Source organism: Actinomycetota bacterium, assembly GCA_030776625.1.
Lineage (GTDB): Bacteria > Actinomycetota > CADDZG01 > CADDZG01 > WHSQ01 > MB1-2.
Window position 1 is genome coordinate 1 of record JALYHL010000001.1, and the last position, 56,048, is coordinate 56,048.

The 56,048-nt window shown below is 65.5% G+C and carries 58 protein-coding genes and 2 tRNA genes (1 of these 60 running past the window's edge); 29 read left to right on the forward strand and 31 right to left on the reverse strand.

The features are described from left to right. Nucleotides 1-230 precede the first annotated feature (230 nt). Nucleotides 231-446: a hypothetical protein gene (locus M3N53_00005; GenBank protein ID MDP9066716.1), complete on the reverse strand. Its 216-nt coding sequence runs from the start codon at nt 444-446 to the stop codon at nt 231-233. 212 nt (nt 447-658) lie between these two features. Between M3N53_00005 and M3N53_00010 the strand changes: the two genes are divergently transcribed. Continuing rightward, the gene (locus tag M3N53_00010) at nt 659-1,174 is read left to right on the forward strand and encodes a hypothetical protein (protein MDP9066717.1); all 516 of its coding nucleotides are present in this window, start codon (nt 659-661) and stop codon (nt 1,172-1,174) included. A gap of 40 nt (nt 1,175-1,214) precedes the next feature. Next, complete coding sequence (locus tag M3N53_00015; GenBank protein MDP9066718.1) at nt 1,215-1,724, forward strand: hypothetical protein; 510 nt, start codon at nt 1,215-1,217, stop codon at nt 1,722-1,724. Nucleotides 1,725-1,740: 16 nt separating this feature from the next. On the opposite strand, the gene M3N53_00020 is transcribed toward M3N53_00015, so the two are convergent. Then, on the reverse strand, nt 1,741-1,923 hold the full coding sequence (locus M3N53_00020; protein MDP9066719.1) for a hypothetical protein: 183 nt from the start codon (nt 1,921-1,923) through the stop codon (nt 1,741-1,743). Between the two features lie 115 nt (nt 1,924-2,038). Here M3N53_00020 and M3N53_00025 point away from each other — a divergent pair, with 115 nt between their 5' ends. The 3 genes from M3N53_00025 to M3N53_00035 all read left to right on the forward strand — a co-directional run bounded on the left by M3N53_00025 (nt 2,039) and on the right by M3N53_00035 (nt 6,813). Next, nucleotides 2,039-2,527, forward strand: a complete 489-nt coding sequence (locus tag M3N53_00025) for a DUF6228 family protein (protein MDP9066720.1) — start codon at nt 2,039-2,041, stop codon at nt 2,525-2,527. A 439-nt stretch (nt 2,528-2,966) separates the two neighbouring features. Next, on the forward strand, nt 2,967-5,258 hold the full coding sequence (locus M3N53_00030) for a hypothetical protein (protein MDP9066721.1): 2,292 nt from the start codon (nt 2,967-2,969) through the stop codon (nt 5,256-5,258). A gap of 376 nt (nt 5,259-5,634) precedes the next feature. Further along, entirely contained in the window at nt 5,635-6,813 is a 1,179-nt protein-coding gene (locus M3N53_00035; GenBank protein MDP9066722.1) for a calcium-binding protein, read from the forward strand. A gap of 82 nt (nt 6,814-6,895) precedes the next feature. Here the strand turns inward: M3N53_00035 and M3N53_00040 are convergent, their stop codons facing one another. Further along, entirely contained in the window at nt 6,896-7,357 is a 462-nt protein-coding gene (locus M3N53_00040; protein MDP9066723.1) for a hypothetical protein, read from the reverse strand. 340 nt (nt 7,358-7,697) lie between these two features. On the opposite strand from M3N53_00040, the gene M3N53_00045 reads away from it, so the two are divergent. Then, nucleotides 7,698-8,306: a hypothetical protein gene (locus M3N53_00045; protein ID MDP9066724.1), complete on the forward strand. Its 609-nt coding sequence runs from the start codon at nt 7,698-7,700 to the stop codon at nt 8,304-8,306. A gap of 484 nt (nt 8,307-8,790) precedes the next feature. On the opposite strand, the gene M3N53_00050 is transcribed toward M3N53_00045, so the two are convergent. Further along, nucleotides 8,791-9,282 (reverse strand): hypothetical protein, encoded by a 492-nt coding sequence (locus tag M3N53_00050; GenBank protein MDP9066725.1) that lies wholly within the window; start codon nt 9,280-9,282, stop codon nt 8,791-8,793. Between the two features lie 63 nt (nt 9,283-9,345). On the opposite strand from M3N53_00050, the gene M3N53_00055 reads away from it, so the two are divergent. Next, on the forward strand, nt 9,346-10,023 hold the full coding sequence (locus tag M3N53_00055) for a hypothetical protein (protein ID MDP9066726.1): 678 nt from the start codon (nt 9,346-9,348) through the stop codon (nt 10,021-10,023). A 158-nt stretch (nt 10,024-10,181) separates the two neighbouring features. Then, the gene (locus tag M3N53_00060) at nt 10,182-10,373 is read left to right on the forward strand and encodes a hypothetical protein (protein MDP9066727.1); all 192 of its coding nucleotides are present in this window, start codon (nt 10,182-10,184) and stop codon (nt 10,371-10,373) included. A gap of 630 nt (nt 10,374-11,003) precedes the next feature. Here M3N53_00060 and M3N53_00065 read toward each other — a convergent pair. The 4 genes from M3N53_00065 to M3N53_00080 all read right to left on the reverse strand — a co-directional run bounded on the left by M3N53_00065 (nt 11,004) and on the right by M3N53_00080 (nt 12,340). Next, on the reverse strand, nt 11,004-11,342 hold the full coding sequence (locus tag M3N53_00065) for a hypothetical protein (protein ID MDP9066728.1): 339 nt from the start codon (nt 11,340-11,342) through the stop codon (nt 11,004-11,006). After that, nucleotides 11,335-11,862 (reverse strand): ImmA/IrrE family metallo-endopeptidase, encoded by a 528-nt coding sequence (locus tag M3N53_00070; protein MDP9066729.1) that lies wholly within the window; start codon nt 11,860-11,862, stop codon nt 11,335-11,337. Before M3N53_00070 ends, M3N53_00065 begins: the two co-directional genes overlap by 8 nt. Before the next feature lie 155 nt (nt 11,863-12,017). Next, nucleotides 12,018-12,089, reverse strand: a tRNA-Val gene (locus M3N53_00075). A 179-nt stretch (nt 12,090-12,268) separates the two neighbouring features. Then, nucleotides 12,269-12,340: transfer RNA gene (locus tag M3N53_00080), tRNA-Cys, on the reverse strand. Between the two features lie 83 nt (nt 12,341-12,423). Here M3N53_00080 and M3N53_00085 point away from each other — a divergent pair. Next, entirely contained in the window at nt 12,424-13,014 is a 591-nt protein-coding gene (locus tag M3N53_00085; protein ID MDP9066730.1) for a biotin transporter BioY, read from the forward strand. 9 nt (nt 13,015-13,023) lie between these two features. Here M3N53_00085 and M3N53_00090 read toward each other — a convergent pair whose 3' ends face one another. Together M3N53_00090 and M3N53_00095 are read right to left on the reverse strand one after the other, a co-directional pair. After that, complete coding sequence (locus M3N53_00090; GenBank protein ID MDP9066731.1) at nt 13,024-13,464, reverse strand: DUF6328 family protein; 441 nt, start codon at nt 13,462-13,464, stop codon at nt 13,024-13,026. Nucleotides 13,465-13,473: 9 nt separating this feature from the next. After that, nucleotides 13,474-14,517 (reverse strand): PHP domain-containing protein, encoded by a 1,044-nt coding sequence (locus M3N53_00095; protein ID MDP9066732.1) that lies wholly within the window; start codon nt 14,515-14,517, stop codon nt 13,474-13,476. Nucleotides 14,518-14,535: 18 nt separating this feature from the next. Here M3N53_00095 and M3N53_00100 point away from each other — a divergent pair, with 18 nt between their 5' ends. After that, nucleotides 14,536-15,615: an ATP-dependent DNA ligase gene (locus tag M3N53_00100; GenBank protein MDP9066733.1), complete on the forward strand. Its 1,080-nt coding sequence runs from the start codon at nt 14,536-14,538 to the stop codon at nt 15,613-15,615. 6 nt (nt 15,616-15,621) lie between these two features. Here the strand turns inward: M3N53_00100 and M3N53_00105 are convergent, their stop codons facing one another. The 8 genes from M3N53_00105 to M3N53_00140 all read right to left on the reverse strand — a co-directional run bounded on the left by M3N53_00105 (nt 15,622) and on the right by M3N53_00140 (nt 21,590). Further along, entirely contained in the window at nt 15,622-16,632 is a 1,011-nt protein-coding gene (locus M3N53_00105; GenBank protein ID MDP9066734.1) for an ATP-dependent DNA ligase, read from the reverse strand. 22 nt (nt 16,633-16,654) lie between these two features. Then, complete coding sequence (locus M3N53_00110; protein MDP9066735.1) at nt 16,655-17,395, reverse strand: metallophosphoesterase family protein; 741 nt, start codon at nt 17,393-17,395, stop codon at nt 16,655-16,657. Beyond that, nucleotides 17,388-18,005, reverse strand: coding sequence for a nucleotidyltransferase family protein (locus M3N53_00115; GenBank protein ID MDP9066736.1), 618 nt, complete (start codon nt 18,003-18,005; stop codon nt 17,388-17,390). The genes M3N53_00110 and M3N53_00115 overlap by 8 nt, the downstream gene beginning before the upstream one ends. A gap of 6 nt (nt 18,006-18,011) precedes the next feature. Then, nucleotides 18,012-18,188, reverse strand: coding sequence for a hypothetical protein (locus tag M3N53_00120; GenBank protein MDP9066737.1), 177 nt, complete (start codon nt 18,186-18,188; stop codon nt 18,012-18,014). 67 nt (nt 18,189-18,255) lie between these two features. After that, nucleotides 18,256-19,269, reverse strand: coding sequence for an ATP-binding protein (locus M3N53_00125; protein ID MDP9066738.1), 1,014 nt, complete (start codon nt 19,267-19,269; stop codon nt 18,256-18,258). Next, the gene (locus M3N53_00130) at nt 19,266-19,943 is read right to left on the reverse strand and encodes a response regulator transcription factor (protein ID MDP9066739.1); all 678 of its coding nucleotides are present in this window, start codon (nt 19,941-19,943) and stop codon (nt 19,266-19,268) included. The genes M3N53_00125 and M3N53_00130 overlap by 4 nt, the downstream gene beginning before the upstream one ends. Continuing rightward, the gene (locus M3N53_00135; GenBank protein MDP9066740.1) at nt 19,925-20,440 is read right to left on the reverse strand and encodes a secondary thiamine-phosphate synthase enzyme YjbQ; all 516 of its coding nucleotides are present in this window, start codon (nt 20,438-20,440) and stop codon (nt 19,925-19,927) included. Before M3N53_00135 ends, M3N53_00130 begins: the two co-directional genes overlap by 19 nt. Nucleotides 20,441-20,537: 97 nt before the next feature. Next, entirely contained in the window at nt 20,538-21,590 is a 1,053-nt protein-coding gene (locus tag M3N53_00140; protein ID MDP9066741.1) for a hypothetical protein, read from the reverse strand. Nucleotides 21,591-21,693: 103 nt separating this feature from the next. Here M3N53_00140 and M3N53_00145 point away from each other — a divergent pair, with 103 nt between their 5' ends. Further along, nucleotides 21,694-25,968: an FtsK/SpoIIIE domain-containing protein gene (locus M3N53_00145; protein ID MDP9066742.1), complete on the forward strand. Its 4,275-nt coding sequence runs from the start codon at nt 21,694-21,696 to the stop codon at nt 25,966-25,968. On the opposite strand, the gene M3N53_00150 is transcribed toward M3N53_00145, so the two are convergent. Next, nucleotides 25,965-26,228, reverse strand: a complete 264-nt coding sequence (locus M3N53_00150) for a WXG100 family type VII secretion target (protein MDP9066743.1) — start codon at nt 26,226-26,228, stop codon at nt 25,965-25,967. The genes M3N53_00145 and M3N53_00150 overlap by 4 nt on opposite strands. A 68-nt stretch (nt 26,229-26,296) precedes the next feature. Here M3N53_00150 and M3N53_00155 point away from each other — a divergent pair, with 68 nt between their 5' ends. After that, a complete protein-coding gene (locus M3N53_00155) occupies nt 26,297-28,090 on the forward strand; it encodes a serine/threonine protein kinase (protein ID MDP9066744.1) in 1,794 nt (597 codons plus the stop codon). Here M3N53_00155 and M3N53_00160 read toward each other — a convergent pair. Next, entirely contained in the window at nt 28,087-29,292 is a 1,206-nt protein-coding gene (locus M3N53_00160; GenBank protein ID MDP9066745.1) for a PQQ-dependent sugar dehydrogenase, read from the reverse strand. The two genes, M3N53_00155 and M3N53_00160, sit on opposite strands and share 4 nt — an antisense overlap. Before the next feature lie 86 nt (nt 29,293-29,378). Here M3N53_00160 and M3N53_00165 point away from each other — a divergent pair, with 86 nt between their 5' ends. The 3 genes from M3N53_00165 to M3N53_00175 all read left to right on the forward strand — a co-directional run bounded on the left by M3N53_00165 (nt 29,379) and on the right by M3N53_00175 (nt 31,456). Beyond that, on the forward strand, nt 29,379-30,110 hold the full coding sequence (locus M3N53_00165) for a CPBP family intramembrane metalloprotease (protein MDP9066746.1): 732 nt from the start codon (nt 29,379-29,381) through the stop codon (nt 30,108-30,110). A gap of 12 nt (nt 30,111-30,122) precedes the next feature. Beyond that, nucleotides 30,123-30,983 (forward strand): DMT family transporter, encoded by an 861-nt coding sequence (locus M3N53_00170; GenBank protein ID MDP9066747.1) that lies wholly within the window; start codon nt 30,123-30,125, stop codon nt 30,981-30,983. Nucleotides 30,984-31,063: 80 nt separating this feature from the next. Next, nucleotides 31,064-31,456, forward strand: a complete 393-nt coding sequence (locus tag M3N53_00175) for an ATP-binding protein (GenBank protein ID MDP9066748.1) — start codon at nt 31,064-31,066, stop codon at nt 31,454-31,456. Here M3N53_00175 and M3N53_00180 read toward each other — a convergent pair. After that, nucleotides 31,453-34,281 carry a hypothetical protein gene (locus M3N53_00180; protein MDP9066749.1) on the reverse strand — a complete coding sequence of 943 codons (2,829 nt, stop codon included), beginning with the start codon at nt 34,279-34,281 and terminating at the stop codon, nt 31,453-31,455. The two genes, M3N53_00175 and M3N53_00180, sit on opposite strands and share 4 nt — an antisense overlap. A 154-nt stretch (nt 34,282-34,435) precedes the next feature. Here M3N53_00180 and M3N53_00185 point away from each other — a divergent pair, with 154 nt between their 5' ends. After that, on the forward strand, nt 34,436-35,554 hold the full coding sequence (locus M3N53_00185) for an ATP-grasp domain-containing protein (protein ID MDP9066750.1): 1,119 nt from the start codon (nt 34,436-34,438) through the stop codon (nt 35,552-35,554). A gap of 11 nt (nt 35,555-35,565) precedes the next feature. Further along, nucleotides 35,566-36,687, forward strand: coding sequence for a hypothetical protein (locus M3N53_00190; protein ID MDP9066751.1), 1,122 nt, complete (start codon nt 35,566-35,568; stop codon nt 36,685-36,687). Between the two features lie 24 nt (nt 36,688-36,711). On the opposite strand, the gene M3N53_00195 is transcribed toward M3N53_00190, so the two are convergent. Continuing rightward, the gene (locus M3N53_00195) at nt 36,712-37,275 is read right to left on the reverse strand and encodes a hypothetical protein (protein ID MDP9066752.1); all 564 of its coding nucleotides are present in this window, start codon (nt 37,273-37,275) and stop codon (nt 36,712-36,714) included. 16 nt (nt 37,276-37,291) lie between these two features. Then, the gene (locus M3N53_00200; protein MDP9066753.1) at nt 37,292-38,908 is read right to left on the reverse strand and encodes a hypothetical protein; all 1,617 of its coding nucleotides are present in this window, start codon (nt 38,906-38,908) and stop codon (nt 37,292-37,294) included. A gap of 215 nt (nt 38,909-39,123) precedes the next feature. Between M3N53_00200 and M3N53_00205 the strand changes: the two genes are divergently transcribed. Continuing rightward, on the forward strand, nt 39,124-39,726 hold the full coding sequence (locus M3N53_00205) for a hypothetical protein (GenBank protein MDP9066754.1): 603 nt from the start codon (nt 39,124-39,126) through the stop codon (nt 39,724-39,726). Here M3N53_00205 and M3N53_00210 read toward each other — a convergent pair whose 3' ends face one another. Genes M3N53_00210 through sigH form a run of 3 tightly spaced genes read right to left on the reverse strand, consistent with a single transcriptional unit; the run spans nt 39,727 to nt 41,992 of the window. After that, a complete protein-coding gene (locus M3N53_00210; GenBank protein ID MDP9066755.1) occupies nt 39,727-40,251 on the reverse strand; it encodes a hypothetical protein in 525 nt (174 codons plus the stop codon). 44 nt (nt 40,252-40,295) lie between these two features. Beyond that, entirely contained in the window at nt 40,296-41,252 is a 957-nt protein-coding gene (locus M3N53_00215) for a Ku protein (GenBank protein ID MDP9066756.1), read from the reverse strand. Nucleotides 41,253-41,299: 47 nt separating this feature from the next. Continuing rightward, complete coding sequence (gene sigH, locus M3N53_00220) at nt 41,300-41,992, reverse strand: RNA polymerase sporulation sigma factor SigH (GenBank protein MDP9066757.1); 693 nt, start codon at nt 41,990-41,992, stop codon at nt 41,300-41,302. 475 nt (nt 41,993-42,467) lie between these two features. On the opposite strand from sigH, the gene M3N53_00225 reads away from it, so the two are divergent. Then, a complete protein-coding gene (locus M3N53_00225; GenBank protein ID MDP9066758.1) occupies nt 42,468-44,006 on the forward strand; it encodes a hypothetical protein in 1,539 nt (512 codons plus the stop codon). Nucleotides 44,007-44,059: 53 nt separating this feature from the next. Continuing rightward, on the forward strand, nt 44,060-44,245 hold the full coding sequence (locus tag M3N53_00230) for a hypothetical protein (GenBank protein ID MDP9066759.1): 186 nt from the start codon (nt 44,060-44,062) through the stop codon (nt 44,243-44,245). Nucleotides 44,246-44,248: 3 nt separating this feature from the next. Here M3N53_00230 and M3N53_00235 read toward each other — a convergent pair whose 3' ends face one another. Beyond that, nucleotides 44,249-45,127 (reverse strand): proline iminopeptidase-family hydrolase, encoded by an 879-nt coding sequence (locus M3N53_00235; GenBank protein ID MDP9066760.1) that lies wholly within the window; start codon nt 45,125-45,127, stop codon nt 44,249-44,251. 153 nt (nt 45,128-45,280) lie between these two features. On the opposite strand from M3N53_00235, the gene M3N53_00240 reads away from it, so the two are divergent. The 3 genes from M3N53_00240 to M3N53_00250 all read left to right on the forward strand — a co-directional run bounded on the left by M3N53_00240 (nt 45,281) and on the right by M3N53_00250 (nt 48,388). Beyond that, nucleotides 45,281-45,799 carry a hypothetical protein gene (locus tag M3N53_00240; protein MDP9066761.1) on the forward strand — a complete coding sequence of 173 codons (519 nt, stop codon included), beginning with the start codon at nt 45,281-45,283 and terminating at the stop codon, nt 45,797-45,799. Between the two features lie 85 nt (nt 45,800-45,884). Continuing rightward, on the forward strand, nt 45,885-46,718 hold the full coding sequence (gene aac(3) / locus M3N53_00245) for an aminoglycoside 3-N-acetyltransferase (GenBank protein MDP9066762.1): 834 nt from the start codon (nt 45,885-45,887) through the stop codon (nt 46,716-46,718). Nucleotides 46,719-47,038: 320 nt separating this feature from the next. Continuing rightward, nucleotides 47,039-48,388 (forward strand): CRTAC1 family protein, encoded by a 1,350-nt coding sequence (locus M3N53_00250; protein ID MDP9066763.1) that lies wholly within the window; start codon nt 47,039-47,041, stop codon nt 48,386-48,388. Here the strand turns inward: M3N53_00250 and M3N53_00255 are convergent. Beyond that, nucleotides 48,385-49,296, reverse strand: a complete 912-nt coding sequence (locus M3N53_00255; protein ID MDP9066764.1) for a hypothetical protein — start codon at nt 49,294-49,296, stop codon at nt 48,385-48,387. The genes M3N53_00250 and M3N53_00255 overlap by 4 nt on opposite strands. A gap of 268 nt (nt 49,297-49,564) precedes the next feature. Between M3N53_00255 and M3N53_00260 the strand changes: the two genes are divergently transcribed. The 4 genes from M3N53_00260 to M3N53_00275 all read left to right on the forward strand — a co-directional run bounded on the left by M3N53_00260 (nt 49,565) and on the right by M3N53_00275 (nt 52,129). Further along, complete coding sequence (locus M3N53_00260; GenBank protein MDP9066765.1) at nt 49,565-50,023, forward strand: MarR family winged helix-turn-helix transcriptional regulator; 459 nt, start codon at nt 49,565-49,567, stop codon at nt 50,021-50,023. Next, complete coding sequence (locus M3N53_00265) at nt 50,007-50,501, forward strand: aspartate carbamoyltransferase (protein ID MDP9066766.1); 495 nt, start codon at nt 50,007-50,009, stop codon at nt 50,499-50,501. The genes M3N53_00260 and M3N53_00265 overlap by 17 nt, the downstream gene beginning before the upstream one ends. A gap of 218 nt (nt 50,502-50,719) precedes the next feature. Continuing rightward, complete coding sequence (locus M3N53_00270; protein MDP9066767.1) at nt 50,720-51,130, forward strand: hypothetical protein; 411 nt, start codon at nt 50,720-50,722, stop codon at nt 51,128-51,130. 72 nt (nt 51,131-51,202) lie between these two features. Further along, complete coding sequence (locus M3N53_00275; protein ID MDP9066768.1) at nt 51,203-52,129, forward strand: hypothetical protein; 927 nt, start codon at nt 51,203-51,205, stop codon at nt 52,127-52,129. A gap of 4 nt (nt 52,130-52,133) precedes the next feature. Here the strand turns inward: M3N53_00275 and M3N53_00280 are convergent, their stop codons facing one another. Continuing rightward, the gene (locus tag M3N53_00280; protein MDP9066769.1) at nt 52,134-53,057 is read right to left on the reverse strand and encodes an NAD(P)-dependent oxidoreductase; all 924 of its coding nucleotides are present in this window, start codon (nt 53,055-53,057) and stop codon (nt 52,134-52,136) included. Nucleotides 53,058-53,423: 366 nt separating this feature from the next. Between M3N53_00280 and M3N53_00285 the strand changes: the two genes are divergently transcribed. Both M3N53_00285 and M3N53_00290 read left to right on the forward strand, forming a co-directional pair. Then, complete coding sequence (locus M3N53_00285; GenBank protein MDP9066770.1) at nt 53,424-53,705, forward strand: hypothetical protein; 282 nt, start codon at nt 53,424-53,426, stop codon at nt 53,703-53,705. 221 nt (nt 53,706-53,926) lie between these two features. Then, on the forward strand, nt 53,927-54,790 hold the full coding sequence (locus M3N53_00290) for a hypothetical protein (protein ID MDP9066771.1): 864 nt from the start codon (nt 53,927-53,929) through the stop codon (nt 54,788-54,790). 75 nt (nt 54,791-54,865) lie between these two features. Here the strand turns inward: M3N53_00290 and M3N53_00295 are convergent, their stop codons facing one another. Beyond that, nucleotides 54,866-55,198 carry a hypothetical protein gene (locus M3N53_00295; protein ID MDP9066772.1) on the reverse strand — a complete coding sequence of 111 codons (333 nt, stop codon included), beginning with the start codon at nt 55,196-55,198 and terminating at the stop codon, nt 54,866-54,868. Between the two features lie 127 nt (nt 55,199-55,325). Further along, nucleotides 55,326-56,048, reverse strand: partial view of a flavodoxin family protein gene (locus M3N53_00300; protein ID MDP9066773.1) — the 3' portion only. 15 nt of this gene lie beyond the right edge of the window; the window shows 723 of its 738 coding nt (coding positions 16-738); the start codon falls outside the window, past its right edge; its stop codon occupies nt 55,326-55,328.

Consider the following 56,048-nt stretch of genomic DNA (forward strand, 5'->3'; position numbering starts at 1 on the left):
TCTTCGCGGTGTCGATCGCCGGGCCAGCGGGAGAGGGTGAGCTAGTCCTCGGCTTGAGCGAGGCTCACGCTTACGAGCAGATGATCCGTCGCCTCCGCGGGGAACTTGAGACGGCCGAGGGCTGGGCACCCAGCTTGGAGAGCTTCACTCAGGTCTAAGAGTGATGACTCAGCGATCGTTCGTGAATCGTCGCCGCTGTGACCCCGCGGCGCCAGTCTCACCCCATCCACCTACCCGAGGCGCGAGACGCCCAGAGCCAGCGCCATGAACCCGAAGATGAGGAGAAGCAAGACCCCGCCGGCCTTGATCAGCCCTCGCGCCGCTCTTCCGGCGACAGGGTCGTGACGAGCATCTTTGTCCAGTAGCCATAGAAGTCCGCCTAGAAGAAGGAGGAACAGGGCGGGTCCTAGCAGGAAGAAGAAGATCCCCGCGTTGCCCATATCCACGCGCTGATCACCCGCCCCGGGTTGTGCTGCAGAGGCGACTGAGTGTAGGTCGCCCCCGACAGGAAAGGCGCTGCGGGTGCGGGCTGAGCAACAGGAGGCGGATCTGAGCGAAAGGACGAAGCTCAAGGTTCGAGTCGTGAGCACCCGGAGTCATCCGCTAGCGGCCTCGAACCGTTCTACGCCGACCGCGGGGGCGGTGTCAGTATCGAGGCATGGCGGCGATCGGAATGATCATGGCCTTCTTCGTAGTGGGCCTCGGGCTGGTGTTGCTTTACGCGCTGGCTCGGTTCGTCTACGAGAAGGTCGGTGATCGGGAGGAGATCGCTCGGCAGTGGAAGAACCCGCGCATCCGTCGCTGGTGGGTTCTGAACGGCATCCTGTTCGCCGTCGCGATCCCGCTACTGATACTGGTTAGAGAAACTGATCTCCTTATCAAGGGTGACCAGAACTCGGGCATCCGCATGGCCGTTTTCCTGGGGTTGTTCGTCACGTTGAGGATGCTCGCGAGAGAATTAGGGATCGATAAGAAGGATCGCCCCGCTGAGCTGCCCCCGACATCCCCCGCGTTCCCAGGACTTCGGAAGAATCTGAGCGCAGTGGGCCGACGAGAAATACAAGCGGAACGGCTGCGGTCGCGAAAGGGCCGCAGTCTGTGGTGGGTATACGTCGGGCTCGGCCTGCTCCTTGTTGCCGCCTTGGTGTCACCGCAGTGTTCTAGTGGCGGATGATTTCGTCGCCGCCGGCCGCCGCACCCGATAGACATCACCGATGGAACCTGACGACAGACGGCTGGTGATCGAGAGCTCGCCGCGCAAGGCGAAGCGGAACCTATTCGTGGTCGGCCTTACCGGAGTGGTTCTGCTTGTCGCCGCGGTCGTGCCGAGCGACCAGGGGTGGGCGATGAGAGCTTTCTCGTTGGTAGGAGCGGCCATCTGCGCCGGCGTGTTCGTCGCCGGCCGAGCCGCTCAGCTGGGGCGGAAGCCTCTACTCGTGGCCGATCGTGACGGTCTGCATCACGAGAAGGTGGGGTTGATCCCGTGGGCGGATATCCAGTCCGTCCGCGTGGAAGCCATAGGACTCCTAGGGCCCGTGCTTCGCATCGAGGTCAACGAGCGGGAGAAGTACATCGCCCGACATCGCAATCCGGTGATGCGAGTCAACATGAGGATCGGCAAAGCGACCGGTCATCCCTTCCTCGCACTGCCGGGGAGCCTGCTGGAGCGCTCGCCCGAGGAGCTCAAGGCGGAACTGGAACGGGTGGCGGGTCGGACCTTCTGAACGTCGCTGGCCCAGATCACTTGGGCGAGGTGCACAACGTGCGGGCGTCTGGGAAGCGCAGCTCCTGCCACGGCCACCAGCACGCGTCTGTGTTCATGACGACGATCCACGCGGTCGCCAGGTAGAGGAACAACACCAGCGCTAGCAACAGGAGGGCCTTGAGGACTCTCGCGGTCTTTGGTCGCCCGTCGATGACCATACTGGTCCCCTACCCACTTCGACCGAGACCGCACGCGAGCGAGCGTTGGAGTTCCTCGTCCTGCTCGCCGGGCGCGGGTACTACGAGAGGAAAAGAGCCGCCGTCACTGGATGAGGTGCGTAAGACTCAATACGTGAACCCCGAAGGATTAACGATCTCCTCGAACGATCGGGCCGGAGAACTGCGGATGGAGTGGCGTGGTCGCGCCACGGCTCTCGTGGCCCTCCGCGGTAGGGACCTGGCAGCGGAAGCTCGCGTCTGGTGGAACGACTATGCGGAGGAGCCCAGCACGTTAGCCCGCTTCTTCACCGATTTAGCTGAGGGTTGGAGAGGCTGGAGCGGCGAGAAGGAATGGCGCGCCCTCGAGCACCCGTTCTCTCTGGTAGCCACCCATGATGGTCTCGGACACATAGCGCTTGACGTGGAGCTGGCCTCAGGCTTCTATCCGGAGGACTGGTGGACCAAGGTACGCCTCTTGCTCGATGCCGGCAGTCTCGACGAGGTCGCTGATCGGGTCAGAAAGTTCGTAGACGCGGCTCCCTCTGACAACCGGCGAGGTGACGCGCCTGCGCAGGCGGCGGCCAAGGGAGACGACAGATCATGAGTGACTGGTTGATCGGCGGCCTGGTAGTGCTCGGCCTCATCGCGTTGTTCGTGTTCGCATGGCGGGCGGAGCCCCGAAGTCCGGGAACCAGGTTCCGGCGCCGCTCGATGCCCTCCGGCACGTCCCTAGTTGCTACGCGCGGGCTTCTCCTGTCAAGGGTCTGCGGGGCTCCGCTCTAGCCGCTCCCCCCTTCGATCCGCTCACGCGCACCTGCGCCCTAGACAGACTCCGGCTGCGCGCAGAGGTGGTTAAGGCGGCATCAGACGAGCTGCCGCGCGCAGCTAGATGAACCACCTGGGGCCGAGGCCACGCTACCCTTGGAGCCCGAACGCGGCGAGGGGGATCGTTGGGGCTGGGCAAGACAGCAGTCGGGTGTGTGCTCATAGCGAGTGCCCTTCTTCCGACACAGCTTTCGCTGGCGAGGACAGCGCCAGAGCGGGTGTTGCCTTCCGGCGACTCCAGGATCGCACCGCTGTTCCAACACGAGCCGGCGACGGCCTGGAACCCGCAGGGCGGGTTGGTCGTGTGGGAGGACGAGCGCTGGCACCGTTTCACGTATGAGATGCCCCAGATCCCGCAGACGTCGGATTCGGCGCGCAACATCTATGCCACCTTCCTGAACAACGATGGGTCTCCGCGTGGACGCCTCTCCTTCCCGATAACGACCCAGCCCGGCGCCGACAGCCAGCCCGACATCGCCGCCTCTGAGCATGGGTTCTACGTGACATGGGTTCACACGGGCAAAGACGGCGACGTACTCAAGGGAACGTTCGTATCGAACACGGGCAGGGTCACCGACGAGCATCACACCTTCTCGACACCCGGGCAGTACCCGCCTGTCGGCAGCGTCGCGTCCGACGGTCAGAACTTCGTTGTCGTCTGGAATGACCGACCGCTCAACGCCACCTCCTCACCGCTTCGTTCACAGTTCGTGGATCCGCAGGGACGGGCGTCGGCTGAACCCAAGGTGATCCCCGCCGACTCGGACCCCGAGGGGGTCCTCGATCCGGAGATCTCCTTCGGCAGGGACAAGTACCTCGTTACCTATAAGGACTACGGCGGGCCGGTCTACGTACTGCTGTCCTTGGACGGGACGCCACGTGGCGACCTCCATCGACTCAGTCCTAACGATCGGAGTGGGACGCCCGATCACGCGTTCATGGATGGCGCCTGGATGGTCATCTGGAGAGAGAGTCACTTCGACAACGGGTATGAGACCGATCCATTGCTCGGGGTACGCGTCGACCCCGATGGACGACAACTAGACGCGGAGCCCACCGTCCTGGTAGCGGATCTTCGGATCACGCCGGTGATGACCGCTGGCGACGGCTGCTTCGTTGTCGCATGGGACGCCTACTCCGAAGGTACGGGCGCGGACGTTCGAGCGATCCGGTTCACCAGCGAGGGCCGGCCGATGGACAGCGAGCCACTCATCATCAGCGAGGCACCAGAGGATCAGGTTGAGCTCGCTCTAGCGACCGGGCCGAGAGGTGTTCACGCGGTGTACAGCAGCAGCGAGCGGCGACGCAGCGGCTCCTATCGATCGGTCCTAGAGACAGACATCTATGGCAGCGGCTTGTCCTGCACGGGCGCGGTCGATACTCCACGACCTCTGTCGTTCACCCCGGTGCCGCACGGCACGGCACAGGTGATCCAGGGTGATGGGCAGAGATTGGTGATCTGGTTCCACCACGAGAACTCTTCCGCCGCTTATCGCTCCACGTGGGGCGAGACACTGATGGCCGGGCGTTTCACCGAGGCCGGAAGACCACTGGATGGGAACGGGTTCCGGTTGGCCTCAACGAACGGGGACATGATCGGCGACGTGGCCGGTGCTTGGAACGGCCGCCGCTACATGGTGACCTGGTTCGAGCGTGCTTCGAGCGATACCGCGTTGGGGCTCGCGAAGGCAACGCCACTGACCTCCAAGGGCACCGTTGTGGCGCCGGGGGGCGAGACGATCCGAAGATATGGGAGCGGACCCGTCGGCGTCACGGGGACGCGGGGCGGCTTCGTCACTGCGTGGCCCCATTCCGAGAACCTCCAGATGGACATCCACGGCCAACGGCTGTCCGACGACGCCGAACCACGCGGGAGGTTCTTCCCGCTCGCATCCACCGGAACGGATGACTATTTCGGCGGCTTTGCCCAGTGGGGACGCCGCCAGATCATGTCCTTCTTCTCGGTTGAACCTCCCGGGTCATACAGCGTCGCAACACCGGAAGTGTCACTCCAGGTCTTCGACGCGAAGGGGCGCAAGGGCAAACGCATCCGGGTTGGGTCCGGCGGGATCACGAATGTTGCGAACATGGCCCCGAAGAAAGTTGTGGTCGCCTGGCTGGTCGGTGGGGGCGACGTGAAAGTCAGGTCTCTACTCCGCGACGGTGAGCTGACGAGGGTCAAGACGCTCCGGCGGGCGTTCGATCGACCCGAGCGCTTCACCCAGGTGGGCGACGAAGCGCTGCCCTTGACCATCACCGCCACCAAGAGGGCAGCCTTCTTGCTGCTGCCCAAGGAGTCCGCTCAGGGAGATATCGATCTCTCATTGATCCGCATCGGCCGTAGGGTCGGCAAGCCGCGGACCGTTACCGCCCATTTCAGCGACGAGTTGTACTACGACGTGTCTCCCGTCCGGAACGGACGCGCCATGGTCACGTACCAGAGAGCGGGCGTAGAACGGAACTACGGAGGCGTCAGTCGAGTGTTCTATCGGGTGCTGTCACCAGACTGACGCTTTCGACAGCTGCACAGGTCGGGGACTACTTTCCATGAACAGGCTGTGCGTAAGGGCCGCATCCGTCATCAGCGCCGCGTTGAACCCGCGGCAGCAGGGGCGGAGTAGCTCTTGCTGTCAAGGGTCTGCGGGCTCCACTCCAGCCGCTACGAGCGTTCGAGTCTGCTGCGCGGCTGCTTGACAGCCCTCCGGTCTTCGCGAAGAGAGGTGGCTATGCCGGCGCAGGTGGAGCCCGCTGCCGCGGTGTTCCGATCTTCGCTTGTGGCCCCCGCTCTTGAGTCGAACGGTCCTCATCACCGCGACATGGCGCGGCGCATCCCGACAGCCGGGGCACGCAGGCATGGTTCTGGATCGGTCGAACGTCTAACTCCATATGACGAGGCTTCTTATGCGCGGTCTCCCGCTGGCCCTGTGGCTCAGTCTGCTCCCGACGGCATCATCCTCCGCGCAGGTCCAGCACTACTGCGGTGGGGTTACCGCGACCCTTGTTGGAACAAGCGGGAACGACTCCATCAGAGGAACCCGTGGCAATGACGTCATCGTCGGCCGCGCGGGCACAGACACGATCCGCGGCCTCGGTGGCGACGATGTGATCTGTGCGGGAGCCGGCGATGACCAAGTCGTCGCCGGGAAAGGACGCGACCGGATCGATCTAGGAGCCGCGTCCTTCGAGGAAGAGGCTCGCGGCGGCGCTGGGCGGGACCACATCGTCGGCTCGTCGGGCTACTCGGAAGTCGGTTCCCATTTGGTGGGCGGAGGCGGCGACGACACGCTCGTCGGCCGCAGCGAGTCCACCAGGACCGACCTCGTCGGCGGAGCTGGTGACGACCTGCTGGATGGTCCGGGATACGCCTGGGCTATCTACAGGCACTCAGCCGCTCCCGTCGATGTCGATCTTGCTGCCGGTGTTGCTCACGGCCAGGGCGACGACGTGCTGGTCGATGTTGACGGTGCTGTTGGATCTCGCGGAGATGACATCCTGCGCGGCGACCGTGGCACCAACTTCCTCTACGGCCTCGGAGGCGACGACATCATCGTTGGCCGAGGCGACGATGACTGGATATACGCCGCGAACGGATCTGACACGGTCCGAGGTGGGCGGGGTGCGGACCGACTCGACGCGGGTTATGACGAAGGTGCTGACCTCGTCGTCGGTGGGCACGGCCGCGACTTGATGGTCGACAGCGCCGGCGACGACAGTTACAGCGGGGGTCCGGGACGTGACACGCTCACGTTCCTCTTCTCGCCCAACCCGGTCTTGATCGATCTCTCCATGGGAACCGCCGCCGGGAACGGGTCCGATCGCCTGCGCTCCATCGACCTGGTAGGCGGTTCGACGTTTGGTGACGAGATCCGCGGGAGCGACCGTGCGGAGCGCGTCTTCGGCGGGGCTGGCAGCGACCTCATCGATGGCCGCGGGGGTGACGACAAAGTGTCAGGTGAGGCTGGCGACGATGCTCTCGATGGGGGGCCCGGCGTCGATGCTGTTAACGGCGGGGACGGCATCGACTCTTGCGCCAACGCGGAATCGAGTCGCAGGTGCGAAGCGTAGAAACGTACGAAGGAGATCCGCTTAGCAGCGGCTGCCGCGGGATCTGAATTGGGGTTCGACCAGCGCAACCGTTCTAGCTCGATCAGAGGGACGACAGCTGGCTCCTGATCCACGAGATGCCATCGGGACCCGCGATCTTCGTATCCCTCTCCCCCAGCCGTTCGTCTAGCTCGTCGCGGGTGCGTGCATGTCCCAGGACCTCGACGGTGGCGGCCGCGAACGCGCTCCCGGACAAGCCGTAGTCCCCGACCCCGTCATGGACGAGCGAAGGCGGGTTGGGGACGCGCAGCGCGTAGACCTCGCCGGTCTGTTCGATCCAGAACACGCTGAACGTGCAGGTCGGATCAGCGGCGTCTCGCCACCCGTCGCCGAGGTCGATCTCTTGCGACTCCCGCCGCAGCGGGTTCTCGGCATAGAACCTGTCGACTGTCATGGAGCCAGGAGGCAGGTCCGCCGGCTCCCGAGGGTGCCGTGTCATCCGGTAGACGTAGAAGGCCATACCGGCCACAAAGGCGCTGATCATGACGAAGGTCAGTGGGTCCATCAGGTGACCTCATCTGCTGGGCTCATGGAGCCTTACAAAGATATGACTCATCTTCCTTCGAGAAGGCAGACGAAGCCGAAGACCCTGCCTCGCCCGGGCTCGTCCTGTCAAGGGTCTGCGGGCTGCGGTCTAGCCGCTCCGCCCTGCGATCGGGTCACGCGGACTGCGCCCTTGACTGCGCGCGGGGCTGCGCGGAGGTGGTGGCTATGGCGGCATCAGAGGGCCCTGCTGCCGCCGCGCATCAACTTTCGTCACGGTCCGGCATCAGGCATCCTGCCGCAAGGGACAATGCACTAAATCTTCTCCCGACGGAGCCGTCGAGGAAAGTGCCGTAGCCTTGGTGGCGGTAGCTGTTGAGTGGGAGGTGATCCAGATGCGGCGTCGCGGGGCCAGGTCCGTCCAGGCGATGCTCGTCCTGGTCATCAGTGTCCTGATGATGGCGTCTACAGGATCCTTGGCCACCGGCGACGAGGTGACCGTTCGCGACAACCTTCGCCGCGACGCGGGCGGGCCCCTCGATCTCGCTGCCGTCTCCCACGGACACCGCGGGGCGCGACTGGTTCACACGTTACGCACCTACGAGCCCTGGAGGGGGCGTTGGTTGCGCGGCAGGACCAACAACATCCAACTGACGTTCGACCGTCAGGATGGAGGTCAGCACAGAGTCGAACGTGTCCTAGCCGTGGACTACTTCGAGGGTGAACTCATCGCCCGCATGCTGAACGTGACGGGCGACCGTATCCGAGTGGTGGGCTACGCCAAGATCGAGCGGCCCCATAGAAGGATCCTCACCTTGGTGTTCCCGCAGCGGCTCCTCAAACGTCGAGAATTCGACGCGTACAGATGGGGTGCCTACGTTTTCTACGCCGGTCCCGGGTGCGAGTCTTACTGCGGCGACGAGATCCCTAGAAGCGGCGCCCCGAGGATCCTGCACGACCTGGCGTCCTAGGTAGCCTCCCGCTCGGTGTCCGGGCCTCCGCTCCAGCGGCTGCGCCCTCCGATCCGCTCACGCGGACTCCGCCCTTGACAGCGCTCCGGGCTCCGCGCAAATGCTGCTATCGCAGGTGGACCCTGCTGCCGCGTGTTCCTGATGGTCGCTTGACCTGTTTGTCCCGCGGGTTCAGGGGGTGGGGCTTCGCCCACTTGGCGGTCTCCGCTATAGGCAGTACATCGAACGTTGCGCGCCTTTCCTGCATGGGATTGACGCTGGTTGATCGCGGTTTTTCCTCCGGGCGTGGGATTTCTGTGGGATTTCGATGAGGTGCGGCCCTCGAGCGGGAGTCGCGGAATCACAAAAGGCCCCCGAACCAGGGCCTTTAGGTGGTGGGGCGTACTGGGATTGAACCAGTGACCTCTTGCGTGTCGATTACTTCCGCATTAGCTATGTGCTAGCCGGACTTCTACGCCTGAACCTCTGAGCTAAAAGACGAAAGTTATGTGCTCGGTTTCGAGAGTCTTCCCGCCAGGTCTTCCAAGAAGGCCCTTGTTCGCTGTGTGTGTCGCCCGCCGAAGCCCTTCGGATCCGCGATGGGTAACGAAATCTCCGTGCCGAATCGACCCGCGGCAGTGGGGAGACGAAGAGTTCCTGTGAAAGCTCGGTCACTCATCTCACGGACATCTTCGTCGCGGCTCCAACCGGAGCGTTCAAGTCGGTACTCAACGACCAGGTCGTGCAGCGGGACCGACGACACCATGAAGGTTTCCACCTCATCGTCCCGATGCGGCCCGGTGAATTCGACGCTGATGATGTTCAGTCGGCTTCCGCGAACCAGCAGAGCCAGTGCCCCTGTGAGGGCCTTTCCGTCCCCAAACAAGGGCTCTACATAAGCCGCATCGACTTCATCAGGGACGAAGCTGATCGCCTCGCTCAGAACCTTCTCTAGGAACGGGTAGCCCGCGGCTGCCGTGAACTCCGACGACTCCATTCGGGTGAGGCTAACCCCAGGTGGAAAACCATCGGAACGGTGAGAGGTGCATGATTGGAGAGAATGACTCAGCGCGACGAAGAGGAGATCCCGCCGCCCTCGCCTGAGTTGCTTCTCGCGCTGCGAGTCATCCCCAAGGTCGGGGACGCTCTCGCGACCTACGTAGTTGAGCGCCACCAGCGACGTTTGGCTAGGGCCGGCGAAGTCATCAGCTCAGCGGCTCAACTCACGGGCAAGGAGCCAGAGCAGTTCGTCCAGGATGTAAGCCAAAACGAACGCTCGCTGGATCTGCTTCATGACGTCATCGAAGCGAGCGCACGGTCACGACTCGAAACCAAGCGGCAGGCGTTAGCGCGTGTGTTAGCGCGTGCACTCGAGGGCGACGATGCCTCCATGGACGATGCCGAGATGCTGCTTGCAACTCTCGCCCATCTCGAGCCCGTACACATCAGAGTGATGGCTGGGATGTTCAGCGTGGTCGGTGGACGACGTCACGCATTTCCGTTGAAGGAAACCTCGATTGCTCATAAGGCGACTCTCGAAGGGTCTGTCGTGGAGGCCGCTCTCCTTCAGTTGCAAGCCTGGGGCGTCGTGTCATCTGAAATGGACCTTCAGCGCGTCCTTGAACGACGCTCCGAGGGCAGGGGTGCCCCATGGGATTACGACCCCAATTTCAGTCTCACCCGACATGGGTTAGCGATAGCCGACCTACTGGAAGAACCCGAACAGGACGAAACTTAGCGTCGTCCAAACTGCCGCTCACCTGCTGGTCTGAAATCCACCGGGAAACTGTCGCAGGCTAGGAGTATCGTCCTCGGCAGGTCTAGCGCGACGGCGCGAAAAGGGGCACTCCACCCCCTGGCCTGCCACTCACAGGAGAACCGGAAAGGAGATCCGGTATGGCAGAGCCGTATCCAGGCGGTGTCTGGGAAGCCCTTCAGCAAGCCGTCGTGCTCGCAGCAACGAAGCCCATCCCCACGGAGGCGGATGGTCCCGTGCTCCGCTGCACCTGTTTGTTCGCGTGCAAGGTCCCCCGGTCTAGCAACGAGATTCCGATCTGGTGTCCCGAGTGCAGGGGCGACTTCAATTGAGTCGGCGACGGCCACGCCGGGTTTCAGCAGCGCCTCTTCATGACGAGATTCGCCGCAGACAGCGCAGCGGCCTTAGCCTCAGCGACCTCGAGGCACAACTTGAAGTTCGACGGCGCTCGGTTGAGCGGCTGCTCGAGATGGCTTCCGTGACAGTGGCCTGCGCCGACAACTGGGCTTGCCGCCTCGGGTCGCACATCGAGGTGCTGTGGCCGGAAGAATTCAGCGAACCCGCTGAAGTCGAGTCATCACCCAGCAAACGAAAGCAACGAACAAGGAAGACCAAACGGATTCAGGTCTGGGTGGACGATGCCCAACGGCAGCGGATGAACACAACTGCCTAAAGCTCGGGAGTCCCTCCTCTGCGGTCTCACCTTCCCGTAGTCCAGGGGCTTCATCTTCCCGCTCGATTGAGAGACTTGAAGAACGCGACTAGCCCGCTGATAGGTAACACGACGAACCAAACAAAGACCGCTAACCACTCGTTGACGTGGTCTGAGATCAGGGTCCCGAGAAAAAAGACAGCAACCATCGTTGCGAGTGCCACTAGCACTGCTTTGACCAGCACGTATACAAAGGCGTGACCAAACCTTGCGACCTTGCGACCGAACGATGGCTGTCTATCTTTGTCACTCATCCCGCGTCCCGGTTCGGAAAGAGATACTGAGTCACAACCAGGACCACGCCGATCACCTCGACAACCGTCGAGACCAACCACACATGCATGACTGACGACGCGACGTTCCAACCCACACCGAAGAACCCGTAAAAGAAGAATCCAAGGTCAGCAACGACGAGCTGCGCGATCATGATTGTCAGGAGCCAGTTGCCGTACTTCTCTTTGAGCTCTAGGTCGGTCTTCGCACTTGCGGCCCGAGTCTGTTCCAGACTCGTCTTCGGGTCAGCCCCGCGCTTGCTGCGGGCTATGGCCTCTACCGCTGAAGGATCAGGCCCCTCAGGATCACTAGACACTTTGGAGGCCGAGGTTCAGAAGGCGGTACTGCATCGCCTCCTGCGACACATCGAACGTTAGGGCCAGGTCGGTCGGCGATTGCGTCTTACGAAGTTCCTCGACCAGCGCCGCCGGCATCAGTAGCGCCGCCGCGAAGGAGTTCGCGTAGATCTCCTCGATGTCCACTCCCTGAGCCGAGAGCACATCTCGCCGGTCTAGGTGTGTGTACTGGTCGTAGTCACTGATGTTGGAATAGACCGTGTCCGACCGGCGCACGAAGTGGCCTATCTCGTGAGCGCAGCTGAAGCGCTTGCGATTGGGACTGTCGATCGCGTTTAAGAGGATCGTCGGGTCCTGACCCGCTTCTTTCACGAGAGCTCCGAAGACATCCTGCCCAAGCTCAGCGTCGTAGACGTCGATGCCGAGACTTCGGGCTATCCGGATGGGATCCACCGGCAGCTTCGGGTTGTCCCCGTGCCAGGGCCATACGTCCCTCAAGAGACGATTCGCAGCTCGCTCGGCCTCTTGCTGTATCGCCATATCCGTTGACCTTACTAGGGGGAGGTTCATCTCAGGGCGAACGATAGCCAGCGGATACGTCAAGTTTCTATGCGCTCACTGAGCTATGTGCAAGCATCTAGAGGGAGATCGGAGAAAGAAAAAACCCCCTGTGACCAGGGGGTTTGGTGTTCTCGTGGGGCGTACTGGGATTGAACCAGTGACCTCTTGCGTGTCGAGCAAGCGCTCTCCCGCTGAGCTAACGCCCCGTTGTTACAGCGGAGTCGGCATCTTATCAACCGCCACAGACAGGCTTTGGGACGTGATTCCCGCTGGGCGGGAAACGTTCCCAAAGACCGCCCTGGCGGCGTCAGCGTGACCCCGTCGCCACGGGGACGCCGAAGACATCGCTGCGGCTGCCACGGTGAAGGTTCGATGGATCGGATCGAGGCGGCGAGCGGAATCGAACCGCTGTACAGGGCTTTGCAGGCCCTTGCCTAAACCACTCGGCCACGCCGCCTGGGGGTTCGCGCAGGATAACGCCGCGGCCCGCGAGGACCTTCCTCATATGCTTCCGCCACACCCACAGGAAAAGGAGAAGAAGTGACAGCTCTAGCCCACGCCGTCACCCACGCACGCACCACCCGATCGACGCTCGTTAGGGATGTGATGCTGGTGGTCGCCGGAAGCTTGGTCATGGCGGCTCTGGCGCAGATCTCGATCAAGCTGCCGTTCACGCCGGTGCCCGTGACCGGCCAGACCCTCGGGGTGTTGCTGGTCGGAGGGTCGCTCGGAGCCGTGCTCGGAGGTGCTTCGATGCTCCTCTACCTCGCCGAAGGAGCGGTCGGGCTCCCGTTCTTCGCGGAAGGGAAGTCCGGGCTCGAGCACCTGGGTTTCGCGACGGCGTCCGCGGGATACCTATGGGGCTTCGTGATCGCGGCGGTCCTGATCGGCTACCTCGCCGAGAAGAGGTGGGACCGCGGTATCGGAAGCGCGATCGGTGCCTTCCTGCTCGGCGAGATCGTGATCTTCACGATCGGCGTCGGCTGGCTGGCGCAGGCTGTGGACGTCTCGGTACTGAAGGCGATGGAGCTCGGGCTCTACCCCTTCGTCGTCGGAGACATCCTCAAGATCCTGCTTGCAGCGGGCGCCTTCCCGCTGATGTGGCGCCTGTTGAAACGTGATCGCGCGTAACTAGAACCTTCAGCTGTCGGAGGCTGCTCTCGTCAGAGGCAGCCCATACCAGAGCCACGCGAGCGTTCCCGCGACCGCTGCCGTTACCCACGGCGTCAGGTTCCCGTAAAGGAAGTCCGTGATGAAGAAGACGACGCAGGCGATTGCGAGCGCCAAGAAGGCTGTGCCCGCGATGGTCATGCGGTTCGACGTGATCAGCATCCGCTCTTTGTCCTTGGCGCGCCACCGCAGCCGGTGGTACGAGGTGGGCGCGATCAAGAACGCGGTCGCAAGCGAAGTGCAGATGAAAGCGGCGAAGTAGACCGCCTTCTGCGTCGACGTCACCTCCGCGAAGCCCTGGCTGAACGGCACCACCAGCAGGAACGCGAACAGCACCTGCACGCCGGGCAATGCCACGCGCAGCTCGTTGAGTAACTCGATCAGCTCTCGGTCTTGTTTGCTCTCGGCCATGGGAGAACCTTAGACGCGCGCCTTCAAAGAATCCGTCCATTCCAGAAGTTCCTCGTACGGCATGAAGTTGATGATCTGGTCGGGATCGATACCGGCTCTCGCGGCCGCGGCGCAACCGATCTCGATGAAGTGCATCTCCGCGGTCGTGTGCGCGTCGGTGCCTATGGAGACCCGGCAGCCCGCTTTCGCGACGAGTTCCAGCAGCTCGACGTTCAGGTCCTGACGATCGGGGAACGAGTTGATCTCCACCGCCTTGTCGAGCTCCGCGGCCTCCTCGAAGACACGCCGCCAGTCCGCAGACAGCCCGAGCCGGAAGTTGTAGATGCGGCAACGAGGATGACCGAGCACGTGAACGTGCGGGTTGCGCAGGTTCGCGAGGTATCGCTCGGTCTGGTCCTCCTTCACTCGCAACCTCGAGTGGAACGAACCCAAGACGAGGTCGAGCTCGTCCAGCGCCTCCGGGTCCATGTCGCCGTCCCCGTCGGGACTGATGTTCATCTCGACCGCCTTCAGGATGCGAAAGCTCGAGCCGCCGCGCTCCATCTCGGAATTGAAGGCATCGACCTCGCGCAGCTGCATCGCGAGGACCTCTTCCGTCATGCCGCCCGCGATCTTCAGTCCCTTGGTGTGGTCGGTGATCGCGACGTACTGGTGGCCGAGCGAGATCGCCTCCAGAGCCATCTCCTTGACGGACACGCGACCGTCGCTGTAGGTGGTGTGCATCTGCAGGTCGCCCCGCAAGTTGGTGCGGAACTCCGGTGCCTCCTCCAGCGTCTCTCTCGCGGACGACAGGCTCATGAAGTCCGCCCGCAGCGCGGGTGGCTCCGGCACCTCTGGAGGATCCTCCAACCAATCCTCGATCTGGCGAGCGACCCACGGCCCGACGCCGGCCAGGAGCTTCAACGAGTTGCCCTCCTCGACCATGTCCGCCGCCTCCTGCGGCCAGCCGTACGCCTTGCGGGAGGCGCGCCGCGCCGCCTTCTCCTTGTTGCCCTCGTGCTCTTCCGAGGCGAGGGCGAGCAGCTCGGCGATCTCCGCATTCGTAAGCGTCATGGCCGCGATGATGTACCCATGACATTGCCGTTCCAGCCGCCGCTGGCGCCGATGCTCGCGAAGCTGAAGGAATCGATGCCGTCCGACGAAGGGTGGCTCTACGAGCCGAAGTGGGACGGCTTCCGCGCCATCGTGTTCCGAGATGCGGGCGAGGTCACGATCATCAGCCGCGACATGAAGCCGCTCAACCGCTACTTCCCCGAGCTGGTCTCGGCTCTGAGCGCGGAGCTCCGCGAGAACTGCGTCATCGACGGGGAGGTCGTGATCCCCGGGAGTTACGGTCTCGACTTCGAGGCGCTGCTGCTGCGGATCCACCCCGCGGAGTCGCGCGTGAAGAAGCTCGCCGCCGAGTCACCCTCGAGCTTCGTCGCGTTCGACCTGCTGGCGCGCGGCAGCCGCGACCTGCGGGACGAGGCGCTCGAGGATCGCCGTAAAGAGCTGGAGGACGCGCTGGGGGGAGCCGTACATCTCCCCCGCGGCACGACCAGCTCCGGACCGGAGTTGGAGACCGCTGTGATCGAGTCGCTCGCCGAGGGGCCCAAGTTGGCGCTTACGCCACAGACCGACGACCGTCGCCTGGCGGAGGTGTGGTTCGAGGTGTTCGAGGGCGCGGGGCTGGACGGCATCATCGCCAAGAAGAACGACCAGCGCTACCTGCCGGGCGAACGAGCGATGGTCAAGCTGAAGCACCAGCGGACCGCGGACTGCGTGATCGGGGGCTACCGGCTCAACAAGACGAAGGACGGCGTCGGGTCTCTGTTGCTGGGCCTCTACGACGACTCTCAGACGCTGCACTACGTGGGACACACCTCGTCTTTCAAGGCGCCGGAGCGACGGGCTCTCCTGCAGGAGCTCGGCGCCCTCGAAGGAGGCACGAGCTTCGGAGGCGGCCGGACGCCCGGAGGGCCGAGCCGGTGGACCGGCGCGCAGGGCGCGTCATGGGTCGCTCTAGAGCCGGCGCTTGTGTGCGAGGTCGCGTACGACCACCTGCAGGGCGATCGCTTCCGCCACGCCACCACGTTCAAGCGCTGGCGCCCCGAGAAGCCACCGCTCGAGTGCACCTTCGAGCAGATCCTTCCCGCCGCCCGACGCCGCTAGGGCCCCTTACGCCTTTCGGCGCTTGGACGGCTGCACCCGCGCCGGCTCGTCCTTCTGCTTGGGGAAGTGCGGAGGCCACGGCGCATCCCCCAGGCCGCCCTCTTCGTCTTTCCGGGCGAGCTGCAACAGAGGGTCCAGCGAGAACGCGACGTCGTCGATCGTGGCGCTCGGGTCGACCGAGGCAAAGCGTTCCGGAACCGTCTCCACGGTGAACGCCTCCGGCTCCAGCTCCGCGATCTCATCCCACGCCACGGGACACGAGACGCGGGCGTCCGCGGTGGGACGGGCCGAGTAGGCAGAGGCGATCGTGCGATCGCGCGCGTTCTGGTTGTAGTCGACGAACACGCCGATCCTCTCTTCCTTCCACCACGCGGTCGTGGCGAGCCCCTGCCCACGTCGCGCGACCTCGCGCGCCAGCGCCAGCGCGGCCCGCCGCACCTCGGTGAAGCTCCAGTTGCGCTCGATGCGGATGTAGACGTGCAGGCCGCGCTTCCCGGACGTCTTCGGGTACCCGACGAGCGCGAAGTCGTCCAGCGTTTCCTTGACCAGTGCCGCGGCCCGCCTCACGTCCGAGTACGGGATGCCCGGCGTGGGATCGAGGTCGACGCGCAGCTCGTCTGGATGATCGACGTCGTCGCGCCGCACCGGCCACGGGTTCAGATCGATGCACCCCATGTTGATCGCCCAGATGAGATGAGCCAGGTCCGCGCCTGCCAGCATGTCGGCCGAGCGGCCGCTCGGGAAGCGCACCAGCACGCTCTGGAGCCACGGCGGCCGGCCTTTGTCGAGCACCCGCTTCTGGTAGAAGGCGTCGTCGGGATGGCCGACCCCGTTCGGCCACCGATACATGACGACGGGCCGGTCGAGACACCCCCGCAAGGCGCCGGGGCCAACGGCGAGGTAGTACTGCACCAGGTCCATCTTCGTGAGACCGGGCTGCGGAAAGAACACCTTGTCGGGGTTCGATATCCGAACCTCTTGACCGTCGGCCTCTACGAACTCGTACTTGGTCGGCACGAGCGACAGCGTAAGACGCTGGTTATCTCCTCAGAGGGACCTCGAAGACCTTGTAAGCCGCTCTGATCACCGGATGTGCCACGTTGTGCACGGGCACACCCCCTGCGGTGTGGCCGGTGTCGGCCCCCGCGTGCGCGTGGCCGTGGAACGCGATGTCGGCTCCGGCCGAGTCGATCGCGTCCTCGAGGAAGTAGCTGCCGAGGAAAGCGAATATCTCCGGCTTCTCGCCGGCGAGCGTGGCCGCGATCGGCGAGTAGTGGAGCAACGCCACGCGCGCGTTGGCCGCGTCGAGCGACCGCAGCTGCTCCCCGAACGCGGTCGCGATAGCTTCACTGTGGCGTACGAACGCCTTCATCTCGGGCTCGCCGAAATCGCTGCCGCAGGCGTCCCGGAACCCACCTCCGAAGCCCTTGGCGCCGGCGATGCCCACGGTGCCGTTGTCGACTTCGACGAGGATGGAGTCCTGTTCCAACACCACGACCCCCCCGTCTTCCAGGTGCTTCGCGACGAGGTCCTGCTGATCGGAGTGGTAGTCGTGGTTGCCGAGTACCGCCACCACCGGTAAGCCGACGTCGGCCACCTCCTCGGCGAACACCTCCGCCTCCGCGGGATCGCCCACGCGCGTGACGTCGCCCGCAACCAGCAAGATGTCGGCGCGCTCGTCGATGCCGATCAGCTCGCGCGAAAGAAGACCTCTCGACTCGCGCCCCAGGTGCACGTCCGCGACGGCAGCGAGCCGAACGGTTCGGGCTGCGTCAGCCATAGATGGAGCGGTATAGCTCTGCGATCGCGTCATCCGGCACGAACAGGTCGCGCGACTGGGCGTAGATGAGCAGGCTGAGAACCCGCTTCGCGCCGTGTCGCGCGCGGCGAACGACGTAGTCCCAGTTCAGGTCCGCCCCCACGATGAGCGTCATCGCATCGTGCCAGTAGTGGGCGGTGTCCTCCTCGTGCGCGACCGCCTTCATCACGAGCAGGTCCTCGGGGCTGATCAACCGGACCTGGTGGCCCTTGTACTCCTTCCTCATCGACCGCTCGAGCATCTCGTCGTCGATGAACAGGTCTCCCTCTGAACGCGTGATGACGTCGACCAAGACGCCTTCCTTCGCCGCCTTGTGCAGCCAGTGCTCGGAGGGGTCCTTCGAGTCGAAACCCGCAGCTTCCAGAGCCTCGATCGCCCGCGCCGCGTCCTCGTGCTTCACCATCAGGTCGAGATCTTGGATCGGCTTCGGGCGGCCATAGATCGCCAGCGGCAAACCGCCGATGAAGAGGTAGGGGATCCCGGCCCCCTCGAGCGCTTGTGTCGTGTCTTCTAGCACCTGCAGGACGGTCGCCTGATCGACGTCGCCCTTCTCCCACTGGTCGGTTGCCATCGGCCGCTACGAGCTCTCGGCGTCGCCGGTTCCCGGCTCCGGAACCCCGTCCCGGAAGGCCTCGTCGTTGTGCTCGTTCAGCGAGGTGTCGGTCGGCTCGTCCACGCTGACGTTGCCCGGGCCTTCGGCGGCCGCCTCGGACGCTTCTTCGGGCTGATCCCCACGTTCGGTCTCTTCTGACATTGCCGTTCCTCCGCGGTCATAGGGGTGGGTACGACCCGGAACCTACATCGCCACCTGCGGCAAACGCTCAGGCGCGCGGCAGGTGGACGATCATCCGGCAGCCGCTGGGAGCGCGGTTCTCCGCGCGGATATCTCCGTCGTGCAGATCGACGATCCAGCGCGCGATCGCGAGACCCAAACCAGAACCACCCTCGGAGGCCGTTCTCGCCGCGTCGGAGCGGTAGAACCGCTCGAAGATACGGCCGGTCTCGTCGTCGGGGATGCCGGGGCCGCGGTCGCTGACCTCGATCCGCACCTGTCCATCCTCAGTGACGGCCCGCACCTCTACGGCCGCGTCGTCGGGGGAATGACGAACCGCGTTGTCCAGCAGGTTCGCCAGCACCTGATGCACCCGCTCGGAGTCTCCTCGCACCCGCAGATCGCTCGGCTCCACCGACACCTCGAGCTCGACGGACCGCAGCTCCGCGTGAGCGGCGTTCAAGGCGGACTCCCGCGCGGCCTGCTCGATCACCGGCTTCAGCTCGAAGGGACGACGCTCCAGCGTCAGCGTCCCAGACTCGAGCTTCGAGAGATCGAGCAATTGCGTCACAAGCCGTCCGAGCCGTTGTACCTGCTCCAGCATGGTCTGCAAGGTCCGCGGATCGGGAGGCTCGACGCCGTCGATGAGGTTCTCCAACACAGCTTGGAGCGCGGTGATCGGCGTGCGGAGCTCGTGCGAGACGTTGGCGATCAGGTCCTTGCGTACCCGGTCCACCTCCGCGAGCTCCCCCGCCATCCTGTTGAAGGTGCGCGCCAACTCACCGACCTCGTCGCGCGAGCTCGCGCTGACACGCGTCGCGTAGTCACCTCGTCCCATCGCTTGCGCGGCACCGACCATCTGACGTAGAGGAGAGGTCATCCCGCGCGCCAGGAACTGCACCATCCCCAAGGCGAGCAACATCGCGACAACCGCCCCCAGCCACAGCGGCACCTGGATCCGCACCGCCGCGATCAACACGAGGACCGTCACCGCGACCGCCGCGACGATCACGACACCGAGCTTCGTCTTGATCGAGGTCAGCCGGTCGAGCGGCCTCCTCAAGAGAGCTCCTTGAACGCGTACCCGACGCCGTGCGACGTGCGGATCAGATCCGACCCCAGCTTGCGTCTCAGCGCGCCCACGTGGGAGTCGACGGTCCGCGCGCTCGCCTCGTCGGGATAGCCCCACACCTCCGCAAGCAAGCGGTCGCGCGAGAAGACGATGCCCGGGCGCGACGCGAGCTTGTAGAGAAGGTCGAACTCGATCGGGGTGAGATGGATAGTGTCGCCATCACGGGTGACGGTGCGGCGGCCCGGATCTATCTCGATGCCGTCGACCTTCACCGGGCCGCCGACGGGCGATGGGGTCCGCTCGACGCGGCGGAGCAAGACCTGGACCCGCGCCACCAGCTCGCGGATGCTGAACGGCTTCGTCATGTAGTCGTCCGCGCCGATGCCGAGCCCCACCAACATGTCGGTCTCGGAATCGCGCGCGGTCAGCATCAACACGGGGACCGGGCGGTCGCGCTGGATCCGCCGGCACACCTCCAAACCGTCGAACCCCGGCAGCATCAGATCCAGCACCACGAGGTCGGGCCGCGTCCGCAGGCATAGGTCGACGCCTGAGGGGCCGTCGGACGCGACCTCTACCTCGAAGCCCTCCTTCCGCAACCGCGCGGCGATGGCCGAGGCGATGGCCGCCTCGTCCTCGACCACCGCTATCGAGTGAGGTCGCATCGCTCCAGTGTAGGAAGAGGCGAGGTCTCGAGCCGCGCGGACCTCCCCATGGTCTGGAACAGGATCGTGCGCTCTTTCGGCTCGTCGAGCTCCAGCAGGAACAGGCGCTGCCACCGACCGAGCAGAGGAACACCGCCGGCAACCGGCACCACCTGTGAGTTGCCGCCGATGATCATCTGGAGGACGTGGGCGCGCCCGTTCGCCCGCTCGTCGTCCACCAGGTTCTGCGTCCGGACGCGGAGGTCGTCGTGCGCGTAATAGATCCGGTCGGGCACGAGCACATCCAACCTCTTCAGGAGGTCTTCCTGGGCGCCGTCCTCCCACTCGTTGATCAGCAAGCCACAAGTCGTGTGGCGACAGAACGCGACGCAGAAACCGTCACCGAGGCCGGAGCCTGAGACCGCTCGCTGCAGCTCGTCGGTGAGATCCACGAAGGCCAGCCGGCGCGGGGCGGTCACGCCAACCGTGATGCTGTTCAGACAGAGCGGTTGTTCCATGTGGCAAAGCTAGAGGCGCGATCCTGCGGGGGCCGCGCGAAATTGTGAAGGTTCTGTTAAGGCGACCTCCGCGACAACCGCCGCGACGCGCGCTGGATCAGCAGCGCCGGAGGGTGTCGGTGCCGTCGCCTCCGCTACAACTGTCGTCGCCCGCTCCTCCATCGAGCACGTCCGCACCGGCGCTGCCCCACAACTTGTCGTCCCCGATCTGACCGTGGAGGCGGTCGTTGCCGTCTCCGCCGCCCAGGACGTCCCGGCCCCTACGCCCCAACAGTTCGTCGGGCCCGTTCCGACCTCGCACGGTGTCGGCGCCCCCCTGACCCGACAGCGCGTTCGCGAGCTCGTCACCCGAGATGGTGTCGGGCCCGGAGCCACCGATCACGTTCTCGACCTCGAGGACAAGGTCCGTCCCGACCGCGGTCTCGACGGAGCCTGCTTGAAGGTCGGCGGTGATCGCTCTTGTCAGGTCGCGGTAGGAGGCGACGTCAGACGCACCTTCGCCACCGTTCAACACATCGTTTCCGCCGCGCCCGTCCATTAAGTCGTTCTCGCCACCCGCCTGGAGCGTGTTGGCGTGACCGTCTCCGTAGATGACGTCGGCGAACGCCGTGGTCGTCACGTCTTCGATCCCGAGGATCGTGTCGCTGCCGTCCCCGGTGCCGGTGGAGTCCGACGGGATGATCGGTGTAACGGTGCCGGCCACGAGGTCGACTCGGACGCCGGCATCCGAGTCCGCGTAGCTAGCGGCGTCGTTGTCGGTCCCCTCTGCACCGGAGGTGTCTTCCTCGCCACCATCCAAGGTGTCGTCGCCCTTGTGCCCCACCAGCTCGTCGTTGCCCTCGAGCCCGCGCAGCGTGTCCGCGTGCGGCCCGCCGAGCAGCCTGTCGTCGCCTGCACCGGCATCGACCTGGTCGTCTCCGGTGCCACCGCAGATGAGGTCGTCATCGCCGCGACCGAAGATCAGGTCATTCCCGCCACGCCCCGCGATGACGTCGCGTCCGCTCGTGCCCTCGAGGGTTTCCCCCTCCGCCGTCCCGATGATCGTCGCCCGGATCCCGCCACATGTGACGGTGCCGGCGCCCGCCGGTGGCGGTGCGTGGACGAGTGAGAGCGACGCGACCCAAACGATCACGAAAAGCCGAAGCGGCATCCCCACGATCCACCTCCTGCCGGCGAGTCCCGCTCGTATCTTGCCGCAGTTGCGCCCCCGTGTGTCAAAGTCCCGGTGGCTGGCGCAGGAGAAGGTGGGGCACGTGGAGCAGACCGAGACCAGGACCACGATCGAGCTGGTCGTTCGATGTCCCGGGGGTGTCGAGCGCAACGTTGCGATCGAGCTGCCGAGAGAGGCGCGCGTGTCGCAGCTGGCCACGGCTCTGGCGCGTCATCTCGGCCTCGACGACGGCGGTCCGCTCTTCCTCCTGAGACAGAGCCGCTGGCTCGAGCCGGACGCCGCCGTCGCCGACGTCCGCCTGGTGCGAGGAGACGTCCTTTCGATCGGCGAGGCGCCGGAGCCGGCACCAGACATCCCGCCGCTAGAGGGGCTCGAGCTGGTCGCTGTAGGTGGGCCGAGCATCGGGTCCCGCTGGAGCCTTACCGGCGATCGTGTCGTCATCGGAAGAAGCCGCGACTGCGACATCACCGTCGATGACCCGGCGATGTCGCGGGTGCATCTGCAGGTCGACCTCGACGGCTCCGCGGTCCGCGTGACCGACCGCGGCTCGACGAACGGGACGTTCATCGAGGGGATCCCCCTCGCGCCGGGGCGTCTCGTCACCGCAGACGACGTCGTGGAGGCAGGCTCGTCGCTGTTGAAGATCCAGCCCGCTTCCACAGGAGCCAGGTCACGAGATGCCGGCGCGGACGGATCCATCCGCTTCAACCGCCCGCCGCGAGTCCGCCCGGCCCCCAGTGGCGAGGCCTTCGTGATCCCGGCGCCCCCCACCGCGGCGGAGCGACCTCGCCTACCGCTAGCCGCCGCCGCAGTCCCCCTGCTGATCGCACTCGTCTTGTGGCGGATGTTCCCGGACAACCCGGCGTTGCTTTTGATCATGGCGCTGTCGCCGGTGCTCGCGGTCGCGTCGTATCTGGAAGACCGCCGCCGCGGCTCGAGGCACCTCGGCAGACAGCAGACGGAATGGCGCGCCCAACTCGATCAGGTCATCAACCGGTTGGAGCAGACTCGCATGGAGGCGGCGCGACGTCTCCAGGCCTCGGCCCCCGGCGCCTCCGACCTCGAAAGACGAGCCGAACACGTCGAATCCTCGCTGTGGGAACGGCGCCCGCAGGACGACGATTTCATGTTGATGCGCGTGGGGTGGGGCGATCGGAGCTGGTCGCCCAACCTGCAACGCGAGGCGGGAGGATCCGAAGCGCTGCGGGAGGAGGTGGAGCAACGCGCCGCTCAGGCGCTGGTGTTGCCCTCGGTCCCGCTCACTGTGTCGCTGCGCTCGCCCACCGTCACCGGGATCTGCGGCGACCGTCCTGCGGTCGATGCGCTGACCCGGTGGTGGTTAGTCCAGATCGCGACACTGCACAGCCCAGAGGACGTCTCGGTCGTGGAGGTGTTCGGCCATGACGAAAGCGCATCGTGGATGTGGTCCCGGTGGTTCCCACACGCCCGCGCACAGGCGGATTCCGCTGCGACCCCGCTAGAACAAGTCGTAAGCGCCATCAACAGTGGGCGAGATCGCCCGAGCTCTCTGGACACTGCAGGCACCACCAACACGGTCGTCGTCATCCGCGGGGACGCGGAGGCGCCTGCGTCTTCGCTGACGAGGCTCCTTCGGGAGGGGCCCGCGGTCGGGATATCGGTCGTCTGGCTCGGCGCGCGTCCCGAAGACCTGCCCGGTGAATGCGCGTCGATCGTCGAGGTCGCCTCTGCCAGCGGTAACGTGATGGTGACTTTCACCGACGGGGCCCAGCAGGAAAGTGGAGCGGCAGAGGGACTCGACGAACCAACTGCGAGACGTGTGGCCCTTGCTCTCGCCCCGGTGCGAGAAGGCCGCGCTGCAAAAAGAGACAGCGCCCTCGCCGAGAGGTTGTCGCTGTTCGATGCCTTGCAGGTCGAGCAGCCCACCGCGGACTGGGTACAGCAGCGCTGGGGGTCGGCGGCGGGAGGTCTACCCGTCACGATCGGGCGGGATCGCGAAGGACCGGTCTCACTTGACCTAGTGGCTGATGGTCCACACGCGCTCGTCGCCGGCACCACCGGGTCCGGCAAGAGCGAGCTTCTCCAGACATGGGTAGCAGCGCTCGCGGCCGCTACTCCACCCGACCGGTTGAACCTCCTCTTGATCGACTACAAGGGCGGCGCCGCTTTCAAAGACCTGCAGCGGATCCCGCACACGGTCGGCATGGTGACCGATCTAGACGCTCACCTCGCGGAGCGTGCTCTGGTGTCCTTGAACGCGGAGCTGAAACGTCGCGAGCGGGTGCTGCGCGACGCGGGCGCGCGTGACGTGGCCGAACTGGAACAAGGAGATGCGGCGAACGCGCCGCCGCGCCTCCTCTTGGTGATCGACGAGTTCGCCACGCTGGTGAAAGAGCTTCCGGCGTTCGTCGACGGCGTCGTCGACCTAGCCCAGAGGGGCCGCAGCCTGGGCATCCATCTGGTTTTGGCCACGCAGCGGCCGGCCGGCGTGATAAGCGATGCCGTTCGTGCGAATACGAACCTGCGCATCTCGCTGAGAGTGGCGGACGAGGCCGAGAGCCACGACGTCGTCGGCGTTCCGGACGCCGCCTTCATCTCGCGCAGGACGCCCGGCCGCGCGTACGTGCGGCGGGGTCATGCAGAGGTCGAGGAGATCCAGACCGCGTTCGGTGGAAGCGCGGCTACCGGGGCAGCCCGCGCCGTGGAGGTGCGTGACCTGTGGGTGGATGAACCGCCCCCCGTCGCGAGCGACGCGCACGAGACGCAGATCCAGAGGGTCGTGGACGCGGTGGTCGCAGCCGGGGAGGCGGCCGGCTTGCGCCGAGCGAGCTCACCGTGGCTCCCGCCCCTTCCGCCGGTCCTCGATCTCGCGGATGTCGCGACGCAGGAGGGCGGTGCGGTGTTCGGGCTCCTCGACGAACCGCATCTCCAGCGACAGCGGCCCGCGGTGATCTCGCTAGAAGAGGACGGCGGCTGCGTGATCTATGGCGCCGCGGGGTCCGGCAAGACCACGCTGCTCCTGACGATCGGAGCCTCCTTCGTATCCGCGCAGGGCGCACCCGGCGTCGTGGTGTATGGCCTCGATTTCGGCGGCGGAGCTCTCCGCGCCCTGAACGAGCTTCCCAACTGCGGCGACGTCGTCAGCGGAGACGACCAGGAAAGGGTCGAGCGGCTGCTCTTCATGATCCGCGCCGAGGTGGAGCACCGCAGACGCCTCTTCGCCCAAACCGGCGTGTCGAATCTGGCCGAGCTCGTGCGCAGTGGCCGCGAGGCGCCTCCTCGGATCCTGGTCATGCTGGACGAGTACGGCGCGTTCGCCGCGGCGTTCGAGACGGTCAACCTCGGGGAGATGATCGACCTGCTCCCGCGGCTCGTGTCGGAGGGCCGCTCGGTCGGCGTGCACTTCGCGATGACGGCGGCTCGCCGCGCTTCGGTCCCGTCTGCCCTTGCCGCTTCGTTCGGAAAGAAGATCGTGCTTCGGATGGGAGACCCAGACGACTACATCGCGCTGGGTCTCGACCGACGCAACCTGCGCGGCCACACATGGGGGCCGGGCCGCGGGTTCATAGACGGGATCGAGTTCCAGGCGGCGACGGTCGGTCCAGATCCCGCGCCCGAGAAAGTCGCTCGCGCTCTCGCCGCACTCGGTGAAGCGGCCCGCGACGTGAACCTTCCACGACCGCCTCGCGTCAGGCTGCTCCCCTCATCGATCTCCATCGGCGAGTTGCCACGCGCCTCGGAACCTTGGACCGCTACGGTCGGGGCCAGAGAGACAGACCTCGCCGAAGCGCACGTGGAGTTGACCGAGGGGCACCTACTCGTCGCGGGTCCTTACCGCAGCGGTCGCTCCACCGCGCTCGCAACCATGACCGCCGGCGTCCGCACCTCGACACCTGAAGTCGCGCTGTGGCTGTTCGCCCCCCGCCGGACACCGCTGGTGGAGCTCGATCTGTGGGCTCGGGTCGCGCGCGGCGGGGATGCATGTCAAGAGGCCGTCGAAGAGCTGGCGATGCAGTTGAACGCGGGCGAGGGAGGCCCCCTGCTCGTGGTGATCGACGACGCGGAGGAGCTAGCCGAGGGCTCAGCCAGCTACGCGTTGGAGCCTGTGGTGAAAAAAGCGCGCGATGCGACCGTTCGGTTCATGGTCGCGGCCGAAGCCCGCTCGCTCCATCGGTTGTTCGGCGGGTGGCTCAGCGAGATCCGGAAGGACAAACGTGGCATCCTGCTCGACCCCGACATCGATCTCGACGGGGACCTATTCGGGACCAGGCTGCCGCGCCGGCAGAAGAGGTCGTTCCCGCCCGGTCGCGGCTACCTCGTGTCCCGCAGCGCCTTGGAGCTAGTTCAGGTAGCCAGGATCGAAGGCAGCGGGAGCTAGGAGCCCGCTTGGATCAAGGCCTCTCGCCTGCGAGCGACCTCGACACCGGCCTCTTGCAAGGCTGCCTGCAACTTGCGCAACGCAGGCTCGAACTCGCCCGCCCACGCCTCGCGGAACCGGTCGGCCGCGGGGCCTTTCCACCAGGTGTTGTTCAGCTCGCCCCGCACGGACGCCGTCAGCTCCTGGACCGACTGCGTCTGGCGGTCGAAGTTCGCCTTCAACGACTGCAGCTGACCAAGCTCTCCACCGATCGTGGACATGGATTCTTTCCCCTTCCGCTCGCCTGTCTGGAGGAACGTACCAACACCGCGGAGAACCTTCCAGAGCCATGACCGAGCGGGACCCTTACGAGCGCCTAGACCACTTCCTCCCGCCGGCCGAGGACCTCGGCATCGAGGGCTACGAGATCCTCGGCCCCCTCGGCGAAGGCGGCTTCGGCCGCGTCTTCAGAGCGCGTCAACTCGCCTTCGACCGCGACGTCGCCGTGAAGGTTCTGAACGCGTCGGGCCTGCAGGAGGAGACGGCGCGCCGCTTCGAGCGCGAGTGCAGAGCGGTGGGCAGTTTGTCCGGCCACCCCAACATCGTGACGGTGCTGGACTCCGGCATCACCCCCTGGGGTCGGCCATACATCGTGATGGACCACATGGCCGGTGGGTCACTCGCACAAGGTCGCGCCGACGGGCGCGGCGCCGACGCCTTCGCCGCCACCGCGATCATCGTGAAGATCTGTGGGGCAGTCGAGACGGCGCATCGGGCCGGGATCCTGCATCGCGACATCAAGCCGGAAAACCTGTTGCTGTCGGCGTACGGTGAGCCGAAGCTCGGAGACTTCGGAGTCGCGTCGATACCGGACGGCTACCAAACGCGCACGGGTGCGATCACCGCGAGCCTCGCGCACGCGGCGCCGGAGGTCCTCGAAGGGGGCCGCGCCACACCCGCGGTCGACATCTACGCGCTCGGCTCCACGCTGTTCACGCTGATCTCCGGCCGAGCACCCTTCGCATCGGAAGAGCACAGTGGCCTGCAGAGCTTGATCGCCCGCACCCTGACTCAACCGGTTCCCGACCTGCGCGCGGACGGGGTGCCGGACGAGATCTGCAGCGTCATCGAGAAAGCGATGGCGAAAGATCCTGCCGCGCGCTACGCGACCGCGGCAGCGTTGGGGGATGCACTACGGGATGCTCAGCGCGCGCTCGGGCTACAGCCGACGGAGATGGTGCTGGCGGAGCCCTCACCCGAGCTCTTGGCTCATGCGTTGTCGTCGGCGGCAGACGATCTGAGCCGCACGCAGATACGCAAACGCCCGGTGCTGTCACCGCCCGCGCCTCCCAGCGCACCACGGCCGTGGTGGAGGAGCCCGCTCATTGCGGCGGCCGTCCTTCTGTTGCTGGCTGCCGCCACCGCCAGCGCGCTGAACCTGCGTGGAACAGGAGAGACCGGCACTCCCGCCGCGGCGCTGACGACCTCTCAACCAGACGCCTCCGCCACGCCACCCGAAGTGGCTTCCATAGAGGACGGTGGCAAGGCTCCGGATCGACGCTCGCGTCGACCGAAGAGTCTCAAGACCGGCCGGGGCGACAAGACGCAGCACGCAGGCGGCGTGACGATCCCGTCAGCGGGCGGCGGCGCGACCGGAGGGTCGACCTCGGGAGGAGGAGGGTCGTCAACCGGCGATGGAGCGGCACCAACGAGCGGTGGCGGTGGTGGGTCCGCCGGAGGAGGAGGCGGCTCGACCGGAGGTTCTGGAGGTGGAGGTGGTAGCTCCGAGCCGAAGCCGGATCCCATCCCCATCCCGACCGTCGAGCTGTGGCACCTGTGGAGCGATGACAGGTACTACTTCACGACCGACCAAGGCGACCGGGCCGAGGTGCAAGGGCACTACTCGAACTGGCACCGTGAAGCGGTGGTGTGGGAATACGGCGGCTCCGGCATGAGGCGCATCTGTTTCGGAGACGGGCGCTGCGGGGGTTGGGTGTACGCAGAGCCACCCGAGGGCATGTCGACGCGCCCGCTGTATGCGTTCAGCGCCCGTTACGGCGACTACTACACGATCAACCCCGACGAGATACCGGCGGAATACAGCGGGTATCGCCTCTACGTGTTCGGCTACGTCCCCCGCTAGCTCTTGTCTACGAGCTTGAGGATCTCGCCCGCGCCGATATCGGTGACGTAGAGCTCGCCTGCCTCGTCGATCCCGAATGAGCTCAGCGCGCGCTCGCTGGTCGCGACCAGGTTGGGCTTGATGGGCCGCTCGACCTCGGAGTCGATCGCCCACACGTTTCCGGAGCAGTAGTCGGCGAAGAGATACGCGCCCTGCATGTCGGGGAACTCGCTGCCGCGGTAGACGTACCCGGCCGTCACCGAGCACCCCTGGTCGTGGTCGTATTCGGTGATCGGCAACACCAGCCCGCTGGGGTTGCAGTCCCGCTCGAAGCACCGGCTGCCCTCCATCTCGTTCCACCCGTAGTTGAGCCCGGCTTCGTCCCAGCCCACCCGGTCGATCTCCTCCAGGCGTCCTTGCCCCACGTCTCCCACCCACAGCGTTTCGGTCTCTTGATCGAAGCTGAAGCGCCACGGGTTCCGGAGCCCATAGGCCCAGATCTCGGGCAACCCGCCGCCGTCGGCGAAGGGGTTGTCCGGAGGGATCGCGTACGGCTTGCGACCATCCACATCCACGCGCAGCAACTTGCCCAACACCGTGTCGAGTGACTGGCCGTTCTCGTGAGGGTCGCCGCCGGAACCGCCGTCGCCGAGTGCGATGTAGAGATAGCCGTCCGGGCCGAACGCGAGGTGCCCACCGTTGTGGTTGGGGAACGGCTGATCGACCCGCATGAGCACCTCGGCAGAAGCCGGATCCGCCCGCAGCCCGTCCGGCTCCGCCCGGTATCCCGCGATCACGGTGTCGCCGGCGCGGTCGGTGTAGTTGACGAAGAAGCGGCGGTTCTTCTCGTAGTTCGGATGGAAGGCGAGACCAAGGAGGCCGCGTTCACCACCGGCCTGCGTCTCCGCCGAGAGGTCCAGGAACACTTGCGCCTCGCGGCTGCCGCTCTCCAGGACCTTGATCGCTCCCGCCTGTTCCACGACGAACATCCGACCGGTCCCGTCCTCGGCCGAGATGAACAGCAACGGAGCTTCGAAGCCGTCGAGGAACGGCTCCAGCGAAAGGTCGAGCTTCGACAGGTCAAACCGGGCGCTGGTGCCTTCGTCCACCGGATCCGATGTGGGTGTACGCGTGACGACGACAGGTGGCGCGTCGCCGCCGGTGTCCTGGCAGGCGACCATGACACTCCCGAGTAAGAAGAGCAACAGCATGGTTTTTCGCATGCAGGGCAAGGTATGCGACCGGGGCACCTAGTTGGAACCTCTTGCACAGACGCGGGACAAGGTGTGGCGGCTGGTAGACATGGCCGGTGGACGCACCCGCCGAAGCTCTCGCGACGCCGGCTCCCCCGCGGGCGCCCTGGCGCGGGCGCGACCTGCTGTTCACAGGCATCGGCGCGATCGTGCTGTCCATCTTGGTCGTGGTGCCGCTGGGATTCCTCACCTTCGGCCGAGGTGGAGGGTTCTCCTTCGCGCACGTCGGGGCGATCGGCATCGCGGTATACGCGGCGCTGTGGGCGTCCACGTGGTACTTCACCCTGAACAGGCGAGGCGCCCGGCTCGCCGACGCCGGTTTCCGCCCCGTCGCCGGGACCACGTTGCTGAAGATGATTCCGGTCACCCTTGGCCTTATGGGTTTGAACGCGATCATGGTTGCGATCAGCGCTCGCTTCTTTGGCGACGTGCCGACAGCCCAGGATCAAGTGGTGGGCGGCGCCACCTCGATAACGCTGGTCGAGTTCATGTGGCTGTTCGCGCTCGGGGCGATCGCGGCCCCCATCGTCGAGGAGTTCGTGTTCAGAGGCGTCCTGTACCGGCTGTTCCGCAACCGCCTGTCGGTGGGGGCCGCCGTCATCGCGTCCGCGGTCGCGTTCGCGCTGCTTCACCTCATCGTTCCGTTGATCCCGGCACTGTTGGTGATGGGGATCGTGCTGGCAGCCCTGGCGCAGCGCTACGACAGCCTCTACCCCGCGATCGTCGTGCACGCGCTGAACAACGCGGCGGCGCTGGTTGCGCTGTACGCCGCCATCGGGCGGGGGTAAGCCCTCAGAACAATGGCGATCCTCCTTGGCCTCGCGGCCGCGGTGACCTACGGTGCTGCCGACTTCCTCGGCGGGCTTGCCACCAAGAAGACCAAGGTCTTCACCGTCGTGCTCGTTTCACAGCTGATCGGGTCGCTGCTGCTGCTCGCGGCCATCCCGTTCTTCCTCCGCACGGAGCCGACCGGCTCCGCGTTGATGTGGGGAGCGCTCAGTGGGATAGCCGGTGCTGCCGGAGTCGCGCTCTTCTACCAAGGGCTGTCGCTCGGGCGGATGGGTGCGATCGCTCCGATCACGGCGGTCGAGGCCGCGAGCGTTCCGGTGCTCTTCGGTCTCGTGACGGGCGAACGGCCCAGCGCGCTGGCGCTGGCGGGCGTGGTGCTCGCGCTCGTCGCGGTGGGACTGGTCTCGTCGTCGCCGGAAGCCGCGTCCGCCACGACCGCGGCCCCCATCAAGAGGGGCTGGAGGGACACGGGGCTTGCACATGCGGTGGGCGCGGGGCTCGCGTTCGGGGCATTCTTCATCCTGCTCGACGCCGCCGGCGACGACACCGGCTTATGGCCGCTCGCGGGCGCGAGGGTCTCGTCGATAGTGTTCACCGCCGCCGCCCTGGTCGCCACCCGCGGCTGGGACCGGCCGGACCGGACGTCACTGCCTGCGATCGCCGGAGCCGGAGCGCTGGATGTAGCCGCCAACCTCTTCTACTTACTCGGGTCGCGCGTCGGACTGCTGTCGATCGTCGCCGTGCTGACCTCGATGTATCCCGCCACCACCGTTCTCCTGGCGCGGGTGACGCTGAACGAGCGTCTGGAGAGGGTGCAGGCCGCGGGCCTTGCGGTCGCCGCAGCAGGGGTCGTCGCCATATCGCTCGGTTGACGCGCACCTGCAGCGTCCGTTTCGCGCTGAATGCGAAGAGTTATCGAACGACTGCTAATGGGTACGGGCGAGAGGTGGACATGACGGGACGCTTCCTGAAGCTGGAGCGCAGCGACCAGGCCCCGGCGAAGGCGCGGGAGTGGGCCGCGGGGCTCGTCGCCGGGTTCCCGCACGAGGCGAGGTCGGATGTCGTGTTGCTGACCCACGAGCTGGTTACGAACGCCGTTCGGCATTCAGACGGAGACCGGATCTGGCTAGCGGCTGTCGTCACCCCCGAAATGATCCGCGTCGAGGTCTCCGACGAGGGCGGCGTGACAGAGCCGGTCATGCTGCCGCAGCAGCCGTATGCGACGTCAGGTCGGGGGCTGGTCTGGGTGGATCAGCTGGCGGACGGCTGGGGAACAGAGCACGAGCGGGCATCGTCGGTCTGGTTCCAGATCGACCTCCCGTCGAGAACGCTGACCACCGCCTAGGGCGCGCTCCCCGAAGACGGTTGGTAGAAGTCGTCGCCGTAGAAGCGCGCCTCGAAGACGTGCTGGCCGCCGCGGTACCTCGGTGGGACCTCGATGCTGGCGGAGCCACCGACGTCGGTGGTGCCTGATCCGATCGAAGACCCATCCACGAAGAACTCGACCTCTCGACCCGCCACCCCTTCGGCGGAGTCCGCGTCCGTCAAGTCGGCAGTCAGCGTGCGCCGCGACCCCCTGCCGGTCACCTGGAGCGAGAGCGCGGTGTCTTCCTTCTCCACCAGGAAGGGCGCCGTGGCGCTGGCGGGCTGGAACGTCTCGCTGCCTGCGAAGCTCGCCGTTAGCTCGTAAGCACCCGGCCGCTCGGTCAGGATCGGCGTGACAGATGCCAGCCCGTTGTCGTCGGTGACCGCGCCGAAGCTCCGCGAGCCGTCGGCCCCCGCTAGCTCGAAGGACAACTCCGCACCGGCGACCGGAGCACCCGAGGCGTCTTTCAGCTCCGCCTGGAACAGGGTTCCATCGCTGTACTGCCCTGCCTCCTGACTCGCCTCGGTTATCTGGAGAGCCGTCGGCTGCTGCTCGGACCGGACCGGTTCGGCTCCCGGCGCCCACTCCGGCGGGCGGCAGCTAGCGGTGCCCGCGTTCGCGGGATGTTCTTTGGTCAGGTAGTCGCCGCCCTCGCAGACGTCGTACATCTGGCCGGTGAGCAGGAAGTGCGCCTCCTGCCATGCCGCCGCGGGCTCGTTGCGGGGGTCACCATGTGGGTCCCCGTTGTGATGCGCGGGGACGTTGGCGTTCGGCGGCGTCGCATTGCCGCTATCCCAGTACACGAACGCGGATCCGTCGTACGGGTACGTCGCGGTCTGGCCGAAGTAGGGGTTCATCTCCCAGTGGAGCCCCTCGGGAAGACCCGGCGTCATGATCGGCGCGTCGATCGTACGCGCCTCCACCTCGGCAGCCACGTTCGTCACCTGATGGTCGCTGAAGGCCACCTGCAACATGACATCGTGCGCCGGCGTGTTCTGAAGAGGATCGCTCGTCATGTGGTGCGCGTAGCCGTTCGCTTCTCCCCTGTCCCACAGCATCTGCATCAAGGCGAACACGAGCTGGCGCTCGATGGGGTCGCGATAGATCTCGTAGAAGACCTCGGCGTACGCGCCCTCCCAATCGACGCTGCGGTTCAGCAACGTGGAGTAGTTCATCCCGGGAACGCCGAGGATGCCGCGCTGGATATCCGGTGATACCGCCACCAGCGAGCCGCCCATGATGCCGCCCTGGCTGTTGCCGTCGTAGAACAGCGGCGTCGAATCCTCGGTCGCGGTTTTCACCAGAGGCTGGCCGTCCTGCTGGAAAGCCTCATCCGTCGCGAAGCCATCCGGATGCACGGCGGCGCGGCCCAGGAACATGAAGTTCAAGAAGCCTTGCTGGGCACGGTCCGGCAACGAAGGGAAGTTCGACGCGTCCGCCAGGATCGCGGCCACCGTCGGGAAGTCGGGGGTTGACATCCCCCACCAGTCGGCGGCACAGCCGAGGAACGGACCCGCTCGGCGCGGCGACTTGATGTCTCCCACCTGGCTGCGCGTCCCTAGCAAGCCGTGGCCGTAGAGGGTGGCGTAGTTCTGCTGACCGTTGAGGGGGACCTCGCACAAGAACGGCACGTTCACCGTTGGCTCGACGGGGTTCTGTTCGGGCCGGCCATCCTGGTTCACGTCCAACAGCCGCGAACCCGGCACCGGCACGTCGTACGGCAGCTGGGTAGCACGCACGTGGCCCTCGGTCTGCTGGATGCGGTCCATGTAGTTCGGGACCGTGACGCGCCCGTGGATGCGGCGCAGCTGCTGCACATGCGCGACCCCGCGCGCGTCGGTCCACCTGTCCGCACGCGTCTCGATCTTGTCGATCGTGAAGCTGGGCGACTGGCCCTGCACGACCCGGTCGGCGAGGTTCGTGTCACCGAGTTGGGCGAAAGCGTCGTCGCGCATATGAAGGATCCGCTCCGCGAGGTTGCGCTCACTGGCGACGGTGAAGTCCCAGGCGAGGAAGAGCTCCTCTCGCGCGATCCCCGCGCTCTCCAACACGGGGAAGATCTCGCTGTTGAAGTAGGTCTGGCGGGTAGCGTCACCGCCGTTGCCGCTGCGGTACGCGGCGAAATCCGGACCCGCTTCAATCGTGGCTCCATCGGCTGTCTTCAGGTTCCGCAACGCCACGACGTAGCGCGCGCCTTCTTCGAAGTTCGCTGCGGGCCGCAGGATGAGGCTCTGCTCGCCGGCTTCGATCGCCGCGGGGTGGGTATCCAGCTCCGACCAGAACGGGTGCCGGGCGCCCGTGTCTGCGTTCAGGATCACGATTGGGGCGTCCTCCCGCGCGTAGAGCCCGATGTCCGCGATGTGATCGCGGTGGTCGAAGTACCCCGGCTCGTTCGGCTGCCCGCCGTGAGGACGGTCTTGGGTTCCCCAGGTCATGTGCAGGTCGAGACCGCCGACGTGCGTCATCACCATCGAGCCCGGAGAGAAGCCGTCGTTGCGGTTCCACTCCATCGGGTCGATCGGTTTGCCCTCGCCGCCCTCCGTGACCTCGGTACCGTTACGGGGCATCGCGGCAGGGCTGAAGGCCACCCTGCGTCCGGTGGCGGTCGACGGATCCGGCTGCGTGAAGAGGTTGTTCGGGAAGGGGAACAGACATGCGGCTTTATCCAGCGGGTCACAGCCGGCGTTCGTCGAGACCGGCACGATCGGCGAGACGGGATCGTCGGCCGCCGCGGCGACGGGCAGCGCGGACACCAACAGGAGCCCCGAAACGATCGTGGTCGCATAGCGGCGTGCGCGGGTCATCGCATCTCCTGGATCGGGTCGGGCTGGCGGGATCGACAGCGGCCACAGGAGTGTTTCGTCACGGGGGATGGTCCTCCTGCCCGTCCGTCCCCCCGGGGGGGTCGCTCGCCTCTTGAGGGCGCTCATCGTCGAGCAAGGCGCTAGCCGGGGAGCCGTGGCTGCGGCAAGAGGGCTGGCCGACGCCGGATGGTTCGTGGGAGTCGGCGCCCCCGGCGCCGCCGGGCTCGCGGCCGCATCCCGGGCCTGCCGCAGGGTTCACGACGTCCCCGCCGCACACGAGGACGTCGGAGGATTCATCCGCTCGGTCGCGGAAGCCGTGCGCGTGGGCGGATACGAGGTGGTGTTCGGCGCCGGAGAGGCCGAGGTGATGGCGCTGTCCGCCGATCGCGTCGCCGTGCCGGCGGTGGTCCCGTACGCGCCGCACGACGCGGTCACACGCGCTCTGGACAAAGTCGAGTTGGACGAGCTCGCGCGGCGCGCAGGCTTCGATCTTCCACCCGTGGTGGATCCGGCGACGCTGGACGATCCCTCGGCACCCGTCGTGGTCAAAGCTCGCCGGCACGCGGCGCCCGAGACTCCAGGCGCGCCGCCGCGCGTCGACACGAACGTCGTGTTCGGTGCGGCCGCGGCGCGGGAACGGGTCCGCCAGATCGGGGAGCTGGGGGCCGAGGCTCGGGTGCAGGAGTACCTGGCCGGGCCGTTGCTCGCGTATGCCGCAGTCACGGATCGGGACGCGACGGTCGTCGCGGATTCGATGCAGCTAGCGTCGAAGATCTGGCCCCCGTATGCCGGCGCAAGCTGTCGAGCCGCCACGATCAAGGTCGATGAAACCGTCGCGGCTCGCGCCCAGAAGCTGTTCCGCGAGCTTGGCTGGTTCGGGCTGGCAGAGCTGCAGTTCGTCGTCCCAAGCGACGGGACACCGAGGTTGATCGACCTCAACGGACGCTTCTACGGATCGCTCGCGCTGGCGGCCGCGGCGGGAGTGAACCTGCCTGCAACCTGGGCCGCCCTCGCGACGGGTCGTCCGGTCGAGCGAGACCGGGCACGGCCAGGCGTGCGCTACCAGTGGCTCGAGGGAGACCTACACCGCGCGGTCGCCGAACGCGAGGGAGGCGCGGTGAGAGACGTAGCGGCATCGGTCGCGGCCTCGCTGACATCGCACCACAGCCTGTGGCGGATAACCGATCCCGCACCCGCAACGCTGCGTCTGAAACAGCTGGTCACCGGCGGCGGCAGGCTGACCGGCGACAGCACGCGGGGCTGCAGCCGCTAGCATCCGCGGCCATGCGCGCTCCACGGCTCCTCCTGACGACGTTCACCGCCCTGGCAGTGGTCACGTCGCTGGCGAACCCAGCTGCTTCCGCGCTGGACCGGACGGTGTCGCGGATGACCTTGAAGGAGAAGGTCGGGCAGCTGGTGATGTTCTCGGTTGGCGAAACCGGGCTCACGCAAACCGAGCGAGACCTGATCCGTCGCCACCGGCTCGGCGGGGTGATCCTGTTCAGCAAGAACTACGACGGACGCAGCCAGCTCCGGGCGCTGAACGATCAGATCCAACGCGTCGTGCGCAGCGCCAATCGCTTTGGGATCGGCGCACTGATCTCGGCGGACCAGGAGGGCGGCGTGGTCAAGCGGTTCCCCGACCTGCCTCCGTGGCGCTCGGCGCCGGAGATCGGTGCGACCGGCGACGAGTCGGTGTCTTACCGGCAGGGCCGGATGACGGGGCGGGAGCTGCGCGAGGTCGGTGTCAACGTGAACCTGGCCCCGGTAGCAGATCTGGACCTCCCACCCGAGCACGTGATGCGGTCGCGGAGCTTCGGCGAGCGGCCGCGCCCCGTAGGCCGAATGGTGCGCGCTTTTGCGCGCGGACTGCAGAGCAAGAGGACGGCTGCCACCGCCAAGCACTTCCCGGGCCTCGGCGGCGCGACGATCAACTCGGACTACGGCCGCGCCTACGTCTACCGGTCACGCCGGCAGTTGCGACGAGTAGACGCGGTCCCGCTCCACCGCGCGGTCGCCGGCGGAACACGGCTGATGATGCTGTCACACGGGATCTACGTGAACTATGGCGGTCCGCGGCCGCGGCGCCCCGCATCGGTGAACGGCTACATCGCCACGCATCGCCTGCGCCAGGAGTTCGGTTTCAGCGGCGTCGCCATCAGCGACGCGCTCGAGCCAGTCGCGTGGAAGTTCGGAGGCAGCACCCCGCGCGCGTGCCGCGCCACGATCGCCGCAGGAGTTGACGTTGCTCTCATCACAGGCGATGCGAACATGGCCCGCCGATGCGCCGCAACGATCCGGCGCGCGGTCCGGGCCGGAGACATCTCGCGGCGTCGCATCAACACTGCGCTGCGCCGGGTCCTCGAGCTGAAGAGGTGGCTCGGAGTCTTCGATCCTTCTTCGTAGCTGCACGCACCTCCGGAGCGCGACCTACAGCGGGTCCTGCGCGTCCTCGGGTGCGGAGCTGACGCCGGCGCCGAGCTCCAGCGAAAGGTGTCCGCCTAGATAGCTGCTCGCGAGCGCGACAAGCCCTCCGACAACGCCGATCGCGGTGGCGGCTTCGTAACGGCCTCTGCGCCGCGCGGCCAGCGACGAGCCGTACAACAACGCGGCCGCCGCATTCAAAGCTGCGTGCGCGACTCCGACGCGCCGAGCACCCCGTCGGGTCGTCGTCCACTCCGACAGACCCGCGGCCGCGGTTGGGAGCGTTGCCATCAACCCGAAGGTCAGCAACCGCTCGGCCGCGGGACGGTCCTCGACGCTCCCGAAGACGTCGAGGAACGAAGCCGCCGTCCATCCTGCCAGCGGGAGGTCCGTGAGGGCCGGGTGGAGCGAGTGCCCGAGCCACCGGCCGAGGAAGAACCTTCGAACGGGACCCTCCGGAACGACACGCTGCGCGGCTTCATCAAGCAACGCGACGACGCGATCCAGCTGCTCGCGCGTCTCGAAAGAAGCCGCCCACGCGTGCAGCGAGTCGCCGACGGCGGCTTGCACAGATGCGGGTTTGGTTCTAGCTACGTGCGGACCGAGAGACGAACCGGGAGCCGGCGACCGGTAGCTTCGTGATCGCCTTCAGCTTGACGGTGTAAGCGCCGCGCGCCTGCTGGTACTGCGACGACCCCGTGGTTACCTCGAGCTCGAGCCGATGCCCCGGCAACAGCTTCCACGCGACGCCGTGCAGCTTCACCGTTCGCTCGAAGCGCCCAGGCTTCAGGACCACCGGCATAGTCTGGTCGTCCAGCGTCACGCGCTTCCCGTCCTTGTCCACGTCGACGAGCTCGAGGAACACGTAAGCCCTGTCACCGACGACCCGCCCCTGCAGCTTGACCTTGGGGATGCCGAGGACGGCGCGCGGCTTACCCGAGAACGTCGCGACTCGGTGACGCGCGGCGGTCTCGCCCAGCTCCTCCTTCGGCGCCGGGTTGGCGTCCGTGGCGCCGTCGCCACCCGTCGAGCCGGGCCCGACGAGCTGGCCACTGCGGATCGCCTTCAGCCGGATGTATCTCGTGCCCGGGAGCGGGAACCGCGGCGCGTTGTAGTAGTAGCCGTCCTGCGCCTGCCACTCCACCTCGGCTCCCGTGTCGACGTCCTGGTCCTTCACGTACCGGTTCAACCAGGCGACGATGCGGTCCTCGAAGATCGGGCGTCTCTCGCCGGCGCCGTCTGGGTAGCCGCTCGAGCCACCGGGGTAGTTGCAACCGAGCGTGTGGCCGGCGCAGTACGCCATCAGCTTCACCGGCGTCCCTGCCGCAACGAGGTTCTTGTAGTTGGCGAACGCGTCCTCGAGGGGGAAGAGCGTGTCGACCGAACCCTGGATGATGAGGGTGGGCGCCTCGATCTTCCGGGAGCGGATCACGGTGGACTTGTGGCGGAACCACTCCTTGATCTCGGGACTTACCCGCCCGGTCGCTTTGGTCTCCCGGTAGCCGCGGTGGATCTGTTCCGCGTACTCCCCCCTCTGCGGACCGGCCGGAGAGTCCAATCCGTCGTGGGTCGCACCGGTCAGACCGAAGTTGTAGAGGAGCTCTCCCCAACCCTGCTTGTAGACGTTGTTCGGGTTGAGGTCCTTCGTCAGGAGGCCCCAGGAGATCTCCGGCACGATCGCCTCGACGCGGTGATCGAGGGCGGCGGTGTTGAACTGGACCCCGGCTGCGTTCGAGCCGCCCGTCCAACCAACACGAGGATCGTTCGGACCGTCCTTCTGGATCTCCGGGCGCGATGCGAGGTAATCCATCAGAGCGCCAGCGTCCTTGACCTCGAAGTCGGGCGACGCGATGTTGGCCTCGCCGCCGGAGTCACCGAAGCCGCGGGAGTCCCACGTCAAGATGGCGTAGCCCTCGTCGAGGAGCCGCTGCAGGAAGGTGTTCGGCGTCCGCTCGCGCTCGCCGCCCCAACCGTGGGTCCTCAAGATGGCGGGCACAGGGCTCGACGCGGATGCGCCGGGCGGAAGCATCAACGTGGCGAGGATCGGCTCGCCGTCGAAGCTCTCGACGATGATGTTGTCCTCGATCGTCGGCTCGGCGCCCACGACGGGGGCCGACGGGACCGCCGCCCCGGCCGCTGTGGCGAATAACGCCGCAACGAGCAACAAAGCCAGGACCAGCGGCGAAACCACGTGATTAGTCATAAAGATTCCACTCCGTTCTTATCCGTTCAGCCGGTAGCTGTCGTACCCAGACTTCGGCCCGATATGTCCTAGTTCGCCCCGGCTCCCGCTCCCCCTGCTCGTCGAGCTCGCCGAAGCGGCGCGCCACCGCAGAAGGGTCTCGCTGAGTCGCGGCGAACCTAGACAGCCAGAGCGGGCGTGGGGACCGTCCGTCCTTACACCTACGAGGAGGAACGATGAAGCCGGCACTCTCGATCGTCGCAGCAGTGGGCGCCATCGCCCTCAGCGCGACTGCACTCCAGGCAGCACCGGGGCCGAGCATCGAAGACCCTCTGGGCGACGCCAACTTCGTCAACGACCAGGGCACCGGCGACGGATCGTTCGGTGACTTCAATGCCGCCGACGCGGGCACCGTCAGCGACCTCACCGCAGTCATCTTCACCAACGACAAGAAGAACCTGTACGTCCAGATCGACACCGAAGCTGAGCCGCCCGCAGCCACCGGGATCGGCTACCGCGTGCGGGTCAACCCGGACGGTCCCGGCGGCAGCTACTGCCTGATCTTCGAAGCTTTCCACCCCGGCGCTAACAACGACCTGACGGTCGCGAAGGGCCAGGTGCGCGACGCATGCGAGGGCGGGGCTCCAACCGAGGTGGCAGTCGTCGGAAACACGATCACGGTGCCGCGCAAGGCGCACAAGGGCCTCGCGAAGGGAGCAACGCTGAAGGCTCCGCAGGCGCAGAGCTTCCTCTACACCGGCACCTACCCGTCGCCTGGATTCTCCGGCCCGATGGCCGACACGACGAAGGTGGGGACCGACTACAAGCTTCGCCGTTAGCTATCGCACTACTTTGAGGGTCGGGCCCGGCGCCAGCCGGCCCCACTCATAGATCACGACCCGACACTGCGGGCTCGGGAAGTCTGGTGGTGTGAGGTTCCTCTGCCCGTAGACCGTGGATTCCCCCGTACCGGGTCTGGCGTAGCTCTCGATCCTCACCTTCACGACTGCCCGGCCGTTCGCGTCCGTGAGTCCTCCGGCCGTGAGGAAGGTGTCTCCGACGAGGAAGCCGAGCCCGAGGGATACGCCCTCGGCCGGTTCATTCATCGGGCGGCCGGTGGGATAAGGCACGCCATCATCGGTGACGGGATCCTCGTCCGCGGTGCGGGTCACCAGGACCTTCAGCTTCGCGACATCTCCGACGGACACGGAGGGCGTCTGCCAACTCGCCTCGATCTTGAAGTTCCTCAGCGGGAGGCTGACATCGGTGCATGCTTCACGAGAGCCGATCGGAACGGCCGAGCCCGCCGCCGGTGCAACGACGAGGAGCGTCGCCATCGACAGGACCACGGTCTTGATCGGCATGTTCATAGGTTTCGGCCTAGCAGCGACGAACCCTCCGAATCGGGCTAACTGGCTTTGGATATGGCCTTTATGAGCTCGTCTTTGTCCATGGAGGAGCGGCCGCTGATGTCTAGTTGCTTCGCCTTCTTCAGCAGCTCGCCCTTGGACATGCCTGCTAGGTCGTCGTCAGCCCTGGACTTGCTGGAGGAACCTCTCTGCGCCTTGGGACGCGGCCGCTCCCCCTTCTTCGCGGCCTCGACCGAAGCGCGTAGAGCCTCCATCAGGTCCACGACCGTCTCCGGCTCCTCGGGTTTCGTATCTTGCACCACCACGTCTTCGCCCTTGATCTTCCTGTCGATGATCTTCTTCAGGGCACGGTGGTATTCGTCCTTGAACTGTGCTGGATCGAAGTCGTCGGACAGCTGCTGGATCAGCTGGCGCGCCATCTTCCGCTCCCGGTCGTTCACCTTCGGACGTTTGCGCAGCTCGTCGAACTTCGGCTCTCTGACCTCTTCCGGCCAGTGCATCGTCTGGAGCACGAGCATCGCGTCCTTCACACGCATCCCGGCGAGGTGCTCGCGGTCGCGGATCGCGACCTTGCAGACCCCCACCAGCCCCTCGTCCTCCATCGCGTCGGTCATCAGCCGGTAGGCCTTGACGGCCTGTTCCTGAGGCACGATGTAGTAGGTCTTCTCGTAGAAGATCGGGTCGATCTGCTCGGACGGAGCGAAGCTCACCACGTCGATCGTGTGCAGAGACTCGAGCTCCAGAGCCTCGAGGTCGTCGTCGCTGATCGTGACCCACTTGCCCTTCTCGTACTCGTAACCCTTGACGATCTCGTCCCAGTCGATGTCTTTGTGGCCTTCGTCGCAGGTGCGCTCGTAGTGGATCCGTGCACCGTCCTTCTCGTGAAGGAGATGGAAGTCGAACTTCTCCCTCTCGCGGCCGACGGCGGTGTACAAACCCACCGGGATCGTTATGAGTCCGAAGGTGATGGACCCCTTCCAGATCGAGCGCGCCATGAGGGTTGCCTACCCAGGGCGGGTCGATCCGATACTTCGGGTGTGATCTAGGAAGCGAAGACATCGGCGTTACGGGCGCCGATGTGGTTCTGGACCTTCTTCTTGACGCGCTGGAGCGCGTTGTCTATCGACTTCAGATGACTACCCAGTGCCGCGGCGATCTGGTCGTAGCTCTTGCCCTCCATGTAGAGGTGCAGGACGTCGGACTCGAGATCGGTCAGTGTCTCGCTCATCACACGACGTACGGAGTCGATCTCGTCCGCCGATACCACCAGCTCAGCGGGATCAGAGTTGACGTCCGCAGCCAGCAGCTCACCCAGCGCCGTTGCCATGCGGTCGTCGCTGTCGCCTACCGGAGCGTCCAACGAGACTCGGGCATTGAGCGGCTGATGCTTCTGGCGGTTCGCACCCTTCACGGCCGTGTGGATCTGGCGCGAGATGCACATCTCAGCGAACGCGCGGAAGGGCGTGTCCTGGGCAAGGTCGAAGTCCCGGACGGCCTTGTAGAGGCCGATCATCGCCTCCTGTACCACGTCGTCCTGATCCGAGCCTGGGACGAAGTAGGAGCGCGCCTTGCTGCGAGCGAACCGGCGATAGCGCTCGAGCAGCACCACCAGAGCGTTCTCGTCGCGACCCCGGGAGAGACGCACTAACTCGAGGTCTTCGAACTCGGAAAGTTCTGACAGATCTTGACCCCATAGGACCTGCATGTGATCCCTCCCGCCGCAGTCGTAGCGCATGCCGCGCCTCGTATCCCCCTATCTGTTCAACGTCTGAGCGTGCTCTGTATTCCGAAAACCCACTCCCGCGAACCGGCATCAAGTCGCCCATCCAGCTAGTGAGGTGGCGCGCCGGGACGTGAGCGGCAGCTAGGTTCGGGGGATCAAGAAGTCTCCTCTCCCGGAAGGACCCCTCTTGCGAACGGCCATGGCGTTTCCCGCGCTGTTTGCGTTGTTCGTAGGTTGCTCCGGAAGCGCGACGGTGCCCGCCGGCCCAGCCGCGCAGCCACCTGCATCCCAGGGCGGTCGTCACCTTGACGCAAACGACGAACACGATCACCCGCCTACGGCGCGGCTCCACGGTCCTTGACGGCGCAACGTTGAGCTGCTCGGGCATCTCGACCTCAGCGACGAAGCGAACGCGATCGGAGATGTCGGCGCGATCGGCGGCCATGCCTACCTAGCCGCCTGGCGAGCCGCATGTCCTCGGGGCGGCGTGCATCTGGTCGATATACGCAAGCCGCGCGCGCCGCGGAACGCGGGCTTCATCGGCGTCGGCAGCAACAGTTACGTCGGCGAGGGGATCAGCACCCTGCGCCTGGACACTCCGAGCTTCCAGGGAGACGTTCTGACCGTCTCGCTCGAGCCCTGTGACCGCGGCGAAGCCTTCAACGGCGGCATGTCCGCCTACGACGTCACGGACCCGAAGAACCCGAAGCCGCTGTTCGAGGGGTTCGGTGACTTCGACCAGCACCCGGAGCTGGGCGCGAACGCGAGCCACAGCCTCTTCTCCTGGGACGCAGGCCGGCGCGCATTCTCGATCATCACCGACAACGAAGAGCGCGAGAACGTAGACATCATCGAGATCACCGATCCCAGGAACCCAAAGCTGATCGCCGAGTTCGGCCTCGACGACTGGCCGGAAGCGAAGCGCCCGCTCGCCTTCGGCAGCACCGCGTACCACCACGATCTATGGGTGAAGAAAATCGAAGGTCGGTGGACCGCGCTGCTTTCCTACTGGGACGCCGGTTACATCGCGCTGGACGTGACGGACCCGGAGAACCCGCGGTATCTCGGCGACACCGACTGGCCACGGCGGGATCCGATCACCGGCGTCTCTCCCGCGGAAGGAAACGCTCATCAGGGGACGTGGGACTCGGACGATGAGTTGATCCTGGGAGCCGACGAGGACTTCGGCGCCTTCAGGACGAGCTTACGCATCGACGGTGCAGAGGCCGTAGCGGGCGAGTTCGGCTGGGCGCGTCCCGTCGCGGAGGTGCGCGGTCGCCGCTTGAGTGGCCGCGTCGTCTTCGGCGGGCGCGGCTGCGAGCCGACGATCCCGTCGCCTCCGGCGGGCGGATCCGGAGACAAGATCGTGGTCGTGGAGCGCGGCGACTGCTTCTTCTCCACCAAAGTACGACTCGCGCAAGAGGCGGGGTACGACGCCGTGATCATCCCGAATTCCCACGAAGGCGCCGCAGAAGGCGATCAGCCGAACGCGACGGTCTGCGGCTCCGCCGCGGAAAGCTTCGACGTCACTATCAGCGCGATCTGCACCACGCACGCCGCCCTCCACGAGATGTTCGGGATCGAGATCTCCTACGGCGAGCGTCTCGAACCGACGGTGGGTAAGCGGGGGGTCGAGGTCGAGATCGCGTCGGTCTTCGACGGCTACGGCTACCTGAACCTCTACGACGCCGACACTCTCGAGTGGCTGGACGCGTACGCGATCGCGCAGGCGGACGACGCTCGGCGGGCCCGCCGCGGCGGCGGCCACCTTTCGATGCACGAGATCAAGACCGATCCGCGACCGGACGTCGACCTCGGATATCTCTCCTATTACGCCGGTGGGTTCCGCGTCGTCTCATTCGACGAGATCGACGGCATCGTCGAGCGGGGGCACTTCATCGCCCGCGGCGGCAACGACTTCTGGGGCGTGTTCCCCATCCCCCGCGGCCCCCGCAACCCATTGATCCTCTTGTCCGACCGAGACAGCGGCTTGTGGATCCTGCGCTACACGGGCAACGCCGGCTAGACATTCCTCGGCACACTGCAGCCGGTCCGGCAGAGCAGCGCTAACATCAACAGATGAAGCGCTTCGTCTTGACCGCTGCACTCACCTGGGTCGGTCTTGCGCTGGTCGGTCATGTGAACGAACGCCGCGGCCGACTGACCTGTGAGTGCTCCGGAGACTGTTGGTGCAAGCGACCGCCCCTATCCCTGTTCCGGTGGGTGCTCCCCCTCGGGCACCGGTTCCGGCACGAGGACACCTAGGCTCTAGCGATTCACCGGGGGGTCGTAGCGGTTCAGAAACTCCTCGAGCACCCGGAGGAACTCGTCCGGCTCCTCGAGGTAGGGCATGTGCGAGCTGTTCTCGAAGACGACGGTAGGTGCGTCGGGGAACCCCTCCTGCAGCTGGTTCAAGATCAGCGGCGTGCACAAGTCGTAGCGTCCCGCGGTCAGCAGCGTCGGCACCTGTATCTCATGAAGCCGATCGCGGACGTCCCAGCCCCCGAGCTTCCCCGTCATCGTCCACTCGTTCGGCCCCCACATCGCGCGATAGACCTCTTGACTGCGCGCCGCTGACATCAGCTTGATCTCGCGTCGCTCTCCGACGCGACAGATGTGTCGCGCGCTGAAGGCTCGCTCCGCCTCCCTGTAAGCGGGGTCGTTTTCGGCTTGTGTCTGTAGTGCCCGCCGGTGCTCTTCGGGCATCTCGTCGCGCAAACGTGCCGCCTCGTCTGCCCAGCTGACCGCGCTCGCGAGCGTCGAGTTCAGAACGAGCCCGAGCAGCCCCGCCGGCTGCGTCAGCGCGTACTCCATCGCGAGCATCCCGCCCCAGGAGGTGCCGAGAACGAAGGCCTCATCGAGTTCCAGCCGAGCCCGAAGGTTTGCCAGCTCGGCAACGAAGACTGAGACGTCGAGCTCATCCAGTGAGGGACGGCTCGAGTGCCCGCACCCAACCTGGTCGTAGAGCACGACCGCTCGCCCACGCCGTGCGAGCTCCTCCACCGGAGCGAAATAGTGATGCGAGGACCCGGGGCCGCCGTGGAGGCAGATCAGCGGAGGCCGTGCGCGGAGATCGCCAACAACGCGGTACCAGGTCGTCCAGTCACCGAACGAGGCGAATCCCTCCCTCGCGCCCGATCCGCTCACGGGAGGAAGCTACAACCGCGACGATGAGCCACAACGAAACAGCCGAGGCCGCAAAGGTTTCGGACCTCCCCCATCCGGCCGAAGGGCGGCCCGGGAAGGAGTGCACCCCCCGTCTGGCGAACCCTTCCGGCAACACAACCTTGGAGGTTTGCGATGAAGCGGGCGATTTCCCTTGTCCTATTGGCGACCCTCGTTGCCGCTCTTTCACCGATGTCCGCCCAGGCCGGCGCGGCCGCGCAGAAGGAGGAAGGTACCGTCCTGCTGGCGGGCCCGGGCCCGAACGGCGAGACCACAGGTGGTTGCTGGACCGGTTGGCCCCGTCGCTTCTGGATCTTCTCCGGTGGCGCAACGGCTGGACCCTTCGGCAGCATGTTCGAGATCGACAAGGCCACATGGGGTGGCAAGTTCAAGCTCGAGGTCACCGGCGGGGCCATGGGCACCGAGGACCTGGACATGACCTTCTACGGGGAGACGGGCGAGCTGAACCCTGCCGACCCCGCGCAGCAAGAAGGAATCGTCGAGACCGGCGAGTACCTCACGAGAGAAGCCGGGGGTGAGGTCGGAGTAGTTCCGCCCGGCTCCAACGTCGTCTTGATCTGCCTCGCGATCACCAGCGGACACAACGCCGAGTGGTCCTATACGGCGACGCCTCCGAAAAAGAAGAAGAAGTAGCAGCCGCCCCTCCGTTCGTCAGTTGCGGGAGGCTCCCGCGGGCCGGTGACGAGCGGTGACGCGCGGTCGTAGCTAGGCTCGAGCGATGGCGGATAACCTCCTTCATCGCCCTCCGATCACTAGACGCGAGCTCGTAGAGGACCTGGCGAAACTAGGCGTCCGCGCGCGCGAGGTCCTGATGGTTCATTGCAGCCTCAGTTCGATGGGCTACGTCGTAGGTGGAGCCGACGCGGTAGTGACCTCACTGCTCGAACTCCTGGGCGCGTCGGGAACCCTGATGGTGATGTCCGGCTGGGAGCACGATCCTTACGAGCTCGAACAGTGGCCCGAGGCGCTCCAGGATGCGTATCGCCGCGATCCGCCAACGTTCCATCCGGAGGTATCGGAGGCTGCGAGGGAGAACGGACGGCTTCCCGAGCGCATCCGGACGTGGCCGGGGGCGCGGCATAGCTCCCATCCTGAGGCTCGCTTCTCCGCGCTTGGCGCGAGCTCGCAGTGGCTGACCGAGGATCAGCCTTGGCATCACCCATTGGGGGCAGGATCTCCGCTCGAGAAGTTGCTCGAGGCTGACGGATCCGTCTTGATGCTGGGTGCGCCGCTGGAGACGTTGACCCTTCTTCATCACGCGGAGGAACTGGCGGACGTCCCCAGCAAGAAGCTCGTTCGCTACACGGTGCCAACGGTGACGGAAAACGGGGCGATCGAATGGCGTGAGGTGCGCGACATCGACACGTCGGGCGGCGCGTTCCCATACGAAACCGTGGTCGGTGACCGCGACTCGTTCCAGGTGATCGGCGAAGAAGCTATCGCAGCCGGCATCGGCAGGGCCGGCCAGATCGGACAGAGCACCAGCTACCTGTTCCGGGCAAGAGAGCTAGTGGACTACGCGGTGGGCTGGATCGAGAAGCATTTCCCGTAGCGTAGGAGCAACGGCTTCGGGGAAGAACCCCGCCACCTGCCACACATGGTGGTGGGTCTACTGCCTGGGAGGAAGAAGCGATTCTGCGACGATCAGCGCGAGCTGCACCCCGCAGGATGATGCGCGGGAGCTTTTTCCCCTCGGTTGCCGTCAGCCTGCTCTTGGTTCCACTGGCAGCCTGCACGGAGACATCACGCGGGACTCCGATCACGGAAGCGTCTGCAGACCCGCAGGCGCCGGACACGGGGGGGCCATCTCTGTTCGAGGATGCCTCAGACCGGGTCGGACCGCGGTTGCCACTGACGCCGACATGGGGCTCCGTGAGCGTGGACTTCGACCTCAACGGCTGGCCGGACCTCTTGATCGGACGCCACAAGCGAGCCGCCGTCCTGTTTCGCAACCAGGACGGCGCGACGTTCCAGCAGGATCGTCCCGCGGTCTCGGCGCCCCCGGGCGAGAACTACTACGACCGACATGGTTGCGCTTGGGGCGAGGCGAACGGGGACGGAGCACCCGACCTCTACTGTGGTTCTGGCGCGCGCCGAGGCGAAGGCAGAGGACCCAACCAGCTACTCCTTCAGACAGATGGGGGCTTGCGTGATGTCTCTCGCCGCTGGGGCGTGCAGGACCCAGCCGGTCGGGCACGATCCGTGCACTGGCTCGACTTCGATCGCGACCAGGACCTCGACATCTTCGTGAGCAACGAGCTCAGACCCGGATATCCCAACGTCCTGTTCCGCAACGATGGACGCCGCTTCACCCGGACGACCGTCGGGTTGGAGCAGGAGATGGCGACGATCAGCTCCAGCTGGTCGGACTGGGACAACGACAAGGATCCGGACATCTTCGTGCTGGGTCACGGGTTCATCGGCTCGCGGGCGTACGAGAACGTCGACGGCCGGTACCGAGAGGTGCAATTCCCATCCGTGACTGCACGATCCTGGCTGTCTGCCACCTGGGGCGACTTCGACATGGACGGGTGGGTCGACGTCGCGTTGGTATCGCCGGATCGGATGCTCGTCCTACGCAACAACAGAGGCAGGTTCCGTAGAACACTGTCGCTTCCGCTGCAGGCGGGCAGGGTGGCGGGGTGGTTCGACCTCGAGAACGATGGCGACCTCGATGCGTTCGTGGTGCAAGGTCAGCCGGGAGATCCTCCGAAGCCGCAGGCGGTGAACAAGCCCGACCTCCTCTTGCTGAACCAGGAGGGCTCGGGCTTCGACGTCAAACGCGACGACGTCCTTCGGGGATCGCGGAAGGGCAACGGAGATTCGGTTGCAGTTGCAGACATCGATCGCGACGGGCGCCTCGACCTGCACGTGACGGAGGGGTTTCTGCGCGAGAAAGCGCGCTCTCGCCTGCTACTGAACCGCTCGGAAGTCGGCAACTGGTTGGGGCTCCGGATCGAAGGCCCAGCCGGCAACCCCTTCGGCATAGGGATCCGAGTCATCGCTAAGACGTCCACGTCGAAGCTGCACTACTTCATGAACGATGGAGTCGCGTTCAAGAGCCAGTCCGAGATCGGCTACGTGCACATGGGGCTTGCCAGCGCGGATTCCGCCGACCTTCGAGTCGTGTGGCCGGACGGTTCCTCTTCCTGCACTACTGCCGACTCAGGTCACATCGTCACCGTGACGTATCGCTCAGGAGCATGTTCGGCTAACAGCTAGCCACTCGTGACGAGCGACCACCGGAAGCGGTGGTTCGAGTAAACGTTCTTGCTGTCGTCGACCCCGGCATCGATCACGTTCGCGCTCGTCGTGAAGATGAAGTCCACGCCGTCCTTCAGGCGGTCGTACCACTCGAGGCGCTGGTTGTACTCGTAGGTGGTGTCCTTGTAGCCGTACCGCCTGGTTAGGAGCTTCCAGAACTCTGTCTCCTCACAGGGAAACACGTTGCACCGGCCCTGATTGAAGTCACCACCCATCATGCGAACGCGGCCCGGGTACTTGTTCTGCAGCTTGCTGGCGATCGCGTCGGTCCAACGGCGGAACTTCGTCTGCTCCGCATCCGTGAAGCCGTTGACCTTCTTCGCGTAGGGAAGGTGCACGCTCGACACGGCGAACGCGGTGCCGCTCTGGGTCTCTTTCAGCGCAACGTGTGCCTGCCGGCGATAGACGTTACTCAGCTTCTGGTAAGGATCGGGCGTGGCTATCCAACCTCCCTTGCTCTGCTTGTCGATCGTGTTCGTGTTGATGACGATCGCGGTCTCGGTCACGTAGCGCTTGCCGCTGTCGGTCGCTCGCCACCACTCGCGCGGGAGGGCGACGCCGAGCCGGTAGGTCTCGCCAGTGGCCGCCGTCAACTCGCGGACGACCTTCAGAGTGGCCGTCCGCTCGACCTCTTGCAATAGGAGGACGTCGGGGAAGTGTGGAACCTGCTGCAGGAGCCGTTTAACGAAGATCTCCATCTCCTCCATGTTCTGGAGGTCCTCGGCGTTCAGTTCCTGAAGGTTCGCCGTCACGACGACCAGTTGACCGGGTAGCGACACCTCCAGCGGTGGCTCTACGGCAGCGGCCGGCGTCGCGATCGCGGCACTAGACATGCCGACCAGGAGAGTCATCATGATCTTGAGCATCTGGTTCCTCCGAAGTTCAAAACGTGTCTACAGTCATGCCGCCCGGCGGACATTCGCCCCACAATCGGCCGTTTAGCTACTTCAGGCTTTTTGCCCGCCGTTGCCGGTTTCGTCCCACTGGCCGCCACCTCTACATCGGCAGGATCGGCCCCCTCCCGAAGCCCGACGCCGCAAAAAATTCAGCTGGCACACCTCTGACCCGGCGGCGCGCGGACCAGCTGCCGCAGATAGTTGCACGGTGCATCTACTTTAGTTGTAGGATACAACGATGGCCACGCCGGAGGAGCTTCAGAGACAGGTCGCGTCCTTCGTTCGAGCGTTTGGTCTTCACCAGCCAGAGCGGACCGCGTGCGGGCAGCCCATGAGCACCTCCGAGGCGCACGCTCTGGATGTGCTTTCGGAGCGTGGGCCGATGCGGCTAACAACGCTGGCGACGGAGCTCCTCCTCGAAAAGAGCACCGTTAGCAGGTTGGTCGCATCGATGACAGCGCGTGGGTGGGTGCGTTCACAAGAGGACTCGACGGACCGGAGGGCACGACTGTTGCGTCTGACGTCCGCAGGTGGTCGCGCGGCGGCCCGGGTGGCTGCCGCGCGCAAGGAGCACTTTGCTTCGGTGCTCGCGGCGATCCCACGCGAGCGGCGGGACCACGTGATCGAAGTCCTAGAGGAACTGGGGCGTGCCAGCCGGTCCCTTAAAGAGGGCGGATCTCATGCACAGACCGGGTAACAAGAGGGTGGTCGGCGTCGCGGCAGCGCTGACCGTCCTCACCTCTTGCTCCGAAGCTGCTCCCATGGGATCTCGGCAGGAAGAGGTTGCTCGGCGGGGTGCCACGGTCATGCCCTTCGATCTCGAGCGGACGACGCACTACTTCAAGCCACTCACCGACGGCGGCGTGCAGACGGTCGAGGCAGACGACCCCTCTGACGCGGAACAGATCCGACTGATCCGGGAGCACCTCCGTAAGGAGGCAGTCGCGTTCGCGAGAGGCGACTTCGGCGACCCGGAGCAGATCCATGGGCCCGACATGCCGGGGTTGGAGGAGCTGAGGGGCTCGTACGACGACATCGCCCTAGCGTTCTCCCCGACACCCGCCGGAGGGCGGATCCGCTACAAGAGTTCGGTACCGCAGGTGGTCGACGCGTTGCACCGCTGGTTCGAGGCACAGTTGATGGATCACGGCGACCACGCTGCCCACGGCGACTAGGGGTCGCGGCCCCCGTAGCGGGTAGCAGCCAGATTCATGCACTGGTGTTCTGCGATCGCTGCAGTGGAAGACCAGCTCGAACAGCTGCCGTCGCGCTGAGGGCGTCCTCGGCGAAATCAACACATCCTCGCGAGCCGTGCACAACATCCGCACATCCCGCCGCTAGCTTCGAAGAGTGAGAGATCCTCGGAGACCCGCCGTCCATCTGGGAGGAACCGATGAAGACCTACAGGTCGGCCTACCGAGCCGCCACCGCCGTGACGCTCGCCACGACATTCATCCTCGTCTGGCTGGCCCTAGGCGTCGGCATCCTCGGAGCTGATGGCGATCGCGCGAACCTGATGTACGGCGGAGTGCTTGCGGTCGGGATCATCGGCGCAATCACGGCGCGCTTCAAGCCCCATGGGATGTCACGAGCATTGGTCGCGATGGCACTAGCTCAGGCGTTGGTCACCGTCATCGCTCTGGTAGCCGGCGTGCACCGTTCGGGTGTGAGCCCGGTTGCCGAGATCGTGCTGTTGAACGGGTTCTTCGTCGCACTGTTTCTCGGATCCGCCTGGCTGTTTCGCAATGCCGCGGAAAACAACCACCCACAGGCACGACCGGGTGGCCACCCAGCTCCGCGCTAGACCAAGTGGCCGCGCGCCAGGGAGGGCGAGCGCAGACCGCGAGCCACAGGCCCGCCGCTAGGATCGCTGTCGATGGACAGGTCTCTCGCGCGCCGCACTTGGCAGCTACTCGAGCCATACCACGCGGTCGTGTACTTCGACCCGAAGGCCAAAGCGATCTACGAATCGATCGGCTTGAAGGGCTATTGGATGGGCTACTTCGCGTCACGTTCTGCCGCCATGGGCGCGACAGTCCCCGAAGTCGTCGTTGCAACCTTCTACAACTTCCACCCGCGCATGGTCCACCGCGCTCTCCCGGATGCATGGCGGTTCTCCACGCCCGAGGCCGTCCTCGAGGCGCGCTATCAACTAGCCCATACTGCGCTCGACCGAGCCCTCGCGGGAAAGCTGGGATCGAGAGAGATTGTGGGGGCCGCGGAGATCGCGCGCGAGATCGCGCTCGGGTGCCGCCCAGAGGGGCGCCCACTGTACGCCGCCCATGCGGCGCTCCCCTGGCCGAGCGAACCGCACCTGATCCTCTGGCACGCCGCCACCCTGTGGCGGGAGTTCCGCGGTGACGGTCACGTCGCCGCCCTCACGGTGCACGGGATCGACGGTTGCGAAGCCCACGTTCTCGCTGCGGCTGCAGGTGTGTTGCCAGAACGCCAACGCGACTACCGAGGATGGTCCGACGAGGAGTGGCTCGATGCAGAAACGCGGCTGCGTCGACGCGATCTGCTAGACGAGCGGGGCGTCCTGACACAGCAGGGACAGGCTCTGCACGAAGAGATAGAAGGCTTAACCGATGCCCTGTCGCTGTCTCCGATGGCTGCAGTGGGAGAAGAACCCGTACAGACGCTGCATTCAGCGTTACAAGCGGTTTTCGAACAGATCGCGCAGGCGAACGGGGTTCCCTATCCAAACGCGATGGGCCTCACCGCCCCTGAATCGATCGGAGTTAGAGCGCATCAACGCCCCGCAGCGCCGCCTGACGTCACGAGCAGCAGCGATCTGCGGTAGTCGGTCAAGCGTCGACACCCTCCGCCTGCTCGACCGTCACCTGCAGCCCGTGACGGGCGCTCGGAAACTTCGGCGTCCACGACGTCGCGCCGCGGAATCGTCTGTTCGAGACCCTCTGCGAGCGCATCAACATACGTACCTTGGCGCCGCCTAACCGCATCAGAGCAGAAGGTGGAAACCGGAGTTCGGCGCGAGAAAGAGCAGAAGCAAGTGCATCGGCTAACTGCCTCTGCCTAAGTGGCTCGTCATCAACAACGTTGTAGACCCCCGGGGAAGCCTCCAGCGCTGCCACTACTGCCCCTGCGACATCATCGGCGTGGACGACGGGCGAGAAAGCATCTGGAGGACCCACGAACGGCGAGATTCCTCGGCGCGCGGTCGCGATCATCGACCGGGTGTGCACAGCATCCGGCGCATAAAACTGGCCGAACCTCAGCACCACCCCTTTCCGGCCCTCCTTGGTAAACCGGGCGGCTTGGGCCTCAGCGTTCAATACTGAGCTTGCATACCTCGGTGGGTCTACTGCAACCTCTTCATCGATCCATGCGTCACCTTGATCCGGGTACATGAACGCGAGCGACTCCTGTATGTAACGCTCGACGTCCCCCGCGAGCCCCGCAGTTACGAGGTTCCTGGAGACGTGCGTCCGTATCCTGTTGTTTTCTGCCCATGCGCCAGGAATCATTGCTCGATTGAGCGGTGGGATCTTCGTGGCAAGGTTCACGATCGCGTCCTGGCCCTGGACAGCGACCTGCACTTCGCCGGGATCAAACACGTCGAGTTCAACCGGAACTGCACCGAGCGTCTCGAGAAGTCTCTTCTTAGACGTTGACCGCGAGACGGCCGTCACGTAATGGCCCTGCGCGACCAGCGCCCGGACCGCTCGGCGGCCGGCGACACCCGTCGCACCTGCAACAAAAACCCTCACGGGGTGATTCCGCTGGCTAGCATTGATTCGAATGATCGTACGAGGCGTTTGTCTGGACGCGGAATCCCAGGGGAGGTGGAGGGCTGCTCGAAGCCACCACCGGAAAGCTCAGGACACAGAGCTCAGCGCGGCATCGACAGCAGAAAGCAGCTGCTCCCGGTCGACCTCGGATGTCGTATCCACTTCGATCACGGCCACACCTCCTCCTAGCGGAAGCACAGTCTGCGCGAGATAAGCCGGTCGTTCCAGCAACCGCCCCCGGCATCTCGCTCGGTCCGCCCCAAGGAGCGGCTGTGAGAAGGAGGGCCATTAACATCGGACGCGAGAGACGTCGCGGACAGATCCTCGAGAGGAAGGACGGTGTTGGTGACTTCCGACGAGCTACAAGCGCAAGACACTAAGGAGCTGCACGATCGTGCCGTCGGACATGCGGTACGGCACCTGGACATCGGCTTCCTCTGGCGACTGGTGGAGTCGATCCCTGCCGCCGGCGCGGCCGCGGGTGACTTGGACCGATCGCGCGCCGATGTGATGAGCGTTGCGGCTCTCCTGTCGGAGGTTACTAACCTGGACGAAGGCCCAGTCGCCGAGCAGCTTCGGCCCATATACATCGACTATCTCCAGAACGCTGGGAAACGGGCTGACTGAAAAGGGCGATCAGGGAGGAGAGCTTCGCGTGCTTCCACATGCCCCACCCGAGGACGATCATGATCATGACCATGAACAGAGACGGCAACGCGTGTATATCAAAACGGCGCTGGAGACCGACACGAACTAGACGACTCCCTAGGCGCGGCCACCAGTTCGGGTGGACCTCATCGTCGTCTGTCGTCAGGGGGGATGGACCAATACGTAGGCGATCGCGCCTGTTGACGATGTTCGTTTCGCTCTTACTGCTCACGGCGGCGTGCGCTGAGCAGGCCAATGAACCCGCGGGAACCTCATCCTCAACGACCGCGGGGGACACCTTCGTCGACGAACTCACGTCCGCGTGCGACGCGTTAGAGGTCAAGAACGACGAGGTGAACGCTGCTCGCTCGCCACAGGAGCTCGGTTCCCTGGGACACGAATACGTCGAGGCCACCGAGCGATTCGTGCAGCAAGCTCGTCAGCTCACCGCACCGACCGAGATCTCCGACACTTTCAAGGAGTATCTAGAGACGCTCGAGGCGTCGTCGCTCATAACCGAGCAACAACTTGAAGCACGAAGAGCATCGAAGCGCGAGCGGCTGAAGCTGAGCTTGGAGGGCGCCCGGGCGCAGATCGAGACGTTTGAGCTCGCCGAACAGGCGCACCTACCTGACAGTTGCCCACCCGCAGATGAACAGGGTGTTTATGGCTACCTCTTCGTCGCGGAGGCCAACGCGGGTTGCTTCAACCTCGGAACCGAGCTAAATGAGCTCGGGCGGCTTCAAGCGCGGACGGAGACGCGCGCAGAAACCGCGAAGATGCTCGAGTTCATGCAGGATCTCGGACTCGCTCTCGCTGCAGCCATCGAACGGGCGATCCCCCCCGAGTTGCGTGGTGTCCCGGACCTCGGGCGCCTGGTCGACCTCTATGAAGAAAGCGCAGCAGCGGTAGGAGACGTCCGGAGCGCGTTTCTCAGTGGAGAGCGCGCTGCCTATGAAAAAGCGTTGCAGGCGCAGCAGCGCACGTCGCAGCAGGCCGATCAGATAGCGAGCGCATTGCTCCTGTCGGAGTGCGTCAACTTCATAGGTCTCGACGGAACGTAGACCTCCGGCATCGGGACGGCCGAGCATTCACCTTTGGCAGGAGCGACGGTGGCACATGCTCCTTGCTCCAGAGGGTCAGGGAGCCGGCTCTGGGATATCGGGAGTGGCGGCGGCGACAGCGGCGGCCGCGATCGCCATCGGGATATCGCCCACGAAGATGAATAGGAAAACGGCGATGCCGCTCAGCGCGCCGATGAGCGGGAGCTCGAACGCGTTGAGGATCGCAAACAGTCCTGCCGCGACCAGAACCGAGGGGACGATCGACGCGACTAGAGCCTTCCCGACGGTCCGGGCAGCTCTGCCACCAACGATTCCAGCAATGACGGGGCCGATGATCGGCAGCCAGATGAGCAGCAGCGAGATCACGCTCATGTACAAGGCGGCCTTCACGACAGAGCCTCGTTCCATGTCCTCCTCCTCGGATCAGACGCCCCTACGAATGGCCGACGCTACGCTGCACACCCCCGCGGGCGAGAAACAACCCACCCGCGCGCTCGGGACGACGTCATCCTCGGGCGTCACGTGCGATCGATAGTTATCGGTGCTCGGGGTTCGCGTGATCCCATCGACAACCCGCGTCCCACTCCGTCCGCTGGTTTCCGTATGCGGGGAACCCGCCGCGTTTCTTCAGCATCTGCGCCGTGTGCATGAGGTTGAAGGCCATGAAGGTCGTGTTGCGGTTGGTGAAGTCGTTGTCGAGTCCGGCACCGTCATCACCGTATGAAGGTCCAGGCCCCGCCTCGCCGATCCATCCCGCATCGGCCTGGGGCGGGATCGTGAAGCCGAGATGTTGGAGCCCATAGAGGATGCTCGACGAACAGTGCTTGATCCCATCCTCGTTGCCGGTGATCAGACAACCGGCCGTGCGCCCGTAATACGAATACTGCCCCTTGTCGTTCAAGAGGCTCGAGTTCCCGTAGAGACGCTCGATCACGTGAGTACAGATGGAGGACTTCTCGCCGAGCCAGATGGGCGACGCAAGCACGAGGATGTCGGCCGCGAGCACCTTCTCGTAGATCTGCGGCCACTCGTCCGACTTCCAGCCGTGCTCGGTCATGTCCGGCCAGACGCCCACAGCGAGGTCGTGGTCGATGGCGCGCAGCGTTTCCACCTCCACGCCCCGCTCGCGCATGATGCCCGCGGATCTATCCACCAATAGCTGCGTGTGTGATGGCTCGGGCGATCGCTTCAGCGTGCAGTTGATGTAGAGCGCGCGAAGCGCGCTGAAATCCGGTTCTTCCGAAGGCACGGTGTCGTG

Coding starts and splice junctions, on each gene's coding strand:
- M3N53_00010 (MDP9066717.1), top strand. CDS start 659: ATGGCGGCGATCGGAATGATCATGGCCTTCTTCGTAGTGGGCCTCGGG.
- M3N53_00015 (MDP9066718.1), top strand. CDS start 1,215: ATGGAACCTGACGACAGACGGCTGGTGATCGAGAGCTCGCCGCGCAAG.
- M3N53_00020 (MDP9066719.1), bottom strand. CDS start 1,923: ATGGTCATCGACGGGCGACCAAAGACCGCGAGAGTCCTCAAGGCCCTC.
- M3N53_00035 (MDP9066722.1), top strand. CDS start 5,635: ATGACGAGGCTTCTTATGCGCGGTCTCCCGCTGGCCCTGTGGCTCAGT.
- M3N53_00040 (MDP9066723.1), bottom strand. CDS start 7,357: ATGGACCCACTGACCTTCGTCATGATCAGCGCCTTTGTGGCCGGTATG.
- M3N53_00050 (MDP9066725.1), bottom strand. CDS start 9,282: ATGGAGTCGTCGGAGTTCACGGCAGCCGCGGGCTACCCGTTCCTAGAG.
- M3N53_00055 (MDP9066726.1), top strand. CDS start 9,346: ATGACTCAGCGCGACGAAGAGGAGATCCCGCCGCCCTCGCCTGAGTTG.
- M3N53_00060 (MDP9066727.1), top strand. CDS start 10,182: ATGGCAGAGCCGTATCCAGGCGGTGTCTGGGAAGCCCTTCAGCAAGCC.
- M3N53_00070 (MDP9066729.1), bottom strand. CDS start 11,862: ATGGCGATACAGCAAGAGGCCGAGCGAGCTGCGAATCGTCTCTTGAGG.
- M3N53_00090 (MDP9066731.1), bottom strand. CDS start 13,464: ATGGCCGAGAGCAAACAAGACCGAGAGCTGATCGAGTTACTCAACGAG.
- M3N53_00095 (MDP9066732.1), bottom strand. CDS start 14,517: ATGACGCTTACGAATGCGGAGATCGCCGAGCTGCTCGCCCTCGCCTCG.
- M3N53_00100 (MDP9066733.1), top strand. CDS start 14,536: ATGACATTGCCGTTCCAGCCGCCGCTGGCGCCGATGCTCGCGAAGCTG.
- M3N53_00110 (MDP9066735.1), bottom strand. CDS start 17,395: ATGGCTGACGCAGCCCGAACCGTTCGGCTCGCTGCCGTCGCGGACGTG.
- M3N53_00115 (MDP9066736.1), bottom strand. CDS start 18,005: ATGGCAACCGACCAGTGGGAGAAGGGCGACGTCGATCAGGCGACCGTC.
- M3N53_00120 (MDP9066737.1), bottom strand. CDS start 18,188: ATGTCAGAAGAGACCGAACGTGGGGATCAGCCCGAAGAAGCGTCCGAG.
- M3N53_00130 (MDP9066739.1), bottom strand. CDS start 19,943: ATGCGACCTCACTCGATAGCGGTGGTCGAGGACGAGGCGGCCATCGCC.
- M3N53_00135 (MDP9066740.1), bottom strand. CDS start 20,440: ATGGAACAACCGCTCTGTCTGAACAGCATCACGGTTGGCGTGACCGCC.
- M3N53_00140 (MDP9066741.1), bottom strand. CDS start 21,590: ATGCCGCTTCGGCTTTTCGTGATCGTTTGGGTCGCGTCGCTCTCACTC.
- M3N53_00150 (MDP9066743.1), bottom strand. CDS start 26,228: ATGTCCACGATCGGTGGAGAGCTTGGTCAGCTGCAGTCGTTGAAGGCG.
- M3N53_00155 (MDP9066744.1), top strand. CDS start 26,297: ATGACCGAGCGGGACCCTTACGAGCGCCTAGACCACTTCCTCCCGCCG.
- M3N53_00160 (MDP9066745.1), bottom strand. CDS start 29,292: ATGCGAAAAACCATGCTGTTGCTCTTCTTACTCGGGAGTGTCATGGTC.
- M3N53_00170 (MDP9066747.1), top strand. CDS start 30,123: ATGGCGATCCTCCTTGGCCTCGCGGCCGCGGTGACCTACGGTGCTGCC.
- M3N53_00175 (MDP9066748.1), top strand. CDS start 31,064: ATGACGGGACGCTTCCTGAAGCTGGAGCGCAGCGACCAGGCCCCGGCG.
- M3N53_00180 (MDP9066749.1), bottom strand. CDS start 34,281: ATGACCCGCGCACGCCGCTATGCGACCACGATCGTTTCGGGGCTCCTG.
- M3N53_00190 (MDP9066751.1), top strand. CDS start 35,566: ATGCGCGCTCCACGGCTCCTCCTGACGACGTTCACCGCCCTGGCAGTG.
- M3N53_00200 (MDP9066753.1), bottom strand. CDS start 38,908: ATGACTAATCACGTGGTTTCGCCGCTGGTCCTGGCTTTGTTGCTCGTT.
- M3N53_00205 (MDP9066754.1), top strand. CDS start 39,124: ATGAAGCCGGCACTCTCGATCGTCGCAGCAGTGGGCGCCATCGCCCTC.
- M3N53_00210 (MDP9066755.1), bottom strand. CDS start 40,251: ATGCCGATCAAGACCGTGGTCCTGTCGATGGCGACGCTCCTCGTCGTT.
- M3N53_00215 (MDP9066756.1), bottom strand. CDS start 41,252: ATGGCGCGCTCGATCTGGAAGGGGTCCATCACCTTCGGACTCATAACG.
- sigH (MDP9066757.1), bottom strand. CDS start 41,992: ATGCGCTACGACTGCGGCGGGAGGGATCACATGCAGGTCCTATGGGGT.
- M3N53_00230 (MDP9066759.1), top strand. CDS start 44,060: ATGAAGCGCTTCGTCTTGACCGCTGCACTCACCTGGGTCGGTCTTGCG.
- M3N53_00240 (MDP9066761.1), top strand. CDS start 45,281: ATGAAGCGGGCGATTTCCCTTGTCCTATTGGCGACCCTCGTTGCCGCT.
- M3N53_00255 (MDP9066764.1), bottom strand. CDS start 49,296: ATGCTCAAGATCATGATGACTCTCCTGGTCGGCATGTCTAGTGCCGCG.
- M3N53_00260 (MDP9066765.1), top strand. CDS start 49,565: ATGGCCACGCCGGAGGAGCTTCAGAGACAGGTCGCGTCCTTCGTTCGA.
- M3N53_00265 (MDP9066766.1), top strand. CDS start 50,007: ATGCACAGACCGGGTAACAAGAGGGTGGTCGGCGTCGCGGCAGCGCTG.
- M3N53_00270 (MDP9066767.1), top strand. CDS start 50,720: ATGAAGACCTACAGGTCGGCCTACCGAGCCGCCACCGCCGTGACGCTC.
- M3N53_00275 (MDP9066768.1), top strand. CDS start 51,203: ATGGACAGGTCTCTCGCGCGCCGCACTTGGCAGCTACTCGAGCCATAC.
- M3N53_00295 (MDP9066772.1), bottom strand. CDS start 55,198: ATGGAACGAGGCTCTGTCGTGAAGGCCGCCTTGTACATGAGCGTGATC.